This is a genomic window from Paenibacillus piri (assembly GCF_004354045.1).
Taxonomy (GTDB): domain Bacteria; phylum Bacillota; class Bacilli; order Paenibacillales; family NBRC-103111; genus Paenibacillus_S; species Paenibacillus_S piri.
In genome coordinates this window covers 230,687-288,357 of sequence record NZ_SMRT01000001.1, presented here as the reverse complement: position 1 = coordinate 288,357, position 57,671 = coordinate 230,687, and the positions used below count along the sequence as shown (strand labels likewise).

Genomic DNA, 57,671 nt, shown 5'->3' with positions numbered 1-57,671 from the left:
GCGACAGCGGCACCAGAAGCATGCAGAGAAGCGACAGCTGCCAATTGATATGGACCAAATAAATAAACGCTGCGGCTGCCATCAACGGCAGACGCAGCATGCCGAGCAGACTGCTGCCGATCGCGCCCTCGATGCCGTTAACGTCATTCGTCAGATGGGAAACGAGCTCCCCGGAATGGTTGTTGCCGTAATAACGGGTCGGCAGGCGCAGCATGTGCGCGAACAGGTCGTTCTTCAGGTCACGCTTCACTTTTTCGATGGCGGTCGACGACAAATACGTGTTCGCGTACACCATCAGGCTGCTTACAATCGTGCTGCAAATCCCGACGATAATCAGAAACCGGACCCGCCCAAGGTCGCCTTTCACTGCGGCATCCGTAATATTTTGCAGAAACCAGGTAAAAAACAAGGCGGCGCCTATACCGCCGAACAAAAGCAGGACCAAGCCCGCATACGATTTCCAATAACGCGCCGCATACGGCAGCATAAACGCGAGCGGCTTGCGGAGTTCGCTAATCTCCAAATATTGCTTCAGGTTCCGCTGCATTTCGGTTAACAGATGCATAAGGTTACCTCTTCAATTTGAACTTGAGCGGCTCAAGGCCAGCATTAAGCGGCGGCATTTTCTGGCGATCCGCAAACCGTAGTGGATACAGAGAGACAGCGGCCGGACGTTGACCAGCAGCTTCGCGTACAGCTTCATCAGCGCGTGGTCGGTGCGGATCTGATGCCTCGCGCCCTGAATCGAAACCATCCGCCCGATAATCCGGTCCGCCGCGATGGGCGGGTCGATCAGTTTATTCGAGTCGCCTTTGCAAATATACCGGACTTCCCCGCCGACATCGGTCTTCGCCATAAACCGGTGACCGACCAGTTCTCCCGCATGCGAGACAAACAGCACAATATCTCCGGGCTGCAGCTCGTCCGGCACCAGCGGTTCGAACCGGCAGATCGACCTCGACCGGATCAAAGGGATCATGCTGACGCCGTTGGACGGAATTTGCAGATAGCCCCGGTTTAGCATGAGCTGCCTCAGGGCTTCTGCATTAATTTGCATGCTCGACCAATCCCAGTTTAAGCAGCTCCTCCAAAAAAGACTCGATGTCCTGCTCCGTCTCCTGCGCGGCGACGTCGTACTGTCTTCCCATTTCCTCCGCAAGCGCCTGCACCGACCGTTCCTCTTTGAGCAGCTCCCAGCAAAGACCGCCGACCTCATTAAGCTTGGTCACCGTATATTGGTCGGCATGCAAAATCATCCATTCATTTTCAACCTCGACCGCCTCGACGTTCATGCTCCGTCTGTATTGCTGGCTCATGAGATCTCCTCCCAAAACGAATTGTTTTTTTGAAAATGAAGATCGTACACGGGCACGCGCTCGACGAGACCCATGCACAGTTTGAACACCTTCTTCGTTTCCTCCGGGTCGTGCGCCCAAAAAAACACGCGCTGCATCAGCTGAAGCACCGATTCCGTCTTGCCTAGCGGACTTCGCTTATTGCTCAGCGCCTGGTGCAAAATTTGAATCGCCGCCAGCGGATACGGGCCGGCCAAGGCCGTCATTTCCGAATCGCTACGAAACGGCGAGTTGAATATGGTTGCGCCATCGGAGCCAAGCTTCACGATCGTCGCCTCATCCGACAGCACCGGCCGCGGCCTCGATAATATCGCCACCGTCGACTTGCCCGCACCGGAATGGCCGGCGAACAAGTACGCCTTGTCCCGTTCCATCAAGCAGGACGAATGCATCAGCAGGCCCCAGCCCCTGCGGGTAATAAAGGCGGAGTACAGGTTCACCATCGCATGCTTCAGCGCAAAATCGTCATAAACCTTAACGATCGCATGCTTGTAATCCGGGTCCGCTTCGAGCCGATAGTCGGCCCGCGTGTAGATGACGGATTCTCCGGTAGAGACGACATCGACATCATAACCGGCAAAAGGAACCCCGTATCCGTCCTCGATCCGGACCGTCAAGTCCGGCTCCGCCGCATCGTCTTCCTCCAACCGCAATACGCCGTATTTAAGCCACACGAACTCCTTGGCCATTGCTGAAGCGGTGCGAATGCCCAGCACATGCTCGGCAATTTGAATTTTCAGTTCCCACATCGGCCATCCCTCTTTTTTACGATTAATAGGCTTTTCTGATCGATTTCATCTGGTGCTTCCAGGTATCAAATATAAAATGCCGGAAAAACAGCTTGTATAAATAATACTGCTTCGTCTTGGCGCCCATTCTGGCGCTCCGTACCATCTCGTAGTCCCAATGCGTCTCTAGCGTGTCGAAAGGAAGCGGCTTTATTGCCTGCAAATGGGGAAACTGCCTGTAGACGATGGACAGCACAGCCTGAATCCGTCTGGACGTTTTATCGACCGTGGTCTGCTCCACCAGCTGCTTGTAATCGATCGAACCGCCCTTTGCGTGCAAAATTTGCACAATGTCGATTAAATACCGGACCGAATCCATCTGATGGCGCGCCCCGTGCAAACAAATAAAATAAAACGTGTGGAGCGGCGACAGCTGCTTCACATACCGGAAGTCGCCCAGCGGAACGGCCGAGCTCCAGAATGGCTCCGTGTGAAGGTTCGACCACTCGCGCTTATCCAGGGTCCAATGCAGCTCGGCCATCAAACCGTCCTTGTGCAGTCGGGCGTGGTGATCCTTCGTGATCTCGTAATCGTAGCCGTGAGACTCGAGACAGGCGATCGCCTCGTCGAGCCGGTCCGCCCGCACGAACAGATCGATGTCGCTTGTTACTCTGGCGGCGAAATGGCCGAAGTATGCTTCCGCAAAGCGAATTCCCTTGAGCGGGATCGCCTCCAGCCCATGGCGCTCGAACAGTGCCAGCATCTCCTGCTCCTTGTGCTTCATGAACAAGTTATGATAGGTGGCCCGGGCATGTCTGGCTTTCAGGCGACTCCCGAAAAACTCGGGCACCTGCTCTATCCGGCCGCTTGCTTTAAGCAAATGATACATTTGCGAGCCTATCGAAAAGAGCTCGATATCCCGCAAAATCGCCTCATAATCCCAGCCCGCCGCCGGAAACGGCTGCTCCGGATTATACAGGCATTGGAGCAATGGAATCACCATAAGCTTCCTCCAGTTATTATCAGAATCATGCAAGGAAAAACGGCTCCGCCGTCCTTAAGGACAAGCGCGTTTGTCAAGGTTGTGCGCAGCTTAGAAAACGGCTGCCCGCAGACCGGCCGACTGCGCCAGGCCTGATAATGTTACAATTCGTATCCGATCTATGTTTCACTTTAGTATACAATATGTATCATGTCAATCCTTTTTTTACACAAGGAAATACGGCTTCGTCCTTGAGAACGAACGCGTTTATCAAGGTTGTGCGAATCCAAGTATTAGAAACTTATACTTTTTATTCTACTGAAAAAGGAGAAGGGGCCGCAGCTCCTTCTCCCTCCATATGCCTGTCCCGCTCGTTTCGGTCAGTTTCCTCTCGGAAACCAGCCGCTTCCTCCGGGCAACACGCAAATCGGAATGTTGCCGTTATCGATCGTCGCAGGCTCATTCGGCGCTTTGCAGGATAAAAGCGTTTCAAACACAATGCTTTCATGACCTTTGACCACAGGCTTCAAATACTGTTTCTTCTCCACGTTAAAACCCTCTTCCTTATTGAATTGATGATACATAACGTATCAACAATTTGATTATATATACACGAGGGACAAAAGTCCACATGTTTTCAAAAAAAAATATAATCTCCGCCAAAAAGCTCGAAATTCGCGGTTTCCGGCGCAAGCCGACAATCGGTGCAGAATCAGCCCCCTTTAAGATCATTTGGCCTTTGATGGTTGGTCATGGAATTGTCGGGTTTCGTTTTCCATATCCATCACATAATCGATACTGACGGAAAAAAATTGCGTAAGCTTAATCAATGTGTCGTATGTAGGCTGTCTGCGATCGTTTTCATAATGTGACAGGGCTGCGCGGGTAATGCCAAGAATTCGGGCCAGCTCGCTTTGCGTCAAATTTCTGTCTTCCCTTAACCTGGAAATACGCTTTCCTAATTTCATAACCGTATGTATTACCTCCTTTCCTCAAAATATGCGCAAGCCTCACCTGCTTTTGGGACTACCGGCTTTTGCCTTCTGACTTTATCAGCTTGCCATCCAGTATATATTCTGCTCAAGTTAGATACGATTTGTATCACAAATAATCTAACTCGAGCCTGCTGTCCGCATTAGAGCTGCATATCCAATTGATTTGCCGGACGAACACCGGGATCATAAGCGGTATAGCTGTTCAAGGCCGCGGCCATGAGTCCGCGAGACTCACTCAGCTGCCGATTCACCGCAAACAGCAGCCATATCCGGTCGGGCCCGCCGATATCATACCGAACCCGGTAGCGGCAGCCTTGCAATTCCACGGAATCCAACCGGATTACCTGACTGCCGGAAAAGCGGATCGTGTTTGGGCCGGCCGTCAATTCAAACGATAGTGTCAAGCCCCGGTTAACCGGGAGTATCCATGGGCAGGAAAAGACCATTTCGGTCGGGCTGAGACTCATCACCTGCACGATTCCGTACCGGGATTGTACAGGCTTGCCGCACAGGCCGGTAATCGACATCCGGCAATCCAACAGCGAGAGCAGCCACTGCGTTACGGCTTGTCTGTCGCAGATTCGCATTTGCTTCACATCACATCTTCCCATATGCCGTTTTTTTATGTAAAATAAGTAGTAGCATGATACATTGTGTTAAAAATCACAAAATTGCATTCATTATAACAAAAATATGATACATAACGTATCGTGTCAAGTGGAGAATGCGTAATTTAACAAAATAATGCCGGAAACGATGGCCATTGGCAAACAGGTACTCGGCAAAACGACAACAACGATGGAATGATTGGGGGAATAAACATTATGAAATACGGGGAACGGATAGCGTCACTTCGAGAAAAGCAGTTTCTGACGCAAGAGGAATTGTCCAAGAAACTCGGCATAACGCGCGCTTCTTTGTCCCATTACGAGAACAACAGAAGAGAGCCCGATTATGATACCATTGTCAAAATTGCCAATTTATTTAACGTGTCTATCGATTACCTGGTCGGCCGAACGAACGATCCCCAAGGCGTGCTGGATGAGGAGGTTCGCGATTTTGTCGACAGTCTCGAGCTATCGGACGGCAGCATCCTTGATAAATTCGCTTTGACGATCGACGGTAAAAAATTGACGCCCGAGGAAGCCAAACGTTTCATCGCCTTTGTACGTGCCGAACGCATGATCAACAACGAATAGCCGCATATTTGTGCGAAAGCGTATCGCATAGGTTCAATGATGCCAACAGTCTGCCCCTTCAACGGATAGGGGTTTTTTTATTATCCCTTCCTTCCCTCCTCTTTTATGGGCTTTCGCACCTTCCGCTTGCCGCATGATCCTGTACCGAAACATGTCCTTTATCCGATTACGACTTTATCGGGTTAAGACTCCCACCTCTAAGGTGGGCCTTGAATCAGGTGGGGTAGAGTCCCCATCTGATTCCCCGATGTTCAGCTATGCTGAACGAGTTCACTACGTTTAGGGGGAACTGTCATCCAATGAGAACGATGAGTCGCTTTATCGTGTTGTTCTCCTGCTTGCTGATCGGAGCCGCTATTTACGCGCTCCAGCTGCGGCTCGACACCGATACGCTCGCCCGAACCAAGCCCGCGGCGGCAAACGAACCCGAGCCGATGCATCCGGCGTTAGCTTATTGGGAGCGTCAGCTGGCGGATGCGGCCGCCCGCAGCGAATGGCGTCAGGCGGCCGACTTGGCCAGCCGCAAGGCGGCCTATTTGCGCAGCGTCGGCGAGCAAGATTCGGCGAGCGCCGCGGATGAGCTGGGCAGACAGTACGCCGCCCGCGATTCGTCCGGTGAAGCGCCGGCCGTATTCGAGCCGGCCGGCGTCGAACTGCAAGCGGTTGCAATGGAACCGTATATCAGCGTCCCGGCAGGCGAATCCCGGCCGCTGGCCAAATTCGAGCCGCTCTCCGGCGTCTACCTGGGGATGCTCGGCGCCGACAAGCGGGTCGGCTTCAATATGAACAACATTGAGCAAGTCTACGGCCGGCGGCACGCGATATACTTGTCGTATGTCGGATGGCGCAAGGTGCAGTCCGACCCGGTCTCTTACTTTCCGCTCAAAACGGCCGAAACGGTAAAGGCTCTCGGCGGCGCCCTGCAAATCGGCTGGGAGCCCCGCTACGGGCTTGACGATGTGCAGGACGACGAGTATGTGCGCACGTTTGCACGGGAGGCCAAAGCGTCCGGTATTCCCGTGTTTTTGCGTTACGCTTCGGAAATGAACGGAGGCTGGGTCCCCTGGCATGGCGACCCCGGCAAATATATCGAGAAATTTCGCCTTATTCATAACATCATGAAAGAAGAGGCGCCGAATGTGGCGATGGTCTGGTCGCCCAATTTCATGCCGATGGACAACATTGACGAATATTATCCGGGCGACGAATATGTCGACTGGATCGGTTATTCGCTCTACGCGACCGGAGGCCCCGGCGAAAAGGCTGATGACAAGAGCGGATTTCTACAATCGTTCCAGCCGTTAAGCGGCAAATTTCCCGGCAAGCCGATCATGATCTCCGAAGGAGGCGTCTCGCATTATAATCTGGCGACCAATCAAAGCTACGAGCGCTGGGCGGAAGGCCAGCTCGGCGATCTGTACGGCTATTTAACACGGATGTACCCGCGCGTAAAGGCGGTCACCTATTTTAACTTCGGCAAGGAGCGCGCGCTGCGCAACAAAATGGAAGCGGTCTACGATCTGGGTGAAAATCCATTCGCCGATCTGCTCTACAAACGCTCGATCCAGCACGACCTGTACTTGTCCCGTGTCGAGCCAGGGGCGCGGACCGGGGAAAACATCGCCTACATCCTCTGGTCGCAGGCGGCCCGGACGGACGGTAAGCGCAAGCTGTTCACCCGCATTTCCTTCCCGCAGAGCAAGCAGCCGTTCGCCGTCGGCTATTATCAAGCCGGCAAGCTGCTCGGAATGGCCTACGAGCTGCCATGGGAGATTGAGCTGGACTTCGCCAAGCTCGATCCGAACCGGCCGCTGACGATTGCGGCGTTCGGCCGGAGCATGGAAAAGCTCGCGGAAACGAGCGTTCCGCTGCCGAAGTGAACTCGTTCAACTTTGCTGAACATCGGGGAATCAGATGGGGACTCTACCCCACCTGATTCAAGGCCCACCTTAGAGGTGGGGGTCTTAACCCGATTAAGTCGTAATCGGATAAACGCCAAAAACCTCGCTCGCCGCCATTGCGGAGAGTGAGGTTTTCCGGAAGCCGGCCGCTGCCGCGGGAAGCGCGACGCGCTATTTCCACAGCCGCTTTTCAAAATAGCATCTGACGCATTCGAACGCTACCCAGGCCGCCGCATCGTTAATCATCCGGTTGGTCTGCTCCGGCTCCAGCTCCACCTTTTGATGAAACTGATTTTCAAACGTATCCCTTATATAATTGCGCGTCTCTCTGACAAACTCCAGATAGGAAGCATAGTCGAACAAATAATCGTCCACCCTGTCGTGGCTTTGATTCAAAATCCAGGCCGATTTGCTGTCCGGAATATGGTACGTCTCCTTCAATAAATCGTTAACCCCATCCAAAATACGATTGTACTCAGCATCCGTTACCAAATCTTGTACCGTTGTCGTCATACGATTCGTCCCCTTTTGGATATTGATCGCACAGCCCTGCCGCCCTTTTCCACAACTCGGTGCTAATACGTACGGATGCAGTTTTGGAACCAGTGCGAAGATATCATAACCATAGCAAAAAATAAAATTTTACAGTTATATTTGATTGTGTCAAAATAGCACTGTATTGCGGTGTTTGCGATATGACCGAAAGGGGGGCGCTGCCGATGCTGCTGGCACAGTTCCAATTGGATAAAAATCCGTTTTATTTGGTTTATCGAGACTATAGCGAGAGCTATAAAGGCTTTTATCATTACCATCAGGGGATCGAGCTGCTGCTCATCCACCGCGGACGAGGACATGCCGTTTTGAATCAGAAAATGTACCATCTGGAAGCCGGCAGCCTTCTCTGCCTCCAGCCCTTTCAACTGCACCGGGTACATTTTGAGGCGAGCGAGGATTCGCCATATGAACGTACGATTCTTAAATTCGAGCCAACCGTGCTGGTCGCCGCATTGCGGATGTTTCCCGCCGCGAACCGTTTTTTCGAATATTTATGGAAAGGTAACTTGACCAATCAGGTCGTTTCGACCGGGGCGGCGGAAGCCTATATTATGCAAATCATCAGCCATTTTAAGAGCAAAAACCTGACGCTTACGGACGCCGAGTATTACGAAGCCGCCACGATGATGACGATCCAGGTGCTCGACTGCATTCGCAGCCTGTGGCGCGAGCAAGCGCAAACGGACAGCGCGGCAGCGCGTCCCGAGCGGCATTCAGAAAAAATTATGCAGTGGATCGAAGCCAACTACACCACGCCGTTCGATCTCGATAAATTAGCGAAGGAGCTTCATTTGTCCAAGCATCACGTCTCTCATCTGTTCAGCTCCGAAACCGGCAGCAGCATTACCGATTATCTGATGTCCCGCCGCATTCGCCAAGCCTGCTGGCTGCTGAACACCGAATCGCTCCCGATCGAGCAGGTCGGTATCCAGGTCGGGATTGCCAATTTTTCGTACTTTTGCCGGCTGTTCAAAAAGATTACCGGCTACACGCCGCTGCAGTACCGAACCTTATCATTCACGATCCCGCGTTGAATTCAAAAATCAGGGGGAGGGCCATTAAGATGCAAAAGCGGAATCAGATCGTTGTTGCCGTAAAGGGCATTGTTTTGCATAAAGGGAAGATACTGATTATAAAACGTTCGGAGAGCGACGCGGTCGGCGGAGGCACCTGGGAATGCGCCGGTGGAAAAATCGAGTTCGGCGAGGAGCTGGAAACAGCGCTGGTACGGGAAACGAAGGAAGAAACCGGGCTTGATATCCGGGTGGAGCAGCTGCTGTATGCCGCTACCTTCATCACCGATCCGGCCAGACAGCTCGTGCTGTTCACCTATCTGTGCAGAAGCGAGCGCGACGATGTGACGTTGTCCGAGGAGCATACGGCGTTTGAATGGGCCGACCGCGGCCGGCTGCGCCAGCTGCTGCCTCTCGATATCGTTCGCGATTTTGAGAAGCATCATGTGTTCTCGATTGCGAAATTGCAGTAATGACATCATGGTTAATCATTAACGAGAGCAAGCTCCGGCTGCCTTTCCGGGACCTGCAAGGCGCCGATATGATGAGCCGCATGTTATCCGGCTGTTCGGTCGGCTAATTGGCTGGCGGTTCGGATGACTGGTGTCCGGCTGTTCGGATGGCTGGTGTCGGGCTGTTCGGCCGGCTGATTGTGCGGGTTATTCATGCGATTATTCTTTTATCCGATTACGACTTTATCGGGTTAAGACCCCCACCTCTAAGGTGGGCCTTGAATCAGGTGGGGTATTCCCATCTGATTCCCCGATGTTCAGCAAAGCTGAACGAGTTCACTGCTTCTGCCTTGCCCATTCGCATTCATGGGAGCAGGAGCATAAAGCTTTTTGCACCGAGCACCAGGAGCGCTTGGCATAATAAATCGGCAGCTCCTGTTCCTTCGCCTGCTGTTTGATCACCTTGGTCAGGTTGTGATTGATATAATCGGTCAGCACCAGCACGGCATCGACCTTGTCCGGAATCCCTTTGCGGACCGATTGGCATTTGCGTCCGGTCATATGCATGACCTCGTCAAATCCGATGGAAGCGAGCTGCTCCGGCATATTCCCCAAATGATCGGCCCCTACCACTAAAATTGCAGGCATGTTCGTTCCTCCTCCAAGTTTTCCGCAGGAAAACTTTCTTCGTAGGCTTGGCTGAGTTTTGCCAGGGCAAAACCAGCTTCTTAGGCATATGTAAAAATTATCGCAAAAATACGGTATCGCAGGCTTGTTCAAAACGGAGGTTCGGATATTACGCGAATCTATGTAAGCTGCACGGATCGATAGCCGGAACCGGCGATGCTCATAGCCTGAGAATATCGTCTTGTAAATAAGACCGGCAATGCTCCAGCCGGGATACCGCTCCGGCAAACAATTTATGTTGTTCTCGCGGCTTATGAATAAATGATAATGGTTATCATTATCATTGTCAACCGGGATTTGTCCGGATCACGGCAAAAAACCTTCGAAGCCGCGTTCCGTGCGGTTTTGAAGGTTGGTTAGCCGTTTTAAAGTCATGTCGTACAGGGATGCCAGATTACAGTCCTTTGCCGCCTATTGGCTGCAATTTAATCGGCTCTACCCCGGCAATCAGCGGCATCGCCCGTTGAATCGCCGCTTTCGTTTCGTCCAGGCCGAGCGATGCATCATGAGCCGCTTCGTTGCTCCATACCTCCGTGACCCAGACGGTTTCGGGCTCGGTGTCCGATATGTTGACAATATACAGCTCGCATTCCTCGAACGCATTGGCCGATTCGGCGCTTTCCAATAACAGCTTGGCTAGAGCGTCGCGCTGCCCGGCGTGCGCGGTAAATTTAACATACATGCCGAATTTGCTCATTATCCTCACCCTTGCTTCGAATTTTTCAGCTTCCGTTCGATTGGAGCAGCCGCGCTGATGCAAAACGGAATCCCGCGTGCTTCCTCCAGCATACCATTACGGCTTGGCCGGTACAAGCAGACAGCCTAACCCAAGACGCGCCGGACGCGAGCAAAGAGCCGGCGACGGCACTGGTTCACGCCCCACAGCCTCCATCGTTAAGCTGCTGCCCGTCTTCGGCTCCTTTCAATTAACGACCACCCGTTCCGTCAGGCCGGCCTCATCCTCCATTAGCTGCGGCTTCGTCGGCCGCGACGGTATGTTTGCGGTCTCCATTCCCGCTCATCAAATACGGATACAGCAGCACCAAGCCTAGCACATAAAGGCAGAACGCGAAATAGGCGGGCAGCAAATGAACGAAATCCGTGTAGCCGATATGCCAATGTACGCTGAAGCCGGATGCAAAGCCGGGCAAGCCGCCGAGCAAAAACGTCCACCAGAGCCAGCGGCGACCCTGGTTTACGCCCCACAGCGCCGTCGTCAAAATAGCCAGGGCGTTGGCAAACAAAGCGCCGCCAAAGCCCGCCCGATCATGGGCAATCAGGGGAAGCAGCCGCTCGTTGATCGCCGCCAGCATTTCGGGCGACGCGCATAGAAACGCCAAATCCTGCGGCACGAATACATCCGTTATGCCTACAGCGGCAATAACTACCCCGCCGACGGCCAACGAGAAGCCAAGTATGACGAACATAAGCTGGCCCCACTGCGCCTGCTTCCACAAGCTGTCGTTGCGCACATTCGGCGGTTCGGAAGATGGCCGGTCGGCGCTTTTTCGCAGCGATAATATGAACATCGGCAGCAGCACGGCCGCGGCCAGCGCATGCAGAGGGTCCAGGTAGCCGTAGCCCAGGTAAAGAAAAAAGCTGCTGAATCCGACCAGACAAGAGGTCGTGAGCGCTGTTTTGGCCCAATGCAGCCCATTGCGCAAGCCATATCGGGACAGCTGAACGTATAGAATGCCGATCGAGATCATCGTTCCGGCCAAGGTTACCCGGTCGTGAGACATGAACGGCAGCAGGAACGGGTTGATCGCCTCCAGCGTCCCGGCGCTCATTCCGAGATAAGCAATATCATACGGCAGCACGACGCTCGTCGCTGCGATGATCCATGCCAACAGACCGCCGATGATCATGCCGACGCCCAGCAGGCACATCCACCCCCAATGCAGCCAAAAGGACGGCGTGTCAGGCTGTACGGACGAGCGGATATGATCATAGATGAACGCTTCGTTGACCCGCTTCGGCAGTCCCGGACCGGCGTAGACCAAGCCGCTGTGCAGCTGTACATAAGTCGCACCCGCTTCTCTCAAATCCAGCGCATCCTGCGGCTCATGGACCCCGGCTGCCGCAATGACGGGGATCGAAGCGCCGCAGCGTCTGCGGATCAGCGATAGTTTCGCCATGCAGCGCGGCTTGCCCGCCATGCCGGTCACGTATCCTTGATCCGTTTTTATCATATCGCCGATTACGATCCCGTCCCACCCGTCCAACCGATAGGCGTCGAGCAGCGACTCCAGCTCGGAGTCGGCGTAATCCGGCGTGATGTAGAGCAGCATCGGCTTCGCGTCCGGCAGCGATCGCCCGGTCTGGCGAACCGCCTCCAGGTACGAGGCCGTACGTTCGGCGGAGCCGGCGCAGCAGCCGTGCAGCTCGATACAGAAGGCCGCCGCATACGGCGCCAGCCGCTCCATCAGCAGCCGCTGCTCGTTTACCGCTTCCTCGGGCACCAGTCCCGGCGCGCTGCGGATGCGAAACAGCAACGGGAGGGAATGACCCTGATGCTTCCGCATCCTCCGGAGCGTGCTCTCCAGCCCTTCGTTTATGCCGTCGTCCGGATAAATGATCGCTTCATTAGGAATATCGCGCACAATCGGCCGGCTCGAAGCCGACCCCTCGACCGTAATCGGTCCGATCTCGATAAAGCCGAACCCGAACTGCGCCAGCGCCTGATGCGCGATGCCGCGAGTATCCAGCCCGCCCGACAAACCGACAGGGTATGGAATCGAAATTCCGGCCAGCTCGCTTGCCAGAATCGGTTCCGTCTCCATATGCCCCAATGTGCGGATGACCAGACTGCCGCCAGGCAGCCTGCTTAACCCGCCCATCGCGTTGAGCGTAAAATCCCGCGCCCAGGCGGAGGGCAGCCGAAACAGCAGCGGGCGGAATAATGTATGATATGACCAATCCGGCATCGTCAACCTCCCGAAACTATCGTTCATCGTTAAAATTGTCTCAGCCGCCAAGGATTGCTGCGCGTCTGGATCTAATTAAATATTCCGCAGCAAGCCCCGTCCTCCTTTGTTGAGGCTATGCAAACTCTAGATGTAAACTCTAGATGCACACCATCAGCTGCCGCGAAAACCTGCCCTTTTTTACATCACAGCGATCGATAATGAAAAAGCCCGCCTGAGCGAGGTCGTCATCTATCGTTTCCGTTGCGATAACGAGCACCCGTCGCGCCAGTCTCCGCGCTCCCCGGAGCATGTCCAGCCGCTCCTCCTGCGACAATACGGAGCAAAGATTGTACGGCAGATCGACCACCGCCGCGTCATAGCTGCCCTGCAGCGTTCTTATATCGCCGACAGCGACCGCGTCCGGGTCGTCCGGGTATCCGTAATGCCGCAAATTGACGCGCGCTCCGCGAACCGCGAGCGGGTTCAGATCGCGGCCGATCATATCGATGCCCATGGACAGCGCCTCGATCAGCACCGTCCCGATCCCGCAGCACGGATCGATCGCCTTCGCCCCCTGCGGCTGCGGCACGGCGATGTTGGCTGCCGCCCGGGCCACCCGCGTGCTCAGCGCCGTCGAATACGGCTGCGGCTTCGCGTTATGCCGCAGCCATACGGCTTCGCTGTTCCGGCATTCTCCGAACAGCCAGCGCCCTGCCGCGTAGGCGACGCCGAACAGCCGCTGCGGCCTGCGCATGTCGGCCCGGCCGCGGATGCGCGCGCCGAGCAGCCGCTCGATCCTGCGCCGCTCGTCATAGGCGGCAGCGGGCTCCGCTTCAACGTAGACGATTTTGAACGTTGCCGCTCCAAGCTCCAGCGCCTCCGCCTGCTGTGCCAGCTCGTCGAGGCTCCCGGCGCTGTACAGGACGTCAAGCCTCTGCTTAACGAAGGGGCTGCGGCTCGGATCGATGGCGCGTTCCGTCAGCAAGAAGCGGGCGCAGGGCTCGACGCCGAACAAAACGCGCAGCTCCATCCGGCACAGCTCCCGTTCATCCTCATGGCAGACATAGGTATATAAAAATGCCGGATGATGATCGCGGGAGACGTTATTCGGCCCTATCTTCCGCTTAACGTCCAGATCTTCTTGTTCATCGTCTGGTTCATCCTTTTTTCCACCGTCCTGTTGATCATTTTTTCCTTTGTTTTTACTATCGTTTTTTCGATCATCTTTTCCATCATCTTTATGATCGTCTTTCTTAGTGCCGTCCTTGCGACCTTTCTTTTTTTCGTTCCGTCCGTTCATCCGGCAGCTTCATCCCTTCCTGTCGGTTCCTTGCCGTATGCGGCTGTCTCCAGTTTACCATTACACGCCCGCAGAGGCCAAAACATACAGCCGCCGAGCCTACGGTTCTGTTCGAAGGCGGCCCGCTTTCAGAACCTGCTTCACGATACGAATTCGCTCCTCCAGACTCCCGTACAGCATCGTATAAGGCACTCCCCGCTCTTCAAGATCGGCAGCAATCCGCTTTTGAAAGCTGCAGCAACAAACCCGCGCCCAGCCAGTCCGCAGCGTTAAATTAGCCTTAGCCGTACAAAGACAACCGCGGCAATTCGCCGGTAAACCGGTACAGCTGTGCGGCTCGCTGGGAAAACTCATTGGACTTCTTCGGATTGCCCATCGCGTCCGTCACTTCCTCCAGAACGCCGCTGCGGCTCTGCGTCGACTTCATTTTGCGGATAAAATTGGATTCCTCGAAGTCCGGCACCACCGTCCGAATCACTTGATACAGCTCGCTTAGCGTAAATTGCTCCGGCAAAAATTCCTTGGCAATTGCCGTAATCAGCATCATGCGGCGGATTTGCTCCAGCGCGTCGAGCATGATCCGCCGATGATCGAAGGCAAGCTCCAACCGGCTCTCGACGATCTCCTTAACCGCGTACAGCCCGACTTCCGCTGCATCGTCCGCAGCTTTCCTGTACAGCAGCCGATCCTCGTGAACGAGCGCCAGAAAAGCGTGTGAAATCATCCATCCCCGCGGATCGCGTCCGGGTTCGCTGTACACGTTGAAATATTCCATATGGACGCCGTCCACGCCGGTTTCTTCACGTAGCTCCCTGCGGGCAGTGTCATACATCGATTCGGTTTCGCGGGAAAAACCGCCGGGCAGTGCGAGCATTCCCTCGAATGGCCACACTTTGCGCTTGATCAATAAAACTTTCAGCTCCCGCATTGGCAAGGATTTAGTCGCCTTCAACCGCTGCTCCGTCGTAATTGTAAAAATGGCGATATCGGCAGGCGCTCCGTCTGGCGTGCGATAGTTGCGGGCTGAATAATTGGACGCCGGGTCTGTTGTCATGTCGATCCCACCTTATATTCGTTTCGATATATTCATTATGATATTTTCAAATTATTTGTCAACTCTTTTCCTGGAATATACACGGCTCGCTTCCGTTACGTCATTGCCTGGATCCATCAGTCCTGCGGACGATTACATCAGAGCCATAGGCTCGTTATCGGTGGCAAACGTTATTCATGAAACGGTCTGCCGCCATATAACGACAGGATCGTCCCGCACTTTACCAACCGCAGTCGCAAACCTTCATACGTTTTGCCGCTTTGCCTCGAATGTCAGCCCAATCTCCTGCATTTTGCCGACTCCGTACACGATCTGCTCTTCCGTCAAATGAGGGAATCTGAAATAAGCGCCGCGGCGGATCGAACCGTCATGTGCGGCCTGCACCTCCGTATCGGACCAGGAAATTCCGCTGTCGAGACAAGCTGAGCGAAATTGGATATAGTCTTCCGTTGCCCCACGCCACCAGCCGAATAAATTCAACCCGACATCGCCTTCGACCCACGTAAACAACGATGAGAGGCGGCCGCTCAGCTGCTCGCGCAGCAGCTTGAATTTTCTGGCATGCACTCTCTTCATTCTCCTCAGATGGCGCTCATATTCCCCGCTCTGCATCCAGGCCGCCAAAGTTTTTTGCTCCAGCAGATTGCTTGGATACGGTTCAAACAGCGCCTTCGCCCGGGCAAACAGCCGGATCAGGGCCGCTGGCAGAACGGCATAGCCGATTCTGACATGAGGAAGCAGCGTATTGCTGAAGCTTCCCATATAGATGACGCGATCTTCCCGGTCCAGCACCTTCAGCGGCTCCAACGATTGGCCACGGTGTCGGAATTCGCTGTCGTAATCGTCCTCGATAATCAGCGAATTATGCGCGGAGGCCCAGGCCAGCAGCTCCTGCCGGCGCTTCAGCGTCAACACCGCTCCCGTAGGAAACTGGCGGTTGGGTGTGACAAGCAGCAGCTTCGCCTCCCAATCCTCCGGTATAATCCCATGACCGTCTATCGGAGCGTGCACACAAACCGCCCCCAAAGCCCGAAACGCTTTGACCGCCCCGGCATAGCCGGGATGCTCTACAACAACGCGGTCTCCGGGACCGATAAAAAGCTGCGCCGTCAAGGCGAGCCCCTGCATGGAGCCATTGAAGACAGCAATCTGCTTGGCGTCGGCGGCAATCCCTCTCGTACGCCGCAAATATTGGGCAATACTTTCTCTGAGACCTTCGTCCCCTAAGACGGATGTCCGTCCTCGCTGCACATTGCCGTCTGCAAGCTGTCTGGACGCCGCGTACAAGCAGCGATTCCATTCCTTGTCCGGAAACCACTTCAGATCAGGGCCGGATGCTCCGAAGTCGACGCTCCGCTTCCCGTCAGGCTTCGGACCCGATATTTCTTCTTCCTTCCAGCCGGTCAACTCATTCAGCCTTTGGGCCCAGTCAGCCAGCAAATAGCCATCGTCGCGGGAACATTCGTCCCGGCTCTGCCCGGGCGGCCGGAATAAAACGAAGGTTCCGCGGCCCACCCCGCTTGCGATGTACCCTTCGGAGGCCAGCATATCGTACACCTGGTTGACGGTTCCGCGCGACAAACCGTACATCGCCGCCAATTCCCGGCTCGACGGCATTCGGGTATGCACTTCAAGCACTCCCGAAACAATATAATCGTAGATGGCATGGTAGAGCGCAAGACGCTTCGTCGGATACTTGTCTGTATAAACGTGATAAGGAATATGGAATTGCATACGGAGTTCCGCCTCTAATCCAAATGGTCTAATAAAATTAATGTAAATTGGATCTTTTTAATTGTCAATAAGTGCAGTAATCTTGGGTTCAAAGCCTCCGGTTAGCCACAGAAGCTGCCTTCGCTTAATTACCTGAGCAGCAAGAAGCTGGAACAACCGGTCAGAGGAGGGAAGATCAATGAGAAGAAAAGAATTTGAAATGATGGATATCGGGGAAATTGGGCAATTCCTGCACGAAATGAGCTTTGGCATACTGGGAACGCTCCATGAGGACGGCTGGCCCGAGCTGACGCCGCTTAACTTTGTCTACTACAACAATCATGTTTATTTCCACGGCAGCATGGCCGGACAAAAAATGAAAAACATGAAAGCCGACCAGAGGGTTACGTTCTCCGTTGCCAAAGAATATTCCGTCATTCCTTCCTATTTCACCGACCCGATGCTAGCTTGTCCTGCGACATCTTTCTTCAAATCGGTACTCATTAAGGGCCATGCGGAGATTTTGTCGGATCTTGCGGAGAAAGCCGCGGCGCTTTCCGCGTTTATGCGCAAGCTTCAGCCCGAGGGCGGCTATGCTCCGATCGATCCGTCCGACCCCGATTATACCGGGCAGTTAAAAAGCACATCCGTTGTCCGCATTGTCATTCACGAGCTGTCGGCCAAATACAAATTCGGGCAAAACAAGCCTGCAGCCGAGCTTGAGCAAATCGCCTGCCAATTGCGGGAGCGCGATACGGAACTGGATGTGCAGACTTTGGCCATGATGGAAGCGTACTGTCCTCATCACCGCAAAAAATAGGAGACTGTCGATGAATTGGCGGAACCGGGCTCCGCAGCTCTGATTTAAAGCTGATCATCAAACAGGGTTATCCCGCAAACCGTTTAAAATTCAACGGCTTGAGGGATAACCCTAATTTCCCGCTGTCATCTTATCTTATGAGGCCGCATGTTTGCAGCACGAGCTTTTCCAATGAAAACACGTGAATTCTCGGCATAAATCGCGCCACGGTATATCGTTGGCCGAACCCGGACCGGCATCCCTCCCCCGCCATTTCAAAGTTCGGGCCGGCTCATGATATAATCGAACGAAAAGGAGGGTGCGCCGTGGCATTCGGAATTACAAGAGAAGAGCTTCAGCAGTGGAAGGACGCCGTGACCCGGGGCGAGATCGCTTTTTTAACCCATTACTGGATCGATCCGCGCTTTCCCGGCATGAAAACCGTCACCAAAGTGGGGTGCGCGCGGCCGGACGTATTATCGGACTGGTGCATCGCCAACGGGCTGAACCCGGCGTATATCCACCAACGGCCGCCGTTCCCCCACTTCGATCTGATCGGCAGCAAGCAAATCGAGATTTTGCAAAAAGAACGGCTGTGGCATCATCTCGAGAGGTTCAGGCTTACTGTTCCTCGCTAGGGACGACCATCGCCTTGATCGTATCGAACGATACCGGCGTATATTCCCAATGCTCGACACAAACGTTGACGTACTGGCCGCCCTCGTATTTTTGACTATGAATATGTCCATGCAGGTTGACATACGGCATATGCTTGTTCATATACATCGGCTCATGCGACATAAAGAAAAAACCGCCGTACACAATCGGGTGCTCGCTCACCTCGTCAAATCCGGCCGAAAGCCACCAGCTTCTCGTCCGGCCCCGGTCATGATTGCCCATGATCAGCGTTTTATAGCCGTTTAACCGGGAAACGACGGCCGATGTTTTCTCCTTGTTTAAGAAAGAAAAATCGCCGAGATGAAACACCTTATCCTCCTTTTGCACAACGGCATTCCATTTTTCGATCATGACTTCGGTCATCTGCTCGGCATCGGTAAACGGACGGGATTCGAAATCGATGATATTCGCATGTCCGAAATGGTGGTCGGAGATCACATATACATGGGGCATGGAAGCTTCCTCCTTTTTCGATGAACGATGGGAATGGGGGATTTGGAGTTGACTATTCCCCTATCCTATCCTCTTATTTCGAATCGGTGGCTTCAGGCCACATTTGACCGTTATACGACATATCCCAGAACATATATTCGTAGCGGGTCGTATTCAGAAAAATTTCCTCCAGACGGGCAAGCTCCGCATCGGATTTCCCTTCGGCCAACCGGTCCATCAATTCGATGCACCAGAGCGCGTGCGAACCGAATTCGTCCGAGCTGTAGGAACGCACCCATTCACCGTAAAACTCATGGTCGGCCGCGCCGGGGATCGCATTTAATTCCTTCCCGATCTCCCAGTAGCTCCACGCGCAGGGCAGCAGTGCCGCGGTCAACTCGGCGAGCGTGCCTTTCTGGGCGACATGAAGCATGTAGTGGGAGTATGCCAGCGTGACCGGCGACGGCTTCGCCTCCTCCAGCTCCTGCCGCGAGATGCCGAACTGCGCGGCATAGGTGCGGTGCAGCGACATTTCCCCGCTCAGCGTCGAGTCCAGCAGCGCGGCAAATTTACCCATCGTTGCGAGATCGTCGGCTTTCATCGCCCCCAACGCAAACAATCTGGCATAATCGATTAAATATAAATAATCCTGTATCATGTAAAAACGAAATTTTTCCTTATCGAGCGTTCCGCTGCCCAACTCCTGCACAAACGGATGCGTAAAATTTTGACGCCACTCCCGCTTATATTTGTCCACTAAATGTTCCGTAAATTTCACTGCCGTTACCTCCAATTTGAGCGATTGAATTTTTGACCCGATTTGATAACTCGTACAAGGATAAACGGCTTCGCCGTCCTTAAGGGACGAGCGCGTTTGTCAAGGTTGTGCGAAGCCAAGTATGAGAAACTTATACTTTTTATTCAACAAATAAATACCGCGGATTGACCGGTGTTTAAACCATTAGCTGCAACACTTTCAGGGCTGCGCATCAGGCTGCTTGGCCGTATGCGTCCAATCATAAATGAACTTGAGTAGCACCTTCGTGTACGTCACCAACTGCTCGATCGAGACCTGTTCGTTAACGGCATGCGCGTTGCGGAGATTGCCCGGCCCGTAGATGGCCGCCGGTATTCCGGCATCGCCGAACCAGCCGCCGTCGGTTACCGAGGGTGAAACATCGACGATCGCCTGCCGGCGGGCAACGCTCTCATGCGAGCTGATCAGCGCCCGTACGGCGGGATGATTCGGGTCCACCTCCAGCGAAGGGAAAATCTCGCCGCGGTCCTCGATCATCGACGATCCGCCCCACTCGAACTGCGGCGGATTGTCTCGCAGCCACACATCTCCCTGCGCCACCTTAAGGAGATGATCCTCGATTTCCCGCGCTACCTGCTCATATGTTTCATTCGGGTAAAAATGAACCGTAATCCACAGTCTGCATTCATCGGCGATAAACGCAGCGTGACGCCCTCCTTCGATGACGGCCGGATTGATCGTATTCGTCCCCGGCGCGTATCCCGGATAGCTTTTCATTACCGCCCAATGACGCTCCAGGTCCTGGAGCCCCTGGATTATTTTCATCATTTTCTCGATCGCGCTGGCGCCAAACAGCTTGCCGCCCGCATGCAGCATGCTTTTGCGGGTCCCGTCGTGATATGTCTGCCGGCTTTTGACCGTAACCCAGCCGGTGATGACGCCGCCTTGTCCCTGAATATGCAGGTCGCTCGTATCGACGACGACTGCGAAATCGGCGCGATACCCGCGTTTGCAACATTCCAGCGTCCCGGCCTCGCCCACTTCTTCGCCGATGACGGATTGGAAGGTCAAATCGCCCGGCAGCCGGACTCCCGCTTCATGCAGCAGCTGTACCGCAAACAGCGCACCTGCAAGTCCGCCCTTCATGTCGGCGGCGCCGCGGCCAATGACGACGCCGTCCCGGACGACCGGCTCGAACGGCCCCGTCTCCCAAGGCTCGTCTTGGCCGACCTCGGCCACATCCATATGGCCGTTGACGATGAGGCTGTTGTAGCGCTCCGACGCTTGTCCCTTCAGCACGCCTACCACATTGGGATCGCCGGGATAGACGTCCCACTTATCAATGGCGAAGCCCTTGTCCTGTAAAAATGAGGCGATAAACTGCTGCGCCTCCTCCGTGTTGCGGGCCGGCGGCGCCGGTGTCCGGAAGCGGATCAGCCGCTCCAGCAGCCCGACGAGCTCGTCCTGCCGCTGCTCCACTTGGCGGATTAACGTATCCAGCTTATGTTGCATGACTTGTTCCTCCTTCAAAACTGCTGCGCAAGCTCGCGAATACACGTAAAGAATGCTGCTTCAAGCTCGTGAATACACGTCCGCTGCGCGGGCGGATCATTTTTCCGATCACTCTTGTCTCCTGATTTCTTGAATGAAACCGCCCTGGCGGTTGAAATCCGGAGACAAAGGCGAACGCTGGCGCTTCTCCAGAACGATTCCGCCCTCTCCGCTTTGTATTCGTCAGATTTCCTTCGAGGATGAACACAAATAAACCGCTTCCCGATTGAAGCGGCAAACCGCACGGGCAGTCCCGTACCGTTACAGCCACTTCCCTTCGCCGGCATTATCCGGATCAGGTATTGAAGGGTTAAGACATGAAGTCTTTCTCAGCTTTGACAGCACCCCTAGTGTTCGTTCCATTATGTAATTGACTTGTACATTGAAATAGTATCATACAGAATCGGTTAACTCAAACGCGATCAGGCGATAAACTGTTCAATCTGCCTTTTATGATTATATTTCCCGGAAATCGGTCGGCAGTACGCCGACATACTTTTTGAACACCTGACTGAAGTGCTTCGGATTTTTGTATCCGACTGCTTCCGCTATTTCGTACATTTTCATGGTTGGTTCGTTCAATAGAAGTTCCTTGGCCATCTGCATGCGATACTCAATGACAAACTCAGTAAACGTCGTACCTGTATACTGCTTGAACAAATCACTTAAATAGCTGGCATTCATAAACAGCTTGTCGGCAATATCGCGTATTTGCAGTTCTTTTCCGTATCTGTCAAATATAATTTGCTTCACCTGTTCGATAATTTTACGGCTTTTTAATTTTTTGCTTTTTAAAATCATGACGGTCACATGTTCCATATTTTCCAAAAACCATTGCTTGACCATGTCCACACTGGAAAATCTGGCCAAATGGATATGTGCGTCCAAATCCAACTTGATGAGCTGGTCGAGGCTGTTGGTCATTTCAAGGTACAATCGTTTAAAAGCTGCCAGTGTTTGAGAAGAAATCATGACAAGATGATACAAATTGCTCGTTCTGTTCGAATCAAATATCACTCCCGCCAGTTCACCGGTTAACCGGTGAATATCTTCTGAAAGTCCCGATTTGAATGCAAACAACAATTTATGCTCCAGTGCATACGGGTATTGGAGCACATGATCGGGAACGTCCACATCGCGAAAGTGTGCGATTCGACTCCGAATTTTGAGTGCCCAATCATAGCTGCAGATACTCTGGTTGAACGTAGCCGCGATGGCGGTCAAGTTGGCGCAAACATCGCTGATCCCGAATGAAACGGGGATTTCGGTCAGCTGACCGGAAACACGCCGCAGTTTAGCTTCAATTTCATCCATATCCATATGTCCTTCAGATACCCAAACGATCAACACCAGCAGTCTGTTTTCAATCGAAACATCTTCAACATGATAGGGGGCTGAGCCCAATTCGGCAAATAACTTCCGGCGCAACTCCTCCCGTTCCTCATCTGTCAAAGAAAGCGAGTGACCGACCGTAACAATCAGCAGCTTCGAAAGCCGGATACCCACTTGCTCCAGCTCTGCTTTCATCTTCGTTTCTTCCACGCCGTATTCAAATAACAGGCGCGTCAATATCATTCGCGTCATCATATCTTTATTTTTCGTTAGCTGCTCCTGTTCCAGACGGCGTATCAGACGATCCTGGATCGCTTCCTCGACTTTTTTTATATTTTCGATCAACTCATCGGGATCGACCGGCTTCAACAAATAATTGACGGCCCGGTATTTGAGTGCTTTCTGGGCAAACTCAAAATCCGCATACGACGTTAAAATGATAATTTCGCATTCATATCCGCTGTGATAAATGCGCTCCATCATGTCCAGCCCGTTCATATCCGGCATTTTAATGTCCGTAACGACACAATCGACCGGTGTTGTTTCCAGAATGGACAACGCTTCATGGCCGTTGGCCGCTTTACCCGCAATGTGCCAATCGAACCCGGTGCGGCGGACGATGGTTTCAATTCCTGTGCATACCATGTATTCGTCGTCCACGATTAAAATGTTGATCGGTTTCTCCCCCTTTCCACCGGCTTCCCGCTACAGCAATTACCCCTTCAACGCTCCGGATGTAATACCTGAGATGTAATGCTTTTGAATCGCCAAAAACAGGAGGACGATCGGCAGCGAGCTCAGCACAACATTGCTGAATTTAGCGCCGATATTGGTTGAAAACTCGGTATCCAGCAAGCTGACCGCTACCTGCAGCACATATTTTTCAGGCGTATTGATCACGGTCAACGGCCATAAAAATTCATCCCAGGCACCAAAAAATATCATTAAGCCGATGGTTAGTAACGGTGCCTTCACAAGCGGAACGATGATCTGGACGAAAACTCTCCAACGTGAGCAGCCGTCGATAAAGGCCGATTCCTCCAGCTCCCTCGGCAAAACAAGGAAAAACTGACGCAAGAAAAAAATCGCGTAAGCCGAGCTGAGCGCAGGTATGATGAGCGCCTTATAATCGTCGATCCAACCGAAATCACGCATGATCATATACCTGGGCAGCAGCAGCACTTCGCCGGGAACAACCAGCATCGCAATAACCAACACAAACAGCAGCTCTCTCCCGGGAAACGTGATTCGCGAAAACCCGAAAGCCGCCATCGCATCAAATACTAGGCTCCCTGCGGTAATCGTAACAGCAAGGAATATCGTATTCAATAAATAGCGAAAAAAAGGCGTATCGAACAAAATGGTCCGGTAATTGTCAAATGTGAGCTGTTCCGGGAAAAACAGCGCTTTTCCCAAAATCGCATTAGGAGTCAAAGATTTCAAGATCACATACAAGAACGGAACAAGCACAGCCAGCGCCAGCGAAACCAAAATTGCATACTTTAAAGCAAGCAGGCCTTGTTTTAGAATCATCGCGGCTCAATCCTCATTTTTCATAAATTGATATTGAATAAATGAAATGCAAATTACGATAAAGAACAAGATGACCGCCATCGCTCCGGCAAACCCGAAATTGTTCATTCTAAAGGCTGTGCTCCATATATAATGGACGATCGTGCGGGTCGAATCGGCCGGACCGCCGTTGGTCATTACCATAATCGGCGTAAACAGCTTAATGCAGTTCATCGTGGAGACGATGATCACGAACAGCATGGTGCGGCGAATCATCGGCAGCGTGATATAAAAAAACTTTTGCCAGCTGTTACTTCCGTCGATTTCCGCCGATTCGTACATATCCTTGGGCACCTGAATAAGCGCGGCGATAAAAATAATCAAATACCAGCCCCATGCCTTCCAGATGCTGACCATGGCAATCGATAATTTGGCGATCCCGGGATCAGTCAAAAAATTTTGCGCCGGCAAATGAACATACGTCAGCAGACCGTTGATCACACCGGAGTTCGTATTGAGCATATCTTTCCAGAACATGCCGACGATGACGAAGGACATGATCACCGGAATAAAATAGACGGTGCGGAAAAATCGCAAAAAACGGACTCTTCCGTTCAGCAATACGGCTATAAACAAAGCAAGCGATGTTTGCAGTGGCGTGATGACAAGCGGAAAAAAAAAGGAGGTCCACAAAGTTTTCAAAAACAGCGGGTCATCGAACGCGCCGATGTAATTTTCCAGGCCAATAAATTTCACCTGTTCGATTCCTTCCACCGTGCGGTAACGATTTATGCTCATCCAAAATAAGCGCAAAGACGGATAAACCGTAAACAATCCCATGACGATCATCGCCGGTAAAATAAACAAATACCCGTCTCTGATTTGCATGATCTTCTGATAATTCAACCATGACGTTTTTCGTATCGCTTTGCCGTGTGTTGTCAATTTTGTCATACGCTTCACCTGACCCGATTTTTCAATATCGTCGTTTGGTACGGATAGGGAGCAGCTCGGAGCTTTGCGCTCGCTGTGCCGCTTCCCTCCGCTTCCATCCTTCTCCATTACGGAGCGTACTTTTTTAATGCCTTGTCGATATTGTCTGCCGCTTTGTTGGCTAATTCCCGCGGATTGCCGCCATAAGCGACCGCATTCATCATTTCGGCGAAAATCGGCGAAAGCTCGGCATAAGCCGGTGTAACCGGTCTGGCCCGCGCGTTGTTCATCAGCTCTTTGGCCAGACTCAGCGGAAATTCCTTCAACGCTGTATTCGAGTCCAGAGCGCTTTTGCGGGAAGGCATGTAGTTGAACATTTCCGTAAACTTCTTATGTCCGTCTTTCCCGGTAATCGCATTGACCACTTTCCAGGCCGCATCGGGATTTTTCGTTTTAGCGCTGATGCCGATATTCCAGCCGCCCGACGAACCATAATTTTTATCTCCTCGCGGCAGTGGCATCACTCCGAACTTGAGATCGGGGAACTTCGACTTATACGTATACGTGTTCGATATATTTGCAATAATCATCGAAATTTTGCCGGTCTCAAATCCTTGAACGATCTTTTCCAACGGCGAGATTTTGTACTTTTGGAAATAATCCTGATATTCCTGCAAAACCTGAACCGTTTTATCGCTGTTCAAGTATCCTTTGGCCGTCATAAGCTTCGGATCGAGCACTTCAGCACCGTGGTTCCACAGGTTGAGGAAATGGGTGAACGATGCCGATTCGCTGGTGTCATCCGGAGTCGTCCATCCGTAAGGAATCGCGCCGTACTGGGTTACCTTCCCGGATGTGTCGCGGATCGTCAGCTTTTTGGCCGCATCCAAATATTGTTCGAAGGTCCAAGCATCACTTACTTTTGTCGGTACATTCGTTATCCCCGCTTTTTCAAAATGATCCTTGTTGTAGTACAACACGACGCTCGATTCGTACAAAGAAGCTGCATATTTTTTGCCGTTATATGTCGTCTTGTCCTTGGAGGATTGCACATAATCATCGTAATCCTTATTGTCCCAATATTTATCGAGCGGCAGCAAAGCTCCGCCATAGGCATAGTTGGAAGTGTAAACGCCGTCGACATCGAAAACATCAGGAGCATTTCCGCCGCTGATGGCGATCCTCAGCTTGTTTTCATACTCCGCTCCGGGAATTAATACGATTTCCAAATCGATCTCCTTGGTAACATCGGCAAGAATCTCCGCTTTCACTCTGTCAGTATCGGTCTGACTTCGGCTCGTCCAATATACGAGCTTCGGCTTGGCGGCCGGAGCGCTTTTGTTGGCTTCCTGCTTGCTTTCGTTATTAACCGCTTTGGCAGATTCCGGCTTGTCACCCGAGCAGCCAGCCGTCGCCCAAACGAGAAACGTGACCATCAGCAGAGGCCAAAGCATACGCCGTTTGTTGCTTATTTGCATAATATCATCCCCCCGATTTGTTTTGCGCAAATAATTGCCTTTACAGCGATTCGAACACGACAGGTACAACTTGCCCCGTTTCTGCCGATGATTTGATCGCTTCATACAGAACCATGCTTTTATAGCTCTCGTAAATGTCCGATCTTGTCGTTCTGCCCTCACGTAGAGCAACGAAATAGTCGGCAAGCTCGGCGAGATGACCCGTGTCGTTACCGCTGTCGCCGTTACTGACGAAGGTGGGCGGCTCTCGCCACTCGATTGTTTTATCCTGCTCGGTTATTTTCCAGCACGAGGAGTTGTGTATCGTCATGAAGTTACGGCCGTACACGGAAATTTCCACTTCCTCCGTCGGAATGGCAAACGATCTGGCACAATTGAAATTGAACGATCCTACCGCACCGTTCACATACTTCACACTGACCGCATATCCATCCATCCCTTTGGCGAAGCAGAACACGGCTTGAGCGTCGCCGAACAAGTAGCCGGTCGCATCAATGCAATGAATCGCAAAGTCGAGTAAAAATTCGCTCCGCGGACTTGTGTTGGCATATGGCGCCGAGGCGTAGTCAACCGATAGTGAAACCAGCTCGGACGGGTCAAACTGGCTGAGCCAGTCCTTCGCCCGATTGTAGGCTGTGCTGTATCTTTTTTTAAATGCCGTCGTGCACAGTAATCCCGTCTCCTTGGACAATCGGGCCGTTTCCAGGGCAAGCCGGGCCGAAGGTGCAGGCGGCTTTTCGGTATAGACGGGAAAGCCGAGTCTGAGAATGGTCTGCGATAATTCATAATGTTGTTCGGGACCGACGCAGACAATGACGCCATCCGGCCGCTCGGCCGACAGCATTGCCTCTACTTTCGTATAGGCCCGGCCCCCGTACAAGTATGCTTTTTCCTCAGCCTTCCCCCGGTCCAGATCACATACGCCTGTTAATTTACCGCCTGCGGCGGCGATATAGGGGTAAATCCGCTTCGAGGCCAGTCGGCCGGCGCCAATTATGCAAATTTTCACATGCTCCACAGTCATCCTCTCCTTATACCCATGGTTGAATATGTTGTAGTGCCGCAGCCAAATACGCCAGCGTATTTTCTTTATCTTTCACTTCCATCTCCACCACAAAATGACCGGTATAGCCTGCTGTCCTCATCTGTCTGAACAGCCCCTGTAAATCGATTTCTCCGCTGCCGAAAGCAACCGATTGACTGCCGATCTGATCCTTAATATGTATCAGCGCTATCGAATCACCCAGCAGCTCAAAGCCTGCTTGCCAGGAAACGCCGACAGAATGGAAATGGCCGACCTCTAACAGCGTTTTCATCCGTCGGTCACCGATGCCTCGAATCACCTCACGGTAATCGTCCAAGCTAGCAATCGCGCTACCGGCATGATTTTGCAGCACAGGAACGATATCCAGCCCCTCTATTGCATCTAAAAAAGCCTTCGCCATCCGGATGTACAGCTCCCTGGTCTGCGCCTTGAACAGCACGATGCCGATCCCGAGTTGCACCGCAAAGGCAGCTGCCTGAACCACCCGTTCCAGTGATTCCTCTCGTTCGTCCTTGATCGGGGGCAAATGCATAGATACGTATTCGATTCCGTAGGCAGCGGCCAGCCGCGCATAAATCTCAGGGTCGGCGGTCACATCCACAGCCGATTGCGTCCAGCTTGTAAACAGCTCGAACTTTCGATAACCAATTCGGGAATAAGCCGCCAAAGCTGCCTCCAGCGTCAATTCCGGATTGCTGCAAGGGCTTACGGCGATTGGATTCATCCGCTTTCCTCCTTTCGATTTTATTGAATGCAACACTATTGTAACCCCTTTCATAAGACTCCAAAATAACGCTGAGATTGGAAAAGGATGGTCTATACCGGAAGTTTATTTAATTACGGGCAAGGTTAGCCTAACCGTAGTTCCCTCATTCAGACTGCTTTCAAATCGCAAATTGTGCGGGTCACCATAATAGAGCTTGATGCGCTCACTTACATTATGAATACCAATGCCTGTGCTATTATCCTTGCTTGACTCCAAATGGGATGTCAGTTGATTGATCGCATCCGCGGACATCCCATGCCCGTTATCGATGACTTCAATCAGAAGGAAGCCGCCCTGCAGATAGCCTTTGATCACAATCGTACCGTGACTCATCAATTTGAAGCCATGGATTACACAATTTTCTACGATCGGTTGCAGTATAAACTTGCTAATTTTCAGCTCTGACAGTTGCGGATCGATATCGACTTTCAACTCGATCGCTTCATCGAACCGAGACTGCTGAATTTTTAAATAATTCATGATTTGCGTAATCTCCTCGCGGATGCATACCGGCTTATCGTTCTCGTCAATATTGTAACGGAGAATTCCCGTCAGTGCCCTGACCAATTGACTTGTTTCTTTCTGCTCGTTAATGATCAGCTTCCAGTTGATAATGTCCAGTGTGTTATATAAAAAATGTGGATTGATCTGCGCTCGCAGAACCTTCAGCTCCGTTTCCTTTTGTCGCAACTCCGCCTCGTAAACTTCATTGATCATCCGATTGATGCCTTCAAGCATTTCATTGAATGTATGGTTTAGTTTCTCAATTTCATTGTACGATTGGTTATGCAATTGACCTTCAGTGCGCCGGGCGAGCGTAAAATTGCCCAGCATCGCCTGCCTCATCCTGCGTACGAGCTTGGTCAGCGGATTCGTAATACTGTGGGATAGAGCCGCCGCCAGCATTAAACCGATGCTGAGTCCAATGATATTTACGATGATAAACACATTTTGTATCTGGCGGAAGGGCGATACGATTTCGCTCAGCGGTGTAACGGAGATAATCGACCAGCCGGTATAGGCGGAACGATGGTGCGTGACCATTACCGAATTATCCACGATCTTGGTCGAACTTGCCTGGTTATTATCAGTCCTGATGTTATTCCAGTATTTTGGGCTAACCTGCAAACCAATCTCTGCCGTTTTGGTGCTGTACAGAATGCTGCCCCCCGCATCCACAAGGTAATGCTGCCTGTTTTTTCCGTCATCCAATATTTTCATAAAGTTAGCCAATTGGGTAAGCTTCAATTCAATGACCATATCTCCAATCGAAGTGAATGTATACTTATCAAAAACTTTTCTCATGCCCATATACGTCACATCTTTGGTCAACTCATGTTCGGTAACCGGACCGGCAAACAGCATATTGCCTTCCATATAAGAATCATCGCTTGTTTGTATTGCTGCCGATATCCGCGTGTCCTCTGCGGATGAATCGGAGTAGCTCCCATATTTATAAATTGACCGGCCATTTTTTACCAAAAATAAACTGTAAATATCATCCCTTGGGGCAGTTAACAGATTAAGGTATTTATTAATTTCCTGCTTGGCGCCTAGATTCATACCCCCGTTGTCATAATTCACCAGCAGGTTGCGCACATTATCATTCCACATTACAGTCTTCGATAAAGCTTCGACTTCCTTCATCCAGCCGTCCAGCTTGACGTTCGTTTGCTGAATGGTATTCAGCGCATAGTCGCCTACCAAATTTTTTGTAAAGCTCATCATATAGGCAAAGAGAATAATGCTGCAGGCGATAAAAATAAACACGATCAGCGTCGCATAGTAGGTAAAAATTTTGCTTCTCAGGCTGAGGGGCTGAAAATGACTCCAACGGGCCAATTTGATCACTGACACACCTTCCTTTCCGTGTAACGATTGTTTTTTATCCGATTACGACTTGATCGGGTTAAGACCCCCACCTCTAAGGTGGGCCTTGAATCAGGTGGGGTAGAGTCCCCATCTGATTCCCCGATTTTCAGCAAAGCTGAACGAGTTCACTACCATCATAAACGTATGATTATTCTAGATACAATCCGGAAATTGGAAGACTCACTGCATTTTATAAGCGATTTCCACACCGCCGATTCCTTTCACATTCTGCCTCGCAATCTTACTCACTTTCTCGCCCTTCTAATAACATAATTACATCAGAAGCCTGTGGCGACCATGAACTATAATTTCGCGATGGGCATCCGTCTACGGCCGCGAAAGCAATACTAAGGCTGTGGACAAACGGGGCTGTGGATATGTTTACAATTTAATTAAAACTATGCACAAAAGGGAGTTCCAATCTGTTTATACCGTGGATAATATTGTGGATAACCGATTGCGAAATGTGTTTCAACATCCTGCCGACATGTACGATATAAATCTCCCGGGTCAATTATATAAGTTGAACGAAAGAAACCCACATGCCTGTAAAGTAGCTAGAGCATACATATCCAGTAGATGATCCAGAGAAACGAAATTCCTACAAATAGTGCAGGCATTTTATCGAAATGGCTTATTCATAAGGAATTCCTGCAAATATGCAGGAGTTCTTACGGATTAGGGAGCGAACGCAGAAGGAAGCGGAGAAAACCTGCAGTTTCGCAGGAATTAAATCATGTGAATAGATGAGTAGAAGAAAAGATGTACAATTGCAGTATTTTCTATCATCCTTTCGCAATCGATTTCAATCGATTGGAATAAATTCTTTCCAATGAAAAGTTCAACATTACGCAGTGTTCATATAAATGAAAAAAAGCCGGCATCAAATCCGGCTCCTTCCTTCTATTTCAACTCCGGCAAGTCTTCAAAATCGCCGATGTCGACCAAATATATATTCGAATACGACGTCAGGTCCGATGTATACATAATCTGCTTGCCATCCGGCGTGAAGCGCGGATGCGGATGCGCATACTGGTCGTTGAACGTGCTGCGGTGCATGCTCAAAATGCGCGGTCCGGTATACGTGTCGCCATCCCGCTTAAACAGCATAATATACGGCTTCGCGTTATGGGCGAATGCGGAGGTTCCGTCTCCCACCATCAGATCGAGATCGTTGCTCGCAAAATGAGTGCTTTTGAACGGGAAATTATATTCCATCTGCTCGCTTCCGTCCCACTTGACGGCACCGAAAAAATTCGGATGCTGGTCGGGCAGCATCCTGCCATGATAGCCGATCGTTTCACCGTCGGCAAACCAATATTCGTGTACGACGGCGGCTTCACCGTTCTGCTCCCGCAGCTTCCACACCTTACCCGTATTCACATCCATTCCCCATATCCGCTGCTTCACCCGAATTCCCGGACCTTCATGGCAAAATGTCAGCAGATCGGGACGGGTCGGGCTCGTGTTCACGTGGCCCATATGGTTGCGATCCTCGTGCAGGACGTCCATTTTACCCGTGCTTACTTCAATTTTTACAATGCAGGAGAGCGGAAACGCTTCGTACAGCTCAATGAACCGCGAATACGAATAGCTGATCGACTTCTCGCCTTTCGGCTCGACGTCTTTCTTCCACTGAAGCAGCGTACATACATACTTGCCGTCGGCCGTTACGGACAGCGTATGCCTCGGCACAAAATCGTCCGGAGCCTCGTATAGAACGCGCAGCCGGTACGTGTCGACCTTCAGCTCGTACAGCTTCGTCTCCAGCCAAAAATAATAGGCATGATTGATCAAACTGTAATACCCTCTCGGCGTAATCGTCGTTTGCAAATCCGTCAACTGGGTTATAGTGGCCGTTTCCAAGTCATAGCGGAATACATTGGCCGAATTTTCCCTGTCGGAAAGAAATACGAACGACCTACCCTCGTTGAAGAAGCAAGGATCGGTAAAATACAGATGATGCGAATGACCCAGATAATTAGTGAGCTTCGTTACCGTTCTGCCGCTGACCGGATCTTTGTAGCGAAATACTTCATCCTTCCAAATACGTCCAACGCCCATTGCAACAGCACCTCCAAAAGTATATAATTCATCGGCGTTTAGCCGGCTTCCCAATCCACAGCAAAAGGCCGCTAGTCTTCTTGACATTCGGCCTCTTGTGCAACTTGATTTTTATTCGATTACGACTTTATCGGATTAAGACCCCCACCTCTAAGGTGGGCCTTGAATCAGGTGGGGTAGAGTCCCCATCTGATTCCCCGATGTTCAGCAATGCTGAACGAGTTCACTCCGTTATCCGTTAACGCAGCGATTCATAGTTAAGCTCCAGCTTCAAAAGCCGCTTCTGCTCGGCATTGCGATTGATCTCAACGCCGCGCATAATCATCATCTCCGCGTAGTAGCGCTTCTGCTCGACGATTTGCTCCGGCTTAAGCGCCGTACATTCTACGATTTCATCCATGACGATGCAGTCGTTATACAGCTGAACGTTAAAGTTATAATCGTCCGCAACGATGATGCCTTTGTCCTTCTCCAACTGCTGCACCATGAGCCGGAGCAGAGCCTGATAGGCAGGTGTGCCCGTGTCCGTATCCGGATTATGCCGCCGGATGTAAGCATCGATATGCCCGGCATAAGCTGCAGCCTCCGTCTCGGCATATTGAAGATCGTCCACCGTAAACTGCAGACGGTTAGCCGTTTGAATGAAATCTTGCCCGGTGACTACCGCTCTCCGCATGGACTCGACAGTCCCTCTGCAGTTGACAGGCGGCTCCGAAATCCCGGTTTGCCGGCTCACATCGTCCGGAGCGGCGACGGCAATCTCGATGGACGCGGATTGCAAGCCGGGCGAGGCCGCAGTGAATCGAATCGTGCCCGGCTTGCCGGCTGCACGGATCGGGACGCCTACAGGCGCATCGATATACATGGTTCCTTCCAGTTCTTCATGCTTGTCGATATCGGACACGTAGGTATCGGGTCCGATCAGCTTGCCGGGTCCCGATATCGTAAATTGCAGCTCGTTGGTCGCTCCGTAAACATGTATCCCGCTTTGATCGACAATATCCACGGTAATGACAGCAATCGCTTCCCGGTCGGCGGCAAGCATGCTGTGCGAGCTGCTGAGCGCGAGTTTGGCAGGCGGACCGGCCATGACGACGGTCGCCGAGACTTCCCGGTCTCCTTTAATCCCGTGTACGCTAAGCGTTCCGGCCCGGATCGGTATCCGTTCAAAAACGACCGTATGAAAATGCTCCCTGTCGGGGTGCAGCACTCCTGCCGGTTCGCCATTGATCCGCAGCTCGACGCTGTCGCAGTTACTGTTGACGGTAATATCTCTGTGCTGCCCGAGATATGCCGGCGTCCAGTCAAATGGATGAATATAGACCATCGGTTCGGATGTCCAGTTCGCCTGCCACAAGTAATACATCAGCTTGGGCACGCGATATGCGTCCACCCAGCCTTTAGGATTGATGTGAAGCACGGGAGAATTGACATATTCCCGGTCCGCTCCGTGATCCGCATACAGCCACATCACGCCGTTCATTTGGAGGCTCCCTCTTTGACTCGCCCCGTCGACCAGCGCGAGATCATGCTGCCACTTTTCATGACCGGTATGCTGCCCTCTCTCCGGCTCGAGATTTCTTACATCGGCGTTGTACCAACCGCGAATCGTACAGCGCAGCAGGTTTTCCATTTCCAGCTGCTCATGGGTATGAGGCTCATTCTCCCCTCGACCGGCCACATGGCGGTAATGAATAATACGTGTTGTATCCTCATCCAACGCCCAGCTGCCGTCTGCCGCATGATTCGTTTCGTTACCCATGCTCCACATAATAATGCTCGGATGATTGCGGTCCCGGCGAATCATTTCTTTGACCTGCTGCTGCTGAACGGCTTCGCCGAATTCGATATTTTTAATATTCGGCACCTCTTCGCATACGAGAATGCCGTATTGATCGCAGAGCTCGTATACCCGCTTGTCCTGTGTATAATGGCAGGTGCGCAAAAAATTATGGCCGAGCGCTTTCATATCCCGTATATCGGCCTCATGCATCCATGCCGGGATGGCATCGCCCAGCCAAGGATATTCCTGATGCCTGTTGGTTCCGTGAATATGAACGCATTCGCCGTTCAAATACAACCTCTTTTCTTCGTAATTCCACTCATACCAGCGAATGCCCAGAGGGCTTGCACAGGTGTCGACGATCCGCTCTCCATCCTTCACGATGGAATAGACGCGGTACAAATAAGGCGAATCCGGCGACCATAGACGAGGCCTTTCTATGCAGCCGCTCATTTGATCAAATTCGGCGATCTCTCCCGGAAAGATCGGCTTCGCGCTTTCCATCGTTTGCACAATGCGGCCGTCCGCATCCGTTATGATCGTTTCAACCGAACAGCGCTTCATTTCCGGATAATCGTTTTTCACATACGTTCGGACCCGCACCTGGGCCTGTTCTTCGCTGACCTCCGGCGTCGTAATGAAGGTGCCGCCTTCATGTACGGCGGATCCTTGGAACGGAATGTGCAGCCGGTCTTTGATCACGATGCGCACGTCCCGGTAAATCCCGCCGTACACGTTCCAGTTGCCTGCGGTCATGGGCGGAATCCGCCCGAAATCGTCGTTTCTCCGGTTCGAAACCTCCACCGCCAGCACATTGTCCCGGCCAAACCGAATCAGCCCGGAAACGTCCAACGAAAACGAAGTAAAGCCGCCCTTATGCTCCCCCGCATAAACGCCGTTCAGAAACACTTTGCAATATTTTTGTACGCCGTCAAATTCGATGCATACGGCTTTCGATTGATGCGCCGGACTGATGACGAACGTTTTCCGGTACCGGCCCCAGCCGTACCACCAATATTTGTCGTCCCGTTCCGAAGGATGCTTCATAAAAGGATGAAGCTCTCCTGTCGTCTCATACGTGCTCCACGTATGCGGAAGGGCAACGGGGACCCAGTCGGTATCGTCGAAGGCGGGCTCCCCGGCTTGCAATGGTTCGGAGGGCGAAGGATCGTACTTGAATGCCCAATCCGAGTTGATCGTTTTGACGGTGCGAACCGTCCGGTTTTCGTAACGAATCGCATGATCCATGACACAGCATCTCCTGTTCGTTTGCTAGGTTGCAAAAAATGATACCGCGACGGCCCTAAGGCCGTCACGGCAGCGGATGGACAGGATGGCGCCCGCTCGGGCGCCACCTTTTAACCGACGGACGGTTACAGTCCTTTTTTGTAAATATCGTTCACTTCTTTCAGCACATCCTCAAGTCCCATCGACTTGATCTTGCTTACCAGCTCGTCGTATTTGTCCAGGCCGTATTCGCCGATAATGATTTTGGCGATGTATTCCTTGCCTATTTTATCGATGTCCGCCGATTTCGCGACTGCCTTTTCGCTCTGCTTCATGAACGGATCGAGGTCCTGCAGCAGGCGGAACCCTTTGGCATTATCAAGGCTGCTCTCCAACACGGGCTCCGGCAAAGGCAGCTTCAGGCTGAACACGCTGGTCATCAGAGAACCGGGGTTGTACACCTTTTCCATAGCCGGCTCGAGCCATGTATACTTGTTGTTTTCGATTTTGTAGGTGACCCCTTCTTCGCCAAGCCTTCTGTCTCTGACGCCTTCCGGTCCCCATATATATGCGAATACTTGTTTGCAGCGATCCGGCTGCTTGCACGCAAAGGTTAAAAATTGAGCCGCCGTATAATTCGCTTTTGTCGAGTAATTAGCTCCGTATTTGCCGTTGATGACCGGAAGCGTCGTCGCTTCGGCATTCGGAAACTTGCTTTTCAGCTTGCCGAACGGCGGAACGATCCATTGCGCCCCTTTCCCCATCGTACCGACTTTACCGGTAACAAACTTGTCTTCCGCGGTGGTCGTCTTCTCCAGCACCCATTCTTTATCCAGCACGCCCTCGGCATAAGCTTTCCTCAACCAGGCCAGCGCCGACTTCATATCCTCGGTCAACATCCAGGCCGACTTAAGCGTCTTATCCTTGTCGTCCGCATAAAGCGCCAGATTAACAGGCGTCGTTGGAACGAACATCTGCCAGATCGGACCACTCCGTTCCAGCGTAGATTCCATCGTGAAGCCGAACGTATCGTCGACGCCGTTTCCGTCCGGATCGTTTTTTGCGAACGCTTTCAGCATGGCGTACATTTCATCGGGATTCGTCGGCGGCTTGATGCCGAGCTTTTTGGCCCAGTCGACCCGGTAATACATCGTATCCGGAACCGGCATCCATGTCGGAGCCGCATAGATTTTATCCTTGAACTTCCCGCTGGCATAATATTCGGCCGGCAGCTTGCTGAAGTTCGGATCATTTTTCACCATATCGTCAAGCGGAATAATCGTATCGTTGCTGACGGCGCCATAGACCATTTTGGCATCGCTCATTTCGATCATATCCGGAATCGTTCCGCCGGCCCAAGCTACGTTAAGCTTGTCATTATATACGTTTTTATCGACGATTTCGACCTGCAGGTCGACATTAAAGCGATCCTTTACTTTTTTCTGCAGCAGCTCGATGTTTTTGGGAGGAATTTCGCCCGCGGTTCCCCGGACCCACCAGCGCATCGTCATTGGACCGTTGTCTTTCTTGCCCGATGCAGCCTCCCCTTTCCCGCTGCCTGCAGCGTCGCCGCCGCTTCCACCGGAGCAGCCGGTAACTGCAAGGGCAAACGCAACCGTAAGCAGCGCCATACCTTTCCACGATTTACGCATCATTTTCATATACTCCCCTTCGTTTGAATAATATATTGCGGGTTACCGGCACAATGACCGGCAAACCGTTGCAACCGATAACTGTGTCAGCCTTTGACGGCACCGATCAGGATGCCTTTGGTGAAATGCTTTTGCAAAAAAGGATATACCAGAAGAATCGGCGCGATCGCGTAAATCGTCGTCGCCATTTTCAAATTTTTCCCCAGCTCCACCGTACTGCCGGTATTGTTTTCACCGCTGGAGTCGATCAGCAGCTCGCGCAGCATCACCTGCAGCGTAATATGATTGCGGTTGGTCAAATACATGACGGCGGAAAAATATTCGTTAAAATAGTCTACGGCGTAAAACAAGGCGACTGTCGCGATAATCGGCGCCGAGAGCGGAATAATAATTTTGAAAAAAATACCGACATCCGAGCAGCCGTCAATTTTGGCCGACTCGTTAAGCTCCTTCGGCAGATGCTCGAAATACGTCTTCATCAAAATCAGATTAAACGCCAAGGTCAGCTTCGGCAAAATAATGGACCACAAATTGTCGATCAGGCCGAGGTTTTTAATGAGCAAATAATGCGGCATAATACCTACTCTGAGAATCATCGTCAGCAGCACGATATAGGTGACGAGCCTCATGCCCATTACCTCCCGCTGAGCGAGCCCGTACGCCAGTGCGCCGGAGATGACCAGAGCCAGCAGCGTACCGGTTACCGTGATGAAGGCGGAATTTAAAAACGCTTTCTGTATGAGCGCATATTCCCAAACGGCCGTATACGCTTTAAACGTAATTTGCTGCGGAATCAAATGAAGTCTGCCCGTTTCCGCTGCGATCTGCGCGGGCTCCAAAGATAATGCGATGACATTCAAAAACGGAATGAACATGATCGCCGCCAATAAGATAAAACAGCATACATTCCATATGTCGAACGCCGTAATTCGCTTATTCATATTACTCGGCTTCCTCCTTCTCAGACGATCGATTGCCCTCTAATTTTTTTGACGATGTAGTTGGCGGCCAATACAAGCACGAGCGAAACGAGGCTGTTAAACAATCCCGCCGCCGTGGCAAACGCCAAGTCTCCCTTGCGGATACCGATCTGGTACACATAAGTGCCGAGCGTTTCGGAAATTTCCGAGACGACAGGATTGTACATGACGAAAACCTGCTCGAATATTCGCAAAATGTTGCTGATTTTTAGCAGCAATACGACCAGCATCGTAGGTATAAGGGCCGGGAACGTAATATACACCATCCGCTGGAAGCGCGATGCGCCGTCCACGATTGCCGATTCGTATTGATCCTGCCCGATGCCGACGATGGCCGCCAAATAGATGATGCTTTCCCAGCCGGCATTTTTCCAAATTTCCGAGAAAACAAGCACCCAACGGAACCAGCCCGGACTGGCCATAAAATAAATAGGCTCAAAACCGACCCAGGAGAGCAGTATGTTGACGACGCCCCCGTTAGGCGACAGCAGCGTGACGAATAACCCCCCGATAATAACCCATGACAAAAAGTGAGGCAAGTAAATGGTCGTTTGAACGACTCGGGCAAATTTCCGGCTGCGCAGCTCATTCAACATAATCGCGATGACCACCGGAACGAAAAAACCGATGAGAAGCTGCATTAGTGAAATAATAACGGTATTTTTGAACGCCTGAACAAAATATTCGCTGTTAAACAAATCGATAAAGTTTTGAAATCCGATCCACGGACTGTGCTCCAGGCCTTTAAACACATTAAACTTTTTGAAGGCAACCTGCAAATAATAAAACGGTACATAATCGAAAACGATAATTTGGAACAGGCCCGGCAGGACGAGCAGGTAAATAAATTTGTGCATGCTCACATTTCTCATGATGCGACGCAGCAGCGACGATCTTCCATTTATTCGCGGATTCAATCGGTTGTGCGCGTTGCTTTCTTCGGTCACTGCATTCAATCGTAGGTTCCCCCTTCTACCCGGTTGCTTTCTTGATTCGCTGTTGATGGTTCCATCTTGCAGCACAACCCGGTGCCGGAGCAACACGCTTTTTTTGTTGCGGTGTGATCTATTTTGCTCATCATGCGTAAGGAAAGCGCTTCCGAAAGGGTTTTCCCATATCATTCATCTTTTTTTACACCCGGCTTGCTTTTTTTGTTCTCCGGCTGTAATGCGGATTTTCCGGTCCGCAAAGCTTATTTTCATCACTTCATTGCAAAAAAAGATGGTGGCATTCCAACGAGGGGGCCGGTATGCTAGGGAAGTGCTCCATCATCTAACGGACAGGGGGTTAACGGCAATGACAACAAGAGGGCATCAGCCGCTGCAGGTCGCGGGATATTCGCAAGGCGGGACCGTTGTAGAGGGCGTTGCTTATTTTACGGCCAATTCGTTTCAAGAGCATCTGAATGAGGAAGGGCATCTGACGCGCATCGAAAAGCCTCTCAAGTACCCTTATGTGGTCGCTTTCGACACGGGCACGCTGGAGGTCATTCGAACGTACGATTTCGAGGACACCTACGACAGCAGCCCGCTCGTTTTGCCGAAAAAGGACGGCACCTGGCTTGTGCTTGCCCATGAGCACATCAATCAACGGACTGTCGCCATGAACCGGGATACGGGGGAGATCGCCTGGATCAGCGAAGCCAACCAGCCGGGCAGCATGTTTTTCGGCTATTCTTATTATGTGAAAAAAGACGGGACAACCTTGATCCTGGCCAACGTCCAAAACGGCTTGCATGCGATTTCGCTTGAGGACGGAAAAGAAGCCTGGTTCATCCCCGGGACCGGCGGGGTCACTCCTTGCGTGGATCAGGCCGGTGGCCATATTTACTGCCAATGGTCCGGTCGTTTGTCGAAAATTAATGCCGAAACAGGCGCCGTTATTCAAACCGTCGCCGTGGAAGAGCCTTCGTCCTGCGTGTCCTGGAATACCGTACTGGCTCACGACGAGCACGGGTACCACATCATTACATACTGGTACAGTCCCCGGCTGTACGGCTCGGCGATCCGGGTGTACGATGCCGGGCTGACGCTGCTATGGGAAAAGAGCGGCTTGTCCCTGTCCAAAAAAGCGACGCTCGCCTATCACGGCGGCTCCGTATTTGTGGGCAGCGGAGATCATTGGCAATCGTATTATTCGGAGCCGAACACCGATTGGAAAAACATTACGGCCTACCGCGTTAATAACGGGGAAATCGCGTGGAAATTGGATTTAAGCGGCTATCACTACTCCAATATACCGAACATCGTTTACTGCAACGGCATGCTGATTGCGGAAACGCAGACGAATATCAGGCCGCTCGGCTACCATTTGCTTGTCATGGACGCCCTCAACGGCGCGCTGCTGAAGTCGTACTATAAAGAGCTGCCGGCCAACAGCTGCGCGGTGCCGCTGCTGACTGGCGGCAAATGGTTCAGCGGCGATCTGGTTACGAACAGCGTGCTGGTCACCGAGCTCGGCACCGGCGGGCCGGCCGATTGGATCGGCGCTTACGGCAACGGGCAAACCAACGATATGTGCGTCGATTCGAAAGCGTTAACCGCGCTAAAATAATTAGTTAAGCAGCCGGAAGAAAGGCACCTTGCAAGCCGATTCGGGAACACCGGGAGGTATTCCGGCATCGACGGTTAAAGGTGCCTCTTTCGTATGCTCCTAATGGGCCGCATTGCCGGAAGCGCGGCCTGCTGCGCGGCATCCAAAAGCTCATGCCTTCGTTGTCCGGTACGATGCATCAAGGCGAAGCCTTCAGCGTTCTCCGGCTTATGCAGGACGCAGCGAACGCACGCTACCGGCGGCTCATTCTGTTGCGGTATTCCATCGCCGATACCTGGACATGCTTTTTAAACATCCTCGCAAACTGGTTATGATTGTTGTATCCGACCTTGCGGGCAATCGTCTCGATCGGATAATCGGTTTCGATCAGCAGCCGCTTTGCCTTTTCGATTTTGAACGCCGTCAAATACTCTTTAAAATTTTGCCCCAGCTGATCCTTGAACAACCGGCTCAAGTAGCCCGGCGTCACGTCCAGCCGCTCCGCCAGCTCGGCCAGGCTTGGGTCCTGGTCATACTCGCTTTCGATTATGTCCACGACCTTCTGCGCGATGATATGCAGACTTTGCCTGTCATCCCGCTCCGCATCCATCCGCTCCAGCATCCCGCAGAGCCAATCGGTCGCTTCGTCCACATTGGCAAACTCCTGTTCGAAGCGGGCGAATTTATGCTGCGCTTCCCCGAGAGGCCAGCCGTTCGCGGCGGGCGCCGTACGGATATGCTGAATGATGATATTGACCAGACTCCGGTAATGGAATACATAGCTGTCGGACAAATAACGGTTGTTTTTCAACACATCGCGCAGTTCCTTGACAATATCCGCAGCCTGCTTATAACGGCCGGCATCCAATGCGTTCTTGATGTATTCGGCATAATCGAGCTTAACCGGGTCGGCTGCAGGCTTGTCTTCCATTTCATGGCTGAAAATGACGACATTCGGCCCGAGCACGAACGTGTATTTCAACGCTTTCATCGCATCGCGAAACGATTCATGAAGACGATCCAGCCCGTCGCAAAGGCTGCCGACCACTATATCCGTCTGCAAACCGTACCTCGCAGCGAGGCTCTCATGAAATTCGTGACAATATCGTTTGAGCTCTTTCGGAAAATCAACAGCAAACCGCTCCCGTTCCCCGCCGAAGCTGACGATGCCGAGAAACCGGTTGTTTTGATCAAAAAATCCTGTAGCTTCCCCGGCAGCCGGCCATTCCCCGAAGAAATCGGAAAACGCTTTCGACACCAACGTCCGAAACGAATTATCATCGTCCGCGCGCCCAGTCTGCCCTTGCATAGCAGTGCCCGGACTTTGCCCGAACAAAATGACAAGCACAACATAGTGCGCCGCTACCGGCAGCCCGAAAAATGCGGCATACCGCTGTATATCATTCCTTACGGACGAGTCGTCGGCCGCAAGCCGGTACAAGAAATAATTTTTCAGCTCCGGAAGACTGTGCTCCCACTGCTCCTTGACGGCCGCTATTTCCTGAATTGCCTCGTTGATCTGCCCCAGCTCGTCTTTCCTCAACAGCAGCTGTCTTAACTTGCGCTCATTTACGGTTACGCCCCGCAGCAGGCTTCGTATGGAGCGGATCGGACTGTACAACCCTTGAGCCGTTCCCAATGAGACGATAACCGCGATGACCGCAAATAAGAGACAGGTGAGCATAATATTGCTGCGGATGACCAGCGATTTATTTTGCAGCTCGTCTACCGGAACCGAAGCCACATACTTCCAGCCGTTATATCCGGAGGTCGTATACGAAACCAGCCATTCCCTCTGATCTTGACCGATCAATTTAACCGAGCCTTCGGCCCCGTTCAGCCATGGGGTCTGGTTGGACAGCCTATCCAGCACATTCATTCCTTTTTTGCTTAACACAACGCGCCCGTTGTCGTCGAGAACCGTAATGTAGCCGGATTTGCGGATATAAATGTCTTCAATCAAGCGAAGCAGCTCTTTATTGTTCAGCTGGATGTCGATGAAGCCGTTAATTTGACCTTTCCCTTTATACAAAAACTTGATGAGCTGCACATTTTCCATTTCCTCGGCGAACAAGCCCTGCTGATAAGGAGCGAGCCATACCGAGCCGTTCTCGCTTTCCGACAGCCGTTCCATGTTGCGGATTTCCTGCTCCGTCATTTTCCGGTTAATGCCCGTATAAGCCGATACAAGTAAGCGGTTACTACTGCTAAAAAAATAAATGTTGCTGATGAACGGCGACCCTTCCATATACGCTTCCGTCGTTTGCGTCACCTTATTAATAATGTCAACGTCCTGATAATGCGAAATATTCAAATACTGATCCAAAAATGACTGGACCTCCGGATAGCGTACCAAATGATACTGCATTTTTTCGGTCGTTTGCAAAATCGTGTCGATGGCGACATTCGTCTGCTGCAATGTGCTTAAATTGGACTGTCCGACCTCGGCCTCCAAATTGCGCTTCGATACGTCGTAATTGATAAAAGATACCGCCGCCACCGGTATAATCAGCGCAAGAAGCAGCGGTATAAACAGTTTTATAAAGAGACCCCAGTTTCTGATTCTAAAATATTTCCATATTTTTCCCAAATGCAATTGCCCCCACCAAACGGTCTTTTAGCAAGCATACCACTACTTGGAATGAAGCAGCAACCATCTGATGTTAATATGCCCCGGGCTGTCTGCCGGATTTCAGCAATATCGCTGTTACCGGCAGCTTATGCCCCGCCGCCGTCCGTCGCGACTGAACGATAAGCGGTCGTTGACTGTAAGGGCGCCAGCCTGCTTAAGACTGCTTTTTATCCGGGTCTGTTCCATCCACCAGCTTGTCATAACGGCTGTACCGGCCGTCGACTTCCTCCGCCATTTCCCGGTACTGTCTCGTTTCTTCCACTACCGGGTCGATCTGCGCCTGAATACGGATTTCCGTTTTGATCGGCAGCCGTTTGCGGATCGCTTTATCGGCTTCCTCCGTCTGCATCTCGCCTTCGGTCAGCTTTTTTACCAATTGTTCTTCCAGCTCTCGCGCATCCAAATGTTCCAGCCTCCTTCAATCCATTTCATCTGTATTCTTTACTATCATACCCCGCTGCAGTTATAAATTTCAAACTTAAGCAGCCGGCGCCCCGCGGTATAAACGGCAGCGTCTTGGCACAGGATAAAACAGGTTGCATGAACTTGCAGGAGGCGGTGATTCCTATGAAAAAAGCTGACGATTTCCGCGAACAATCGAACGCGGCCGAGCCGGAGCAGCTTAACCGTTTGAACGATCCGTTCGATCAAGCGCCTACCGATATGATCAGCGAGGCGGTCGGCGAGATGATGGACAACATCGAAGAAGCGTTTACGGACGGGCAGGACGAAGATAGCCGGTAACGCCTGAGCGGCGCACAATATAATGATGAATCCCAATGCAATGTACAACGATTTCGGCGTATCAATAATTCCCATTTATGGATGATTAAATTGTAAAAACCGAGTTCATTATCGATTCAATTGCTCCATCGTCAACCCGTCTAAAAGCCGGTTATAATGCGAGGCTGCCAACCGGTTTCCTTGTCCGGCGGCCTCTTTTCCAATAAATGCGTGTTGAACGCTTTGTACTCTCCCCCTATAATGGAGTACCGAAAGGGGAGATACACAAATGAAGAACTGGAAATGGATCAGCTTCCTTTTAGTATTTTGCCTCTTGGGTATTGGCGGGGTAGGTAATCAGGAAGCCCGCGCAGCGGCTGTACTCAAGCCGGGAAGCGTAAGCGGCGACGTGTGGGATTTGCAATTCCGATTAAAGCTACTGGGCTATTATCAACAGCCCTTGGACGGCAATTTCGGTTATAAAACGCTTGATGCCGTCAGCAAATTTCAAAAAAATTACGGCTTATCCGTGGACGGTTATGCCGGTAACGATACATGGGCCGCTCTTAAAAAGTATTCGTTAAACCGCGCGGAATTAGACATCATGGCGAGAGCGATTTATAGCGAAGCGCGCGGCGAATCTTATGAAGGACAAGTTGCCGTCGGCGCCGTTATCATGAACCGGATTCAGTCCGATAAATTTCCGAATACGATTGAAGGCGTCGTCTTCCAGCCGGGAGCATTCACGGCGGTCGATGACGGCCAGTTTTGGATGACGCCCGATGCGACCGCATATAAGGCGGCCCAGGACGCTGTACGCGGATGGGATCCGACCTATGGTTCGCTTTATTATTTCAACCCGCGCACGGCTACGAGCAAATGGATTTGGTCGCGGCCGCAGACAACCCAGATCGGCAATCATATTTTTGCCATGTAACGAATCAAGCCTTCGAAACCCGTTAATTCAAACGGGCCGAAGGCTTTTTTCCTGCATATAAATCGTTGGAAACCTCGGGGCATATAAAAGCAAATGCAGATGAATATTTCGTTCCGATTCCCGACATGCTACAAATACGCAGCTTCTAGCCCAATCCGGAAGCTTGCGTCATTTTCGTTACGGTTGTTCGATATCTTGCCGCGCCGGCTTCGTTACATCCGCCTGCTTTAACAGCTCGCCTTTTTCCCAGCTTGAGAAATGGTCCTCCCATACGACATGGTACAAACTTTCTCTAACCTCCATAATAATACCCCTGGCCCCGTCCGGCGAAAATACGACATAGTCCCCGATTTTTAGCAAGCCGCTCACCCCAGTCTGAATACGATTCCATGACCACCTTTTGGGTATTCCCATTTAATGTTTTGGTGCGGGCAGCCGATGCGGCAGCTTCCGCATTCATGACAGCCCTCGTAGCCGACATGCATCCGGATATTTTCCCATTTGTACACTTCGGCCGGGCAAAAAATCGTACATATTTTATCCGGGCATTTGGTCGCGCAAATATCGGCGTCCAGCACCGTAAGATGCGACTTCGTATCCGCATTGAACCGAAGCAGGTACTGCTTCTCTTCGATTGTCTGGGCTTTCGCTTGATCGCTCATTATTTCATCACCTTCCATGCCCTGTACATGTCGCGGGCGATTTTCAGCTTCTCCTTGACCGTACCGATGTCGCGCCATATTTTTTTCTGCTTCTCCCGTTTGGATGTGCCGTCCACCGTAAACATTTGACTGGCCGCCCGGTTCATCATCGGGATGTACTGGTCGAAATATTGCGGGAATTTATCGAAATGATGCGTTGAATCCTTATACTTTTTCAAATCCTGGCCGACGAAGCTTTCCATTAGCCGCTTGCGGTAATGATCCAGCATCGTCTCGGAATAATCGCCGGCCTGCTTTGCCAACGCAATCGTTTCGGCTGCCAGACGGCCCGACGTCATGGCCATATTCGAGCCTTCCCGGTGAATGGCGTTGACGAGCTGCGCAGCGTCCCCGACAACGAGCACTCCGGCCGCCGCCACTTTCGGCATCGAATAATAGCCGCCCTCCGGGATGAGGTGGGCCAAATATTCCTGGGGCTCGCTTCCTTGCAAATAGGGGCGAATCATCGGATGGTTTTTGACATAATCGAGCAGTTCGTACGGTTTCAGTTTATGCTTGATAAGGCCCGAGAGTAAGGTGCCGACGCCTATGCTCAGCGTATCTTTATTCGTGTACAAAAATCCCGTGCCCAATATCCCTTTGGTCGCGTCGCCGAACAGCTCGATCGTACAGCCCTGGTTCTCCTCCAGGTTGAACCGGTCCTCGATCACCTTGCGGTCCATCTTTACAATCTCCATCGTCGCCAGCGCCACTTCATCCGGCTTGAACTCTTTATGGAACCCGAGCGACTTCGCCAGCAGCGAATTGACGCCGTCGGCCAGCACGACGACATCCGCATACAGGTCGCCGTCCGGCCGGTCGGTCCGTACGCCGACCACGCGTCCGTCCTCCGTGATGCACTCCAGCACGACCGTCTCATTGATCAGCAGCGCGCCCTGGTCGACGGCTTTTTGCGCAAACCATTGGTCGAATTTGGCGCGGAGCACCGTAAAGTTGTTATACGGCTCCTGTCCCCATTCCAGCCCCTTATAGCCGAAAGTTACCGCTGATTCTTTATCCAGCATCATAAAGCGCTGCTCCACAATCGGCCGTTCGAGCGGGGCTTCCTTATAAAATTCGGGAATGACATCCTCCATCATTTGGCGGTACAGCACCCCGCCCATTACGTTCTTGGAGCCCGGGTATTCGCCCCGCTCCAGCAGCAGCACCTTGACCCCGGCTTTAGCCAGCTCGTAGGCACAGGCGATGCCCGCAGGCCCCGCCCCAACGACAATACATTCGAATTTATCCGGCATGCCCGTCTTCCTTTCCGTGAAGAACATCGTTAAATTGTTCAATCAGCATAGGGACGATCTCGAATGCATCGCCAACTATGCCATAATGACAAGCTTGGAATATTGCCGCCTCCGGATCTTTATTAATGGCAATAATCAATCCTGAATTTTGCATGCCGACAAGATGCTGGATAGCGCCCGAAATGCCGATCGCAAAATATATTTTCGGCGTTACCGTCACTCCCGTCTGGCCCACCTGATGGTGATGCTCGATCCATCCGGCCTCCACCACATCCCGGCTGCCTCCGACGGCAGCCCCCAATACGCCGGCGAGCTGGTGAATGAGCTGAAACCCGCCCGGGCTCCCGAGGCCTTTGCCGCCGGCCACGATCACATCGGCTTCGTCGATGCGCACATGCTTGACGGTATCCTTGACAATGTCGAGCACCTTCGTGCGCACCTCATCCTCCCGCAGCGGAATCGATTCCGCTATCAGCCTGCCGCGGCGTCCCGACTCGGGAGGCAGCGCTTTCATCACCTTCGGGCGAACGGTCGCCATTTGCGGCCGGTACTTTTTGCACAATATCGTCGCCATAATATTTCCTCCGAATGCGGGTCGGCTGGCCAACAGCAAGCCGGTATCCTCCTCGACATCCAGTATCGTCGTATCGGCCGTCAAGCCGGTCGGCAGATCGGTCGCCACCGCGCTGGCGAGATCTTTACCCGTAGAGGTTGCGCCGTACAATATAATTTCCGGCTTATACTTTTGCGTACAGGCAAGCAGCGCTTTCATAAACGTTTCGGTGCGGTAATGTTTGAAAATCGGATCGTCATACAAGTAGACGACATCCGCCCCGTACTCGAACACCGTATCCGCCAGCGTGCCGACCTGATCGCCGATGACGACTCCCGCCAGCTCCGCGCCTCTTTTGTCCGCCAGCCTTCGGCCGGCACCCAGCAGCTCCAAGGATACCGGCGCAATATGCCCGTCCTTCTCTTCAATAAATACCCAAACACCCCGGTAATCGTCGAATTCCATCAAACGCCACCCCTAGCCTGGAACAATTCTTTTTTCTCCATGACAATGTCCAGCAGTTTTCCGACCTGCTCCTTTGCCGCACCTTCCAACATAGACCCGCCCTGCGGCTTTTGCGGCGCCCAAACCGATGAAACGATCGTCGGCGAGCCTTTTAGCCCAAGCTGCGTCCTGTCCACATCCTCCAAATCGCTAACAGACCAAATATGCGGCTGGTAAGATGCCGCCTTGATCATGTTGGGCATGGGAGAATACGGAACTTCGTTGATCTCCTTTTCGACTGAAAACAAACACGGCAGCGTCGATTGAACGACCTCGTACCCGTCCTCCAGCTTGCGGTGCACAACGGCGTACCCTTGCTCCTTGTTGATCTCTACGACCTTCTTGACCGACGTAAGCGGGGGCATATCGAGCCTGCGGGCGATTCCGGGACCTACCTGACCCGTATCTCCGTCGATTGTCATTTTGCCGCATATGATGAGGTCCACCGGTTGAATTTTCGCGATTTTGTCGATCGCCTTCGTTAAAGCATAGCTCGTGGCAAGCGTGTCGGCCCCGGCGAAAGCGCGGTCCGAAATCATATACCCCTCGTCGGCGCCGATCTCGATGCATTTTTTGATCGCTTTGACCGCGGGGGGAGGTCCCATCGTAAGTACAGAGACAATGCCTCCGTATCTTGTTTTGAGCCGTACCGCTTCCTCTACCGCATGAGCGTCGTACGGGTTCAAAATCGCCGGCGCGCTGGCTCGGTCCATCGTATTGGTCTTCGGGTTCATCTTGATGATCTTCGTATCCGGCACCTGCTTGATGCAGGCAACAATATGAAGCATCTCCAGCACCTCTTTACTCTGTAATCCGAAATGGTTGAATATTACAGTATATAAGGAAAATATAGAGAACATGCCTTTTTTGCCTGATTTAAACGCCGTGTCGATTGAACGCCTTGTCCGCAACCGCGGAGCGCCCGGCTGTAACCGTCAAGGATCCTTTTGAATATGAGTAATTAATAGGAAAAGCATACCCCCTCTCTTCTTCCAACGATCATCTTATGTAAAGGGGAGATTTCGAATGGATATTTTAAAAGAATTGGAACGATTCGGATGCGAGCAGCTCGTGATATGCCGGGACCCGGCCAGCGGATTGAGCGCTGTGATCGCCATCCATAATACGAAGCTGGGTCCCGCGCTCGGTGGATGTCGGATGTGGCCGTATGCGTCGGCGGAGCTTGCCGTCACCGACGCGCTGCGGCTCGCCAAGGGCATGACATATAAAGCCGCCGTATCCGGTCTGCGGTATGGCGGCGGGAAGGCCGTCATTATCGGCGATCCGGCTACGGACAGTAAAGAAGCGCTGTTTCGCGCGTTCGGCCGTTACGTTCAGCATTTGCAGGGCCGGTATATTACCGGGATCGATTTGGGGACGACGGTACAGGATATGGATTGGATTCAGATCGAAACGGAATATGTGACGGATGTCACCGGCTCCCTTGGCTCTTTCGGCGAATATACGGCCGAAATGACCGCTTATGGCGTGTTCCTTGGCATCAAAGCTTCCGTAGGCAACGTGTTCGGCTCGGAGATATTGAAGGATATGACAGCCGCCGTTCAGGGTCTCGGGAAGGTCGGCTTTTTTCTATGCAGGTATTTGCATGAAGCCGGCGCACAGTTGATCGTGACCGATATTCACGAAGGCAGGCTGAATCGGGTTGTAAGTGCTTTCGGCGCTCGGGCCGTGGCCCCGGCGAAAATATACGGGCAAGTATGCGACGTGTTCGCACCCTGCGCGCTTGGCGGAGTCATCAATGATCAGACGCTCGCGCTGCTCAAATGCAAAATTGTCGCGGGCGCGGCCAACAATCAGCTGGCTGAGGAGCGGCACGGCGACGCGCTGCACAGCCTCGGCATCCTGTATGCGCCCGATTATGTGATTAACGCCGGCGGCATCATTACAACGGCGGCCGACCTGGAAGGCTACGACGCGGCTTATGCGAAGCAGCGCGTCGCCCACATTTCCCGCACGATCGCGCGCGTATTTCATACGGCGGAAGCTCAAGGGATCGCTCCCTCCGCCTCCGCCGACCGGATGGCGGAGGAGCTGCTGGGGAAGGCCTGACGCGCGATGCGGGTTGGCGGGAAACGGGTAGCGGCACATCCCCCTTCTCTGGCGTACCCGGTAACGTCTCTCGTGTCCATAAGAACTGCAAAAGGACAAAACCGCAGCAAATAACGCTGCTTATGAGACTGTCGATTTGTATAGAAACAAGGCAAGCCGTTCCAATTGAAAAGTTGCCTTCCTACGCTCAGACATCTTGTTTTAAATTCCTTGATTATAAAAGGATTAGCGGTTTGGAATTTAAAGCCAAAACTCGCGGAAGGCAATCTTTTCACTTTCCACTTCTGGTTTCCACAGTTAATCGACAGCCTCCTTATGTCTATTACGCAAACAAAAAGACCGCGGCGCACCCCGGCATGCTTGGGCAGCTATGGCCCAAGCATACCGGGGTATATCCGCAGTCTTCGTATGCTCGCTTGCAGCTCGCCCAGGCAGCCTGCCGGGCCACATGGCGTCTGATCGTCCCGCCATGGGCGCAATTAACGCGCTTCAGCTTTCCGCACAGCGGTGCGCTTGGCTCCGGGGCAGACGGCGAAGCGCTATTCGTCCAAGCTGCTCTGCTCGATCCACGCCGTGCATTTCGCTTTCATTGCCGTCAGCGACGATTCTGCCGCCGCATGCTCCGCCTGAAGCTGCCGGGTGACGGACCTGATCTGATGAAGCGCCTCCAGCACTTGATCGTGCGCGTTTTGGATGCGCCCTTGGACGACCCAATCGACAATAAGCCCGTCAAACCAATAATCCGCCAGCTTCAGCAGACCGCTGATATCGATATGGATATCGACACTGCGATTTAAGTCGGCCAGCTCGCTGTGGAACCGCTGCATCAGCCGGTTGGCGTTGGAAATGTACTGCTTCGCGTCATCTACGTGGCCATGCTTGATATGCGTGCTGATCATGCCTCCGCCGCCCCACATATCCCACTTCCCCCAATTTTCAGCCTTGTCCAGGCATGCCGACGCATCCTCGAGCGCTGCCAGCACGCTCCGTCCGGCCGACAACGCTTCCCCGATTTCCATCACGTGCACGCTCTGGTCGGCAATATTCTCCTCCATTCGCAGAAGCTGGCCGGAGGAGTACGGGGCGGTACGCAAGGCTTGCACCTTTTCCGCCATCAATGCGTCGTATTCTTGTTCCGCACGGCCGTAATCCGCGAGATCGTTTCCAATCCCGATCAACTCCTTCTCCATAGCGGAAAGCGCCTGTCTCGCCTCCTGCAGCTTAAGCGCGGCCGCGAGCGCCTGCTGGCGCTCCAGCTCGAGCTGTTCTTCCTTGGTACGCAAAATCGTATGAAACAGATTAGCCAGCGACAGCCTCGTCAAGTTATCGACATCGAGCTGTTCGGATTCCAGCTCCACCTCCAAGCGAATAATAAGCTTATCTTGTTCCCGTATTGCTTTCTGCAGCTCGCCCTGCCTTCGTTCCGCCTTATACAGCCGGAATTTGCGTTCCTTCGCTTCCATTATGCGGCGGCGCAATTCATCAGACATGCCGTTATCCTCCGTTTCATGGTTTGTATCATCATGATCGTTCGACCTTTCCTTTTAATACGCTCCGGGAGCGGGCACAGTTGCGACGGATGCAATTTTTGGGCCGACAAAAAAACAACGGGATCATCGAAAAAGACTCGATCATCCCGTTGTGCACGACCTGACGCAAAGCGATATCCGGACAGCTTGTGCCGGATGCGGACGCCGCTGATTTGCGAATTTTCGTGTTTACCTGTCTGCCCGTCGAAACGGGATTGTCGCGAAGCCGGCCGGCATCATTTTGCCGCTTCGGTCTGTTCAATGGCCGCCAATACTTCCGCGACATGCCCATCAACCTGTACCGTACGCCATTCTTTCACCAACACGCCCTGTTCGTCAATGAAGAACGTCGAGCGATCGACTCCGTAAAACTGCTGGCCGTCCCGCTCTCTCAGCTTCCATACCCCGAACAGATTGCAGACCTTCTGATCCACATCCGACAGGAGCAAAAACGGAAGACTGTATTCCGCAATAAACTGATCGTGGGATGCAATATCATCGGGGCTTATGCCAATAATTTCGGTGTTCAACCCGGCAAACCGGCCGTTAAAATCTCTGAATTCGCATGATTCCTTGGTGCATCCGGGAGTCATATCTTTCGGATAAAAATAAATGACGACTTTTTTTCCTCTGAAATCGCTCAACGCAACTTCCTTTCCGTTCGTCGCCGGCAGCCTGAAATCCGGAACGGGTTGATGGACTTGGACATTGGACATCGTTCATTCCTCCTCATTGGAAAAGCCTACCTGTATCGTCTATGATTGCCGCGGCTTAGTCAAGCGAATTCGGATGCTTTCCAGCATGATTTTAATTATTTGTTGAATTAATTATTTAACCATTCTAGTATAACTAGTATATCAGTTAATCGATTTATAAATCGAAAGAAGCGGGTGAACCTCTGATGGAACAATTACGTCAAGGAAAAGTATCGAATCGCGATTATGCTTATGAAATCGTGAAAAGTAATATTTTAAATTTAAAATTGGAACCGGGTACGATGATTTCCGAAAAAGATATTGCCGAGAAGCTGCAAGTGAGCCGTACGCCTACTCGCGAAGCTTTTATTAAATTGGCCGAGGAAGATCTTATCGTTATTTATCCGCAAAAAGGCTCGTATGTATCATTGATCGATCTGGATCAGGTTGAGGAAGCCCGATTTGTAAGACAAAACATGGAGGTAGCGGTCCTTAAGCTCGCATGCGAGACGTTTACCGAAAACGATCTGCTCGAGCTGGAAGCGATTGTATCGCAGCAAAAGATATACAGCCAGCATAAAAATCATGAGAAGCTGCACGAATTGGACGAGCTGTTTCACCAAACGATTTTTGTTAAATGCGGTAAACAGCGGACATGGTCGTTCATACAACAAATGCTCAGCCATTACAAACGTTTCCGAAACCTGGTGCTTGCCGTTTATTTTGATTGGGAAACGATCATTTTACAGCATACCCGAATTATCGAGCATATAAGCGCCCGCAATTTCGAAATGGCCGAGCAAGAGCTCAGGCAGCATGTTAAATCGCGGTTCGAGAAGGAAGATCTGCTGCAGAAATACCCGAATTATTTTAAAGAAGCAACTGCGGCAAATCACTTGACCTTATGAAGTAAAGCGAAGACCCTCAAGAACTAAAAGAAAGGTGATTTTATGGCTTCCAGCTGGATTGACAAAAACATTCGCCATATCTTTTCGCTCCCTGCAGTATTATTTGTTGCGCTCATGGTTGTTTTTCCGCTCGTGTATACGGGATGGATCAGCTTCCATGAGTGGAGCATGTCGGGCACAACCCCGCCGAAATGGGTCGGATTCGACAACTACATGTACCTTTTGAAAGATTCAAGGTTTTGGATTTCGGCTTGGCATACGCTTTATTATTCATTCGGCGCAGTCATTGTTGAAGTTATTTTCGGAGTGCTGATTGCCGTTTTGCTCAATCGGAACTTCGCTTTCAAAAATGTTGTGAAAACGCTGTTTTTGCTGCCGATGGTATCGACTCCGGTTGCGATTGCGATGGTATGGATGCTCATTTACGAACCGACAGTAGGCTTTGCTAATTATATTTTAGGAAAAATAGGGATTTCCCCGCAGTTATGGCTGACTTCCTCGGATACGGTTCTTCATTCTTTAATGATCATCGATATATGGGAATGGACGCCGATGGTCACGCTGATCGTGCTCGCTGGAATGACAACGCTTCCCCATGAGCCTTACGAGTCAGCTTTAGTGGACGGGGCGACGCGCTGGCAAATGTTTTGGAAAATTACGATACCGATGCTTGTTCCGACCATTATTGTCGCCATGCTTCTCCGAATGATTGACGCTTTGAAAACGTTCGACATCATCTATGCGACAACGCAAGGCGGACCCGGAACCTCGTCGGAAACGCTTAACACTTACGGCCGTATTTACTGCCTATCGACGAGAACGGCAGCCTACTATGAGGAGGTATGATTCTGTATGACGCATTTGAATACATTGCAATCCGATCGGTTAAAGATCAAAATTTATGAAAGCCGCCAATCGTTGGGGCAGGCTGCCGGAGCCGAGGCCGCTGCCAGGATCAAGGAGCTTCTGCAGGCGAATGGGCATGTTCGGATTATTTTTGCCGCAGCGCCGTCACAAAATGAATTTCTGGAGACGTTGTCCAAGGACGAAGGCATTGACTGGTCGAAGGTGACTGCATTCCATATGGATGAATATATCGGATTGGCTGACGATGCTCCGCAGCGGTTCGGCTTGTTTTTAAGGGAACGTTTGTTCGATATTGTGAAGCCGGGAAACGTTCATTTGATCGACAGCAATACGGATGGCGAGCTGGAATGCAGGCGGTACGCCGCTCTGCTGCAGGAAGCTCCGATCGATATCGTATGCATGGGGATCGGTGAAAACGGCCATATCGCTTTTAACGACCCTCCGGTAGCCGATTTTCAAGATCCGGCGGTTATTAAAGCAGTTGAACTGGATGACGCATGCCGCCAGCAGCAGGTGAATGACGGTTGTTTTCCGGCGTTTGATGCGGTTCCGACCCATGCGCTGACGCTGACGATCCCCACCTTGCTGTCCGGCGCCCATTTATTTTGCATGGTTCCGGGAAAAACGAAACATAACGCAGTAAAGCTGACGCTGAACGGACCGATTACAACCGAATGCCCTGCCTCCATTTTACGTACGCATGCCGACTGCACTTTATTTGTGGATACAGATTCTTACGGAGACATTAAATGAGCGGCCATCCGCAGCAAATAGACGGCATTCACATTCTAACCGGCGAGCCTATTCGCCTATGGATCGATGCCATGGGGCAGATTGCAAAGACGGAACGGCTGACGCTTCAGCCGAACAACAAGCTTGACTGGCTTGCACCGGGGCTTGTCGATCTGCAAATCAACGGACATGGCGGAATCGATTTGAATACACCTGCTCTTACGGTACAGGCTGTGAAGGACATCACCCGCAAGCTGTGGCTGGAAGGGGTTACTACGTTTTGTCCTACGATTATTACCAATAATGATGATGCTATCGAGCAGATGGTACGCACGATCGCCGAAGCTTATTCATCGGACCCGCTCATCGCGCGGAGTATTGCCGGCATTCATCTGGAGGGCCCGTTCATTTCCCCGGAGGATGGAGCGCGGGGAGCTCATGGCAAGCAATACGTCAAGGCGCCTGATTGGGAGCTGTTTCAACGATGGCAGCATGCCGCGGGCGGCTTGATCCGAATCGTAACGCTATCGCCGGAATGGGACGGAGCTTACGAATTTATCGAAAAATGCGCGCGGAGCGGAGTCATCGTCTCCATCGGACATACGGCCGCCTCTCCCGAGCAGATCGGGCGGGCGGTTGCCGCTGGCGCAAGGATGAGCACTCATCTGGGAAACGGCGCTCATCTATGGTTGCCGAGACATCCCAACTATATTTGGGAGCAGCTTGCGCAAGAGGCGTTATGGACATGTGCGATCGCGGATGGCTTCCACTTGCCCGCCTCCGTTTTGAAAGTATTTATGAAGGCAAAGGGCGAGCAGCTGATGCTCGTTAGCGACGCCGTATATTTAAGCGGCTTAGCGGCGGGGGAGTATGAGACGCACATCGGCGGTACGGTTGTCTTGTCGCCGGAAGGCAGACTGCATATGGCCGACAATCCCGGGCTGCTCGCAGGCTCGGCGCAAATGCTGACATTTGGCATAGACTATTTGGTGCGCTCCGGGCTTTGCACGGAAGGGCATGCTTGGGAGATGGCTTCTATCCGTCCTGCGCGGTTCATGGATTTGCCGGTGCAGCACGGGCTGTCCGTCGGCGCTCCGGCGGATTTGGTTTTATATAACCGGCAAGACGGCCGCATCTCGATGCAAACCGTTATTAAAAACGGCCATAGGGTCGAATGCGGGGATCCAGGATGACCTTCAGCAATCTGCCGGATGAAGGCAAAATGAAGGGAGCCGCGAAACCCCCACTCCGATACGAAATTGCATGCCAAAAGCCGCTTCCATCCTCATTGATATAGTGATGTTGGAGGCGGCTTTGCATATTTTGGGGGGCTGTCTTACCGGTTGATACCGTTTGGGACAGCCCCTTTATGCTCTTTATTATATACGTTCAAGCTTGTTTCCTGCCCGGCTTCAGCCGATATAAACGACAGCCCCGACCCGCTGCAGCGCTTTGGGCAGCTCCGTTTGCAGCAGCCCGATCCGACCCGCCACCTTTTCCATCCGCTCCCCACCGTCTTGATCCAATGCCCACTGCTTCAGTCGGGCCAGCTCATCGAGCACTGCCGGCAAATCCTCCTTGGCGATCTCGATCCCGGTGGAGAACAGGGGCACCCACTGCAAGCCTAGCGCTTCCGCGGCAGGCTCCCAGCATTCCGCAAAAACCGCCTCCGCAGCGACGGGCACGCTGTATTGCCGTTCGTCATCATTGACGGGCTCGAGTATAAATGCGCTAATGGACATCAAGGTTTCCCCCCAAACAAAATGTTAAATGTGTAATCCGGAAATTCGGCTCTCAGCTGATTCAAGCTATTCTCGGCGGCGGCCCGGAGCTCCGGTGTGTCGCCGTCCAGCCGGAATACGAAGTCGCGGATCGACTTGATTTCCTGCAAATCGGGCACTTCGGAAGACCCGTTAGGCGTCGGTCGGGTTGCAGCGGCTTGTTCCATCAAATTATGAATCCGTGTCCGTGTCTTCTTGAGCAATTGATTGTCGGTAAATTGCTGCGGCGTCTGTGCAGGCAGTCCCGTTCGCGGATTGACGCGATCCAGCCCTTTGGCTGTCTTGTCTTCATAAAAAATGCGTTTTTCCAAATCGATTTCGTCGAATTCGCCAAGCGGACTCCCCCGATGATCGACTATTTCGACCTCGTTGTACTTTTTACCTGTCACCGCTGTCCTATCTTCGTTCTCATCATTGGTCTTATCCTTTTTCGGCTCATCTTCATCCGGCTTCTTGGGGTCGTTCGAATCGTCCGGGTGCTTGCCCGGACCTTTACCGTCATGCTTCGAAGGCTTGGAATTGCCCGGCATGCCGACATCCGGCTTGCGGGAACCGAGCTTATCGATGAGCTTGCGCACATAGCCGCGCGCTTTCTTCCCTGCCCATTCGAACGCTCTGCCAAAAGGAATTCGGCTCAGCACAATGCCTATGGCAACGGAGAGCGCATTTTCGGGCGTCAGCAGCTTCCTCGGGTCGCGAATATAGCCGGCGATTTCATGCCCGCTTCCGGCGATTCCCGTCGCTGTCAGCGCGATGCCGACGGCCGGCCAGAACCCGACGAACAGCAGCGACAGCGCAAGGGCGCCAAGCAGAATAGCGCCCTGCTCATACCATTCCAGCCGATCCCACCAATTTTGCATTCTATCGAACAAACAGGCAAAGCAAGCCGTTTCGCTGCCGCCCGAGTAGGCACCCATGCCTGCGAACAGACCGGCGGCAAGCAGTATCGCCGCGATGCCGATCAGCGCCTGACACAAAATTTTCACTCGCGCGCGGACAGGCTCCTGTCTTTCCGCCGCTTCTTCATTTCCGTATAACAAATTAAATCCGAGCTCCCGCCGTTCCCGGTAGAAACCGAGCCAATAACCGAATTTCCCGCGGTCCCGGAACAGGGCGCGGGTCATGTTCCGCAGTTCGGTAACCGGATTAAGCAGCGACTCGTTCGGCAGCAGCGGGAGACGGTGACGCGCTTGGTTCAGCGACCAGTAGTCGGCAACCAGCGCCCCTGCCAGCATGATGAGGAATATCGGCTGCGTGTTATATCCGCTGCCGGTCCAGTCATGAACGGTGAACAGCCACTTCGGCAATTTATGCTGGCCGTTATATGCCGCGTGATCCAGAATGGACCAGAGCAGTACGATTGGCGGGAACACAAATATCCATCCCGTCAGTTTGACCCGCAGCCGATAAGCAATTCCGCAGGCAAGCGCGATCATGGCGGTATGTACCGGATGGCCGACGGTCATCAGCGTAGGAAACAAGCTTTCCTCGAAACGCCCGGGAAACAGCGAAAGCAAATCCCAGTGGATCGTCTCGCCGCCCAGCAT

The 57,671-nt window shown here is 52.2% G+C and carries 55 protein-coding genes and 1 riboswitch (2 of these 56 running past the window's edge); of the genes, 14 read left to right on the top strand and 41 right to left on the bottom strand.

Annotated features, from left to right (window positions below; translation table 11 throughout):
• The 8 genes from E1757_RS01220 to E1757_RS01190 all read right to left on the bottom strand — a co-directional run.
• Positions 1-565: the 5' portion of an ABC transporter ATP-binding protein gene (locus E1757_RS01220; RefSeq protein WP_133225003.1), read on the bottom strand. 1,259 nt of this gene lie to the left of the window's left edge; the window shows 565 of its 1,824 coding nt (coding positions 1-565); it begins with the start codon at positions 563-565; its stop codon lies off the left edge, out of view.
• 12 nt (positions 566-577) lie between these two features.
• Positions 578-1,057, bottom strand: coding sequence for a S24/S26 family peptidase (locus E1757_RS01215; RefSeq protein ID WP_133225002.1), 480 nt, complete (start codon positions 1,055-1,057; stop codon positions 578-580).
• Complete coding sequence (locus tag E1757_RS01210; RefSeq protein ID WP_133225001.1) at positions 1,047-1,316, bottom strand: PqqD family protein; 270 nt, start codon at positions 1,314-1,316, stop codon at positions 1,047-1,049. Before E1757_RS01210 ends, E1757_RS01215 begins: the two co-directional genes overlap by 11 nt.
• Positions 1,313-2,104, bottom strand: a complete 792-nt coding sequence (locus E1757_RS01205) for a hypothetical protein (protein WP_133225000.1) — start codon at positions 2,102-2,104, stop codon at positions 1,313-1,315. The genes E1757_RS01210 and E1757_RS01205 overlap by 4 nt, the downstream gene beginning before the upstream one ends.
• A 22-nt stretch (positions 2,105-2,126) precedes the next feature.
• Positions 2,127-3,086 carry a nucleotidyltransferase family protein gene (locus E1757_RS01200; RefSeq protein ID WP_133224999.1) on the bottom strand — a complete coding sequence of 320 codons (960 nt, stop codon included), beginning with the start codon at positions 3,084-3,086 and terminating at the stop codon, positions 2,127-2,129.
• Positions 3,087-3,445: 359 nt separating this feature from the next.
• On the bottom strand, positions 3,446-3,613 hold the full coding sequence (locus E1757_RS35635; RefSeq protein WP_165971909.1) for a hypothetical protein: 168 nt from the start codon (positions 3,611-3,613) through the stop codon (positions 3,446-3,448).
• A gap of 180 nt (positions 3,614-3,793) precedes the next feature.
• Positions 3,794-4,033, bottom strand: coding sequence for a helix-turn-helix domain-containing protein (locus E1757_RS01195; protein ID WP_133224998.1), 240 nt, complete (start codon positions 4,031-4,033; stop codon positions 3,794-3,796).
• Positions 4,034-4,200: 167 nt separating this feature from the next.
• Positions 4,201-4,656: a hypothetical protein gene (locus E1757_RS01190; RefSeq protein ID WP_133224997.1), complete on the bottom strand. Its 456-nt coding sequence runs from the start codon at positions 4,654-4,656 to the stop codon at positions 4,201-4,203.
• Positions 4,657-4,884: 228 nt separating this feature from the next.
• Between E1757_RS01190 and E1757_RS01185 the strand changes: the two genes are divergently transcribed.
• Together E1757_RS01185 and E1757_RS01180 are read left to right on the top strand one after the other, a co-directional pair.
• Positions 4,885-5,259 (top strand): helix-turn-helix domain-containing protein, encoded by a 375-nt coding sequence (locus E1757_RS01185; RefSeq protein WP_133224996.1) that lies wholly within the window; start codon positions 4,885-4,887, stop codon positions 5,257-5,259.
• Positions 5,260-5,558: 299 nt separating this feature from the next.
• Complete coding sequence (locus E1757_RS01180; protein ID WP_165971908.1) at positions 5,559-7,139, top strand: glycoside hydrolase family 26 protein; 1,581 nt, start codon at positions 5,559-5,561, stop codon at positions 7,137-7,139.
• A gap of 192 nt (positions 7,140-7,331) precedes the next feature.
• On the opposite strand, the gene E1757_RS01175 is transcribed toward E1757_RS01180, so the two are convergent.
• Positions 7,332-7,673 carry a hypothetical protein gene (locus tag E1757_RS01175; RefSeq protein WP_133224994.1) on the bottom strand — a complete coding sequence of 114 codons (342 nt, stop codon included), beginning with the start codon at positions 7,671-7,673 and terminating at the stop codon, positions 7,332-7,334.
• 182 nt (positions 7,674-7,855) lie between these two features.
• On the opposite strand from E1757_RS01175, the gene E1757_RS01170 reads away from it, so the two are divergent.
• The gene (locus tag E1757_RS01170) at positions 7,856-8,749 is read left to right on the top strand and encodes an AraC family transcriptional regulator (protein WP_133224993.1); all 894 of its coding nucleotides are present in this window, start codon (positions 7,856-7,858) and stop codon (positions 8,747-8,749) included.
• A 29-nt stretch (positions 8,750-8,778) separates the two neighbouring features.
• Entirely contained in the window at positions 8,779-9,201 is a 423-nt protein-coding gene (locus tag E1757_RS01165) for an NUDIX hydrolase (protein WP_133224992.1), read from the top strand.
• A 315-nt stretch (positions 9,202-9,516) separates the two neighbouring features.
• On the opposite strand, the gene E1757_RS01160 is transcribed toward E1757_RS01165, so the two are convergent.
• The 6 genes from E1757_RS01160 to pdxR all read right to left on the bottom strand — a co-directional run bounded on the left by E1757_RS01160 (position 9,517) and on the right by pdxR (position 16,864).
• The gene (locus E1757_RS01160; protein WP_133224991.1) at positions 9,517-9,828 is read right to left on the bottom strand and encodes a DUF2325 domain-containing protein; all 312 of its coding nucleotides are present in this window, start codon (positions 9,826-9,828) and stop codon (positions 9,517-9,519) included.
• A gap of 433 nt (positions 9,829-10,261) precedes the next feature.
• Positions 10,262-10,564 (bottom strand): putative quinol monooxygenase, encoded by a 303-nt coding sequence (locus E1757_RS01155; RefSeq protein WP_133224990.1) that lies wholly within the window; start codon positions 10,562-10,564, stop codon positions 10,262-10,264.
• Positions 10,565-10,823: 259 nt separating this feature from the next.
• Positions 10,824-12,794, bottom strand: coding sequence for a dihydroorotate dehydrogenase (locus E1757_RS01150; protein WP_133224989.1), 1,971 nt, complete (start codon positions 12,792-12,794; stop codon positions 10,824-10,826).
• 139 nt (positions 12,795-12,933) lie between these two features.
• Positions 12,934-14,076 (bottom strand): TRM11 family SAM-dependent methyltransferase, encoded by a 1,143-nt coding sequence (locus E1757_RS01145; protein WP_133224988.1) that lies wholly within the window; start codon positions 14,074-14,076, stop codon positions 12,934-12,936.
• A 280-nt stretch (positions 14,077-14,356) separates the two neighbouring features.
• Positions 14,357-15,130 carry an NUDIX domain-containing protein gene (locus tag E1757_RS01135; protein WP_133224986.1) on the bottom strand — a complete coding sequence of 258 codons (774 nt, stop codon included), beginning with the start codon at positions 15,128-15,130 and terminating at the stop codon, positions 14,357-14,359.
• A 243-nt stretch (positions 15,131-15,373) separates the two neighbouring features.
• Entirely contained in the window at positions 15,374-16,864 is a 1,491-nt protein-coding gene (gene pdxR, locus E1757_RS01130) for a MocR-like pyridoxine biosynthesis transcription factor PdxR (RefSeq protein ID WP_133224985.1), read from the bottom strand.
• Between the two features lie 178 nt (positions 16,865-17,042).
• Here pdxR and E1757_RS01125 point away from each other — a divergent pair, with 178 nt between their 5' ends.
• Positions 17,043-17,663, top strand: coding sequence for a pyridoxamine 5'-phosphate oxidase family protein (locus E1757_RS01125; protein ID WP_133224984.1), 621 nt, complete (start codon positions 17,043-17,045; stop codon positions 17,661-17,663).
• 305 nt (positions 17,664-17,968) lie between these two features.
• A complete protein-coding gene (locus E1757_RS01120) occupies positions 17,969-18,280 on the top strand; it encodes a hypothetical protein (RefSeq protein ID WP_133224983.1) in 312 nt (103 codons plus the stop codon).
• Here E1757_RS01120 and E1757_RS01115 read toward each other — a convergent pair.
• From E1757_RS01115 to E1757_RS01045, 15 genes are all read right to left on the bottom strand, one after another.
• Positions 18,264-18,773, bottom strand: a complete 510-nt coding sequence (locus E1757_RS01115) for a metallophosphoesterase (protein ID WP_133224982.1) — start codon at positions 18,771-18,773, stop codon at positions 18,264-18,266. The two genes, E1757_RS01120 and E1757_RS01115, sit on opposite strands and share 17 nt — an antisense overlap.
• Positions 18,774-18,846: 73 nt before the next feature.
• Positions 18,847-19,530 (bottom strand): thiaminase II, encoded by a 684-nt coding sequence (gene tenA / locus E1757_RS01110; protein WP_133224981.1) that lies wholly within the window; start codon positions 19,528-19,530, stop codon positions 18,847-18,849.
• A 198-nt stretch (positions 19,531-19,728) separates the two neighbouring features.
• The gene (locus E1757_RS01105; protein WP_133224980.1) at positions 19,729-21,021 is read right to left on the bottom strand and encodes an acetylornithine deacetylase; all 1,293 of its coding nucleotides are present in this window, start codon (positions 21,019-21,021) and stop codon (positions 19,729-19,731) included.
• Positions 21,022-21,315: 294 nt separating this feature from the next.
• Positions 21,316-21,419, bottom strand: a riboswitch (TPP riboswitch).
• 97 nt (positions 21,420-21,516) lie between these two features.
• Positions 21,517-23,052, bottom strand: a complete 1,536-nt coding sequence (locus E1757_RS01100; RefSeq protein WP_281282476.1) for a response regulator — start codon at positions 23,050-23,052, stop codon at positions 21,517-21,519.
• 54 nt (positions 23,053-23,106) lie between these two features.
• The gene (locus tag E1757_RS01095) at positions 23,107-23,925 is read right to left on the bottom strand and encodes a carbohydrate ABC transporter permease (protein WP_133224978.1); all 819 of its coding nucleotides are present in this window, start codon (positions 23,923-23,925) and stop codon (positions 23,107-23,109) included.
• Between the two features lie 6 nt (positions 23,926-23,931).
• Positions 23,932-24,858 (bottom strand): carbohydrate ABC transporter permease, encoded by a 927-nt coding sequence (locus E1757_RS01090; protein WP_165971907.1) that lies wholly within the window; start codon positions 24,856-24,858, stop codon positions 23,932-23,934.
• 107 nt (positions 24,859-24,965) lie between these two features.
• Complete coding sequence (locus E1757_RS01085) at positions 24,966-26,315, bottom strand: extracellular solute-binding protein (protein WP_165971906.1); 1,350 nt, start codon at positions 26,313-26,315, stop codon at positions 24,966-24,968.
• 40 nt (positions 26,316-26,355) lie between these two features.
• Positions 26,356-27,333, bottom strand: coding sequence for a Gfo/Idh/MocA family protein (locus E1757_RS01080; protein WP_165971905.1), 978 nt, complete (start codon positions 27,331-27,333; stop codon positions 26,356-26,358).
• Between the two features lie 13 nt (positions 27,334-27,346).
• Complete coding sequence (locus tag E1757_RS01075; RefSeq protein ID WP_165971904.1) at positions 27,347-28,084, bottom strand: sugar phosphate isomerase/epimerase family protein; 738 nt, start codon at positions 28,082-28,084, stop codon at positions 27,347-27,349.
• A gap of 105 nt (positions 28,085-28,189) precedes the next feature.
• Positions 28,190-29,977, bottom strand: a complete 1,788-nt coding sequence (locus E1757_RS01070; RefSeq protein WP_133224973.1) for a cache domain-containing sensor histidine kinase — start codon at positions 29,975-29,977, stop codon at positions 28,190-28,192.
• Positions 29,978-30,901: 924 nt separating this feature from the next.
• Positions 30,902-32,062 carry an oligogalacturonate lyase family protein gene (locus tag E1757_RS01065; protein ID WP_165971903.1) on the bottom strand — a complete coding sequence of 387 codons (1,161 nt, stop codon included), beginning with the start codon at positions 32,060-32,062 and terminating at the stop codon, positions 30,902-30,904.
• A 238-nt stretch (positions 32,063-32,300) separates the two neighbouring features.
• On the bottom strand, positions 32,301-35,093 hold the full coding sequence (locus E1757_RS01060) for a glycoside hydrolase family 2 protein (RefSeq protein ID WP_133224971.1): 2,793 nt from the start codon (positions 35,091-35,093) through the stop codon (positions 32,301-32,303).
• 125 nt (positions 35,094-35,218) lie between these two features.
• The gene (locus E1757_RS01055) at positions 35,219-36,727 is read right to left on the bottom strand and encodes a type 2 periplasmic-binding domain-containing protein (protein WP_165971902.1); all 1,509 of its coding nucleotides are present in this window, start codon (positions 36,725-36,727) and stop codon (positions 35,219-35,221) included.
• Positions 36,728-36,810: 83 nt separating this feature from the next.
• On the bottom strand, positions 36,811-37,665 hold the full coding sequence (locus E1757_RS01050; RefSeq protein ID WP_133224969.1) for a carbohydrate ABC transporter permease: 855 nt from the start codon (positions 37,663-37,665) through the stop codon (positions 36,811-36,813).
• 20 nt (positions 37,666-37,685) lie between these two features.
• Positions 37,686-38,651: an ABC transporter permease gene (locus E1757_RS01045; RefSeq protein ID WP_246079014.1), complete on the bottom strand. Its 966-nt coding sequence runs from the start codon at positions 38,649-38,651 to the stop codon at positions 37,686-37,688.
• Between the two features lie 349 nt (positions 38,652-39,000).
• On the opposite strand from E1757_RS01045, the gene E1757_RS01040 reads away from it, so the two are divergent.
• Positions 39,001-40,257 carry an outer membrane protein assembly factor BamB family protein gene (locus E1757_RS01040; RefSeq protein WP_165971901.1) on the top strand — a complete coding sequence of 419 codons (1,257 nt, stop codon included), beginning with the start codon at positions 39,001-39,003 and terminating at the stop codon, positions 40,255-40,257.
• Between the two features lie 232 nt (positions 40,258-40,489).
• Here E1757_RS01040 and E1757_RS01035 read toward each other — a convergent pair whose 3' ends face one another.
• Both E1757_RS01035 and E1757_RS01030 read right to left on the bottom strand, forming a co-directional pair.
• A complete protein-coding gene (locus E1757_RS01035; RefSeq protein ID WP_165971900.1) occupies positions 40,490-42,826 on the bottom strand; it encodes a helix-turn-helix domain-containing protein in 2,337 nt (778 codons plus the stop codon).
• A 196-nt stretch (positions 42,827-43,022) separates the two neighbouring features.
• Positions 43,023-43,271, bottom strand: a complete 249-nt coding sequence (locus E1757_RS01030; protein ID WP_133224965.1) for a hypothetical protein — start codon at positions 43,269-43,271, stop codon at positions 43,023-43,025.
• A gap of 164 nt (positions 43,272-43,435) precedes the next feature.
• Here E1757_RS01030 and E1757_RS35630 point away from each other — a divergent pair, with 164 nt between their 5' ends.
• A complete protein-coding gene (locus E1757_RS35630) occupies positions 43,436-43,612 on the top strand; it encodes a hypothetical protein (RefSeq protein WP_165971899.1) in 177 nt (58 codons plus the stop codon).
• A gap of 268 nt (positions 43,613-43,880) precedes the next feature.
• The gene (sleB, locus tag E1757_RS01025) at positions 43,881-44,528 is read left to right on the top strand and encodes a spore cortex-lytic enzyme (protein ID WP_133224964.1); all 648 of its coding nucleotides are present in this window, start codon (positions 43,881-43,883) and stop codon (positions 44,526-44,528) included.
• Between the two features lie 177 nt (positions 44,529-44,705).
• On the opposite strand, the gene E1757_RS01020 is transcribed toward sleB, so the two are convergent.
• Genes E1757_RS01020 through E1757_RS01000 form a run of 5 tightly spaced genes read right to left on the bottom strand, consistent with a single transcriptional unit; the run spans position 44,706 to position 48,330 of the window.
• On the bottom strand, positions 44,706-44,888 hold the full coding sequence (locus E1757_RS01020) for a hypothetical protein (protein WP_133224963.1): 183 nt from the start codon (positions 44,886-44,888) through the stop codon (positions 44,706-44,708).
• A gap of 5 nt (positions 44,889-44,893) precedes the next feature.
• Positions 44,894-45,208 carry a ferredoxin family protein gene (locus E1757_RS01015; RefSeq protein ID WP_133224962.1) on the bottom strand — a complete coding sequence of 105 codons (315 nt, stop codon included), beginning with the start codon at positions 45,206-45,208 and terminating at the stop codon, positions 44,894-44,896.
• On the bottom strand, positions 45,190-46,485 hold the full coding sequence (locus E1757_RS01010) for an FAD-dependent oxidoreductase (RefSeq protein ID WP_133224961.1): 1,296 nt from the start codon (positions 46,483-46,485) through the stop codon (positions 45,190-45,192). The genes E1757_RS01015 and E1757_RS01010 overlap by 19 nt, the downstream gene beginning before the upstream one ends.
• Positions 46,475-47,503, bottom strand: coding sequence for an electron transfer flavoprotein subunit alpha/FixB family protein (locus tag E1757_RS01005; RefSeq protein WP_133224960.1), 1,029 nt, complete (start codon positions 47,501-47,503; stop codon positions 46,475-46,477). Before E1757_RS01005 ends, E1757_RS01010 begins: the two co-directional genes overlap by 11 nt.
• Entirely contained in the window at positions 47,503-48,330 is an 828-nt protein-coding gene (locus E1757_RS01000; RefSeq protein WP_133224959.1) for an electron transfer flavoprotein subunit beta/FixA family protein, read from the bottom strand. The genes E1757_RS01005 and E1757_RS01000 overlap by 1 nt, the downstream gene beginning before the upstream one ends.
• A 238-nt stretch (positions 48,331-48,568) precedes the next feature.
• On the opposite strand from E1757_RS01000, the gene E1757_RS00995 reads away from it, so the two are divergent.
• Positions 48,569-49,612 (top strand): Glu/Leu/Phe/Val dehydrogenase dimerization domain-containing protein, encoded by a 1,044-nt coding sequence (locus tag E1757_RS00995; protein WP_133224958.1) that lies wholly within the window; start codon positions 48,569-48,571, stop codon positions 49,610-49,612.
• Between the two features lie 539 nt (positions 49,613-50,151).
• Here the strand turns inward: E1757_RS00995 and E1757_RS00990 are convergent.
• Together E1757_RS00990 and E1757_RS00985 are read right to left on the bottom strand one after the other, a co-directional pair.
• A complete protein-coding gene (locus E1757_RS00990) occupies positions 50,152-51,102 on the bottom strand; it encodes a hypothetical protein (protein ID WP_133224957.1) in 951 nt (316 codons plus the stop codon).
• 275 nt (positions 51,103-51,377) lie between these two features.
• Positions 51,378-51,857, bottom strand: coding sequence for a peroxiredoxin (locus E1757_RS00985; RefSeq protein ID WP_133224956.1), 480 nt, complete (start codon positions 51,855-51,857; stop codon positions 51,378-51,380).
• Between the two features lie 185 nt (positions 51,858-52,042).
• Here E1757_RS00985 and E1757_RS00980 point away from each other — a divergent pair, with 185 nt between their 5' ends.
• The 4 genes from E1757_RS00980 to E1757_RS00965 are packed head-to-tail and all read left to right on the top strand — an operon-like array spanning position 52,043 to position 55,536.
• On the top strand, positions 52,043-52,744 hold the full coding sequence (locus E1757_RS00980) for a GntR family transcriptional regulator (RefSeq protein ID WP_133224955.1): 702 nt from the start codon (positions 52,043-52,045) through the stop codon (positions 52,742-52,744).
• A gap of 42 nt (positions 52,745-52,786) precedes the next feature.
• Positions 52,787-53,590, top strand: a complete 804-nt coding sequence (locus E1757_RS00975; protein ID WP_133224954.1) for a carbohydrate ABC transporter permease — start codon at positions 52,787-52,789, stop codon at positions 53,588-53,590.
• Between the two features lie 6 nt (positions 53,591-53,596).
• Entirely contained in the window at positions 53,597-54,364 is a 768-nt protein-coding gene (locus E1757_RS00970) for a glucosamine-6-phosphate deaminase (protein ID WP_133224953.1), read from the top strand.
• Positions 54,361-55,536, top strand: a complete 1,176-nt coding sequence (locus E1757_RS00965; RefSeq protein WP_133224952.1) for an N-acetylglucosamine-6-phosphate deacetylase — start codon at positions 54,361-54,363, stop codon at positions 55,534-55,536. The genes E1757_RS00970 and E1757_RS00965 overlap by 4 nt, the downstream gene beginning before the upstream one ends.
• Positions 55,537-55,755: 219 nt before the next feature.
• On the opposite strand, the gene E1757_RS00960 is transcribed toward E1757_RS00965, so the two are convergent.
• Both E1757_RS00960 and E1757_RS00955 read right to left on the bottom strand, forming a co-directional pair.
• Complete coding sequence (locus tag E1757_RS00960) at positions 55,756-56,085, bottom strand: hypothetical protein (RefSeq protein ID WP_133224951.1); 330 nt, start codon at positions 56,083-56,085, stop codon at positions 55,756-55,758.
• Positions 56,085-57,671, bottom strand: partial view of a PrsW family glutamic-type intramembrane protease gene (locus E1757_RS00955; RefSeq protein WP_246078964.1) — the 3' portion only. It continues 582 nt past the right edge of the window; 1,587 of the gene's 2,169 nt are visible here — the last part of the coding sequence; the start codon falls outside the window, past its right edge — the gene reads right to left on this strand; the stop codon is at positions 56,085-56,087. Before E1757_RS00955 ends, E1757_RS00960 begins: the two co-directional genes overlap by 1 nt.

Excerpts from the sequence above, each read along its gene's own strand:
- E1757_RS01215 (WP_133225002.1), bottom strand. The coding sequence starts at position 1,057 with ATGCAAATTAATGCAGAAGCCCTGAGGCAGCTCATGCTAAACCGGGGC.
- E1757_RS01210 (WP_133225001.1), bottom strand. The coding sequence starts at position 1,316 with ATGAGCCAGCAATACAGACGGAGCATGAACGTCGAGGCGGTCGAGGTT.
- E1757_RS01205 (WP_133225000.1), bottom strand. The coding sequence starts at position 2,104 with ATGTGGGAACTGAAAATTCAAATTGCCGAGCATGTGCTGGGCATTCGC.
- E1757_RS01200 (WP_133224999.1), bottom strand. The coding sequence starts at position 3,086 with ATGGTGATTCCATTGCTCCAATGCCTGTATAATCCGGAGCAGCCGTTT.
- E1757_RS01195 (WP_133224998.1), bottom strand. The coding sequence starts at position 4,033 with ATGAAATTAGGAAAGCGTATTTCCAGGTTAAGGGAAGACAGAAATTTG.
- E1757_RS01185 (WP_133224996.1), top strand. The coding sequence starts at position 4,885 with ATGAAATACGGGGAACGGATAGCGTCACTTCGAGAAAAGCAGTTTCTG.
- E1757_RS01180 (WP_165971908.1), top strand. The coding sequence starts at position 5,559 with ATGAGAACGATGAGTCGCTTTATCGTGTTGTTCTCCTGCTTGCTGATC.
- E1757_RS01175 (WP_133224994.1), bottom strand. The coding sequence starts at position 7,673 with ATGACGACAACGGTACAAGATTTGGTAACGGATGCTGAGTACAATCGT.
- E1757_RS01170 (WP_133224993.1), top strand. The coding sequence starts at position 7,856 with ATGACCGAAAGGGGGGCGCTGCCGATGCTGCTGGCACAGTTCCAATTG.
- E1757_RS01165 (WP_133224992.1), top strand. The coding sequence starts at position 8,779 with ATGCAAAAGCGGAATCAGATCGTTGTTGCCGTAAAGGGCATTGTTTTG.
- E1757_RS01160 (WP_133224991.1), bottom strand. The coding sequence starts at position 9,828 with ATGCCTGCAATTTTAGTGGTAGGGGCCGATCATTTGGGGAATATGCCG.
- E1757_RS01155 (WP_133224990.1), bottom strand. The coding sequence starts at position 10,564 with ATGAGCAAATTCGGCATGTATGTTAAATTTACCGCGCACGCCGGGCAG.
- E1757_RS01150 (WP_133224989.1), bottom strand. The coding sequence starts at position 12,794 with ATGCCGGATTGGTCATATCATACATTATTCCGCCCGCTGCTGTTTCGG.
- E1757_RS01145 (WP_133224988.1), bottom strand. The coding sequence starts at position 14,076 with ATGAACGGACGGAACGAAAAAAAGAAAGGTCGCAAGGACGGCACTAAG.
- E1757_RS01135 (WP_133224986.1), bottom strand. The coding sequence starts at position 15,130 with ATGACAACAGACCCGGCGTCCAATTATTCAGCCCGCAACTATCGCACG.
- pdxR (WP_133224985.1), bottom strand. The coding sequence starts at position 16,864 with ATGCAATTCCATATTCCTTATCACGTTTATACAGACAAGTATCCGACG.
- E1757_RS01125 (WP_133224984.1), top strand. The coding sequence starts at position 17,043 with ATGAGAAGAAAAGAATTTGAAATGATGGATATCGGGGAAATTGGGCAA.
- E1757_RS01115 (WP_133224982.1), bottom strand. The coding sequence starts at position 18,773 with ATGCCCCATGTATATGTGATCTCCGACCACCATTTCGGACATGCGAAT.
- E1757_RS01105 (WP_133224980.1), bottom strand. The coding sequence starts at position 21,021 with ATGCAACATAAGCTGGATACGTTAATCCGCCAAGTGGAGCAGCGGCAG.
- E1757_RS01095 (WP_133224978.1), bottom strand. The coding sequence starts at position 23,925 with ATGATTCTAAAACAAGGCCTGCTTGCTTTAAAGTATGCAATTTTGGTT.
- E1757_RS01090 (WP_165971907.1), bottom strand. The coding sequence starts at position 24,858 with ATGACAAAATTGACAACACACGGCAAAGCGATACGAAAAACGTCATGG.
- E1757_RS01085 (WP_165971906.1), bottom strand. The coding sequence starts at position 26,315 with ATGCAAATAAGCAACAAACGGCGTATGCTTTGGCCTCTGCTGATGGTC.
- E1757_RS01075 (WP_165971904.1), bottom strand. The coding sequence starts at position 28,084 with ATGAATCCAATCGCCGTAAGCCCTTGCAGCAATCCGGAATTGACGCTG.
- E1757_RS01065 (WP_165971903.1), bottom strand. The coding sequence starts at position 32,062 with ATGGGCGTTGGACGTATTTGGAAGGATGAAGTATTTCGCTACAAAGAT.
- E1757_RS01060 (WP_133224971.1), bottom strand. The coding sequence starts at position 35,093 with ATGGATCATGCGATTCGTTACGAAAACCGGACGGTTCGCACCGTCAAA.
- E1757_RS01055 (WP_165971902.1), bottom strand. The coding sequence starts at position 36,727 with ATGATGCGTAAATCGTGGAAAGGTATGGCGCTGCTTACGGTTGCGTTT.
- E1757_RS01050 (WP_133224969.1), bottom strand. The coding sequence starts at position 37,665 with ATGAATAAGCGAATTACGGCGTTCGACATATGGAATGTATGCTGTTTT.
- E1757_RS01040 (WP_165971901.1), top strand. The coding sequence starts at position 39,001 with ATGACAACAAGAGGGCATCAGCCGCTGCAGGTCGCGGGATATTCGCAA.
- E1757_RS35630 (WP_165971899.1), top strand. The coding sequence starts at position 43,436 with ATGAAAAAAGCTGACGATTTCCGCGAACAATCGAACGCGGCCGAGCCG.
- sleB (WP_133224964.1), top strand. The coding sequence starts at position 43,881 with ATGAAGAACTGGAAATGGATCAGCTTCCTTTTAGTATTTTGCCTCTTG.
- E1757_RS01015 (WP_133224962.1), bottom strand. The coding sequence starts at position 45,208 with ATGGAAGGTGATGAAATAATGAGCGATCAAGCGAAAGCCCAGACAATC.
- E1757_RS01010 (WP_133224961.1), bottom strand. The coding sequence starts at position 46,485 with ATGCCGGATAAATTCGAATGTATTGTCGTTGGGGCGGGGCCTGCGGGC.
- E1757_RS01005 (WP_133224960.1), bottom strand. The coding sequence starts at position 47,503 with ATGGAATTCGACGATTACCGGGGTGTTTGGGTATTTATTGAAGAGAAG.
- E1757_RS01000 (WP_133224959.1), bottom strand. The coding sequence starts at position 48,330 with ATGCTTCATATTGTTGCCTGCATCAAGCAGGTGCCGGATACGAAGATC.
- E1757_RS00995 (WP_133224958.1), top strand. The coding sequence starts at position 48,569 with ATGGATATTTTAAAAGAATTGGAACGATTCGGATGCGAGCAGCTCGTG.
- E1757_RS00990 (WP_133224957.1), bottom strand. The coding sequence starts at position 51,102 with ATGTCTGATGAATTGCGCCGCCGCATAATGGAAGCGAAGGAACGCAAA.
- E1757_RS00985 (WP_133224956.1), bottom strand. The coding sequence starts at position 51,857 with ATGTCCAATGTCCAAGTCCATCAACCCGTTCCGGATTTCAGGCTGCCG.
- E1757_RS00980 (WP_133224955.1), top strand. The coding sequence starts at position 52,043 with ATGGAACAATTACGTCAAGGAAAAGTATCGAATCGCGATTATGCTTAT.
- E1757_RS00975 (WP_133224954.1), top strand. The coding sequence starts at position 52,787 with ATGGCTTCCAGCTGGATTGACAAAAACATTCGCCATATCTTTTCGCTC.
- E1757_RS00970 (WP_133224953.1), top strand. The coding sequence starts at position 53,597 with ATGACGCATTTGAATACATTGCAATCCGATCGGTTAAAGATCAAAATT.
- E1757_RS00965 (WP_133224952.1), top strand. The coding sequence starts at position 54,361 with ATGAGCGGCCATCCGCAGCAAATAGACGGCATTCACATTCTAACCGGC.
- E1757_RS00960 (WP_133224951.1), bottom strand. The coding sequence starts at position 56,085 with ATGTCCATTAGCGCATTTATACTCGAGCCCGTCAATGATGACGAACGG.